The sequence below is a fragment of the Glycomyces sp. NPDC047010 genome, from assembly GCF_040644205.1.
In the GTDB taxonomy this organism is placed as follows: Bacteria; Actinomycetota; Actinomycetes; order Mycobacteriales; family Micromonosporaceae; genus Glycomyces.
Genome location: NZ_JBEYVY010000015.1, coordinates 1 through 57671, shown reverse-complemented (window position 1 = coordinate 57671; position 57671 = coordinate 1). Strand labels below are relative to the sequence as shown.

Annotated in this window: 57 protein-coding genes (1 of these 57 running past the window's edge); 45 read left to right on the top strand and 12 right to left on the bottom strand. The window is 70.2% G+C overall.

Going from position 1 to position 57671, the window contains the following annotated elements; genetic code table 11:
- On the bottom strand, positions 1-624 hold the 5' end (the start) of the coding sequence (locus AB0A65_RS24710; protein ID WP_359954875.1) for a hypothetical protein. The gene continues 849 nt to the left of window position 1, outside the view; 624 of the gene's 1473 nt are visible here — the first part of the coding sequence; the start codon lies at positions 622-624; the stop codon falls past the left edge of the window.
- A 37-nt stretch (positions 625-661) separates the two neighbouring features.
- Positions 662-1234 (bottom strand): helix-turn-helix domain-containing protein, encoded by a 573-nt coding sequence (locus AB0A65_RS24705; protein ID WP_359954873.1) that lies wholly within the window; start codon positions 1232-1234, stop codon positions 662-664.
- Between the two features lie 91 nt (positions 1235-1325).
- On the opposite strand from AB0A65_RS24705, the gene AB0A65_RS24700 reads away from it, so the two are divergent.
- From AB0A65_RS24700 to AB0A65_RS24665, 8 genes are all read left to right on the top strand, one after another.
- A complete protein-coding gene (locus AB0A65_RS24700; RefSeq protein WP_359954871.1) occupies positions 1326-1529 on the top strand; it encodes a DUF3046 domain-containing protein in 204 nt (67 codons plus the stop codon).
- A 120-nt stretch (positions 1530-1649) separates the two neighbouring features.
- Positions 1650-2708 (top strand): recombinase RecA, encoded by a 1059-nt coding sequence (gene recA / locus AB0A65_RS24695; RefSeq protein ID WP_359954869.1) that lies wholly within the window; start codon positions 1650-1652, stop codon positions 2706-2708.
- Positions 2683-3219: a regulatory protein RecX gene (locus AB0A65_RS24690; protein WP_359954867.1), complete on the top strand. Its 537-nt coding sequence runs from the start codon at positions 2683-2685 to the stop codon at positions 3217-3219. The genes recA and AB0A65_RS24690 overlap by 26 nt, the downstream gene beginning before the upstream one ends.
- 250 nt (positions 3220-3469) lie before the next feature.
- Entirely contained in the window at positions 3470-5068 is a 1599-nt protein-coding gene (serA, locus tag AB0A65_RS24685) for a phosphoglycerate dehydrogenase (RefSeq protein ID WP_359954865.1), read from the top strand.
- 176 nt (positions 5069-5244) lie between these two features.
- Positions 5245-6282: a 3-isopropylmalate dehydrogenase gene (locus AB0A65_RS24680; protein ID WP_359954864.1), complete on the top strand. Its 1038-nt coding sequence runs from the start codon at positions 5245-5247 to the stop codon at positions 6280-6282.
- Between the two features lie 181 nt (positions 6283-6463).
- Positions 6464-7561 carry a branched-chain amino acid aminotransferase gene (locus AB0A65_RS24675; RefSeq protein WP_359954863.1) on the top strand — a complete coding sequence of 366 codons (1098 nt, stop codon included), beginning with the start codon at positions 6464-6466 and terminating at the stop codon, positions 7559-7561.
- Between the two features lie 141 nt (positions 7562-7702).
- The gene (locus AB0A65_RS24670) at positions 7703-8296 is read left to right on the top strand and encodes a hypothetical protein (RefSeq protein ID WP_359954862.1); all 594 of its coding nucleotides are present in this window, start codon (positions 7703-7705) and stop codon (positions 8294-8296) included.
- Positions 8293-9480 (top strand): PrsW family intramembrane metalloprotease, encoded by a 1188-nt coding sequence (locus AB0A65_RS24665; RefSeq protein WP_359954861.1) that lies wholly within the window; start codon positions 8293-8295, stop codon positions 9478-9480. The genes AB0A65_RS24670 and AB0A65_RS24665 overlap by 4 nt, the downstream gene beginning before the upstream one ends.
- Positions 9481-9601: 121 nt before the next feature.
- On the opposite strand, the gene AB0A65_RS24660 is transcribed toward AB0A65_RS24665, so the two are convergent.
- Positions 9602-10312, bottom strand: a complete 711-nt coding sequence (locus AB0A65_RS24660; RefSeq protein WP_359954860.1) for a hypothetical protein — start codon at positions 10310-10312, stop codon at positions 9602-9604.
- Between the two features lie 121 nt (positions 10313-10433).
- Positions 10434-11486 (bottom strand): polyprenyl synthetase family protein, encoded by a 1053-nt coding sequence (locus AB0A65_RS24655; protein WP_359954859.1) that lies wholly within the window; start codon positions 11484-11486, stop codon positions 10434-10436.
- A 96-nt stretch (positions 11487-11582) separates the two neighbouring features.
- On the opposite strand from AB0A65_RS24655, the gene metF reads away from it, so the two are divergent.
- From metF to secG, 34 genes are all read left to right on the top strand, one after another.
- A complete protein-coding gene (gene metF, locus AB0A65_RS24650) occupies positions 11583-12485 on the top strand; it encodes a methylenetetrahydrofolate reductase [NAD(P)H] (RefSeq protein WP_359954857.1) in 903 nt (300 codons plus the stop codon).
- A 100-nt stretch (positions 12486-12585) separates the two neighbouring features.
- A complete protein-coding gene (locus AB0A65_RS24645) occupies positions 12586-13194 on the top strand; it encodes a hypothetical protein (RefSeq protein ID WP_359954855.1) in 609 nt (202 codons plus the stop codon).
- Positions 13195-13232: 38 nt separating this feature from the next.
- Positions 13233-13613 (top strand): tetratricopeptide repeat protein, encoded by a 381-nt coding sequence (locus AB0A65_RS24640; RefSeq protein WP_359954853.1) that lies wholly within the window; start codon positions 13233-13235, stop codon positions 13611-13613.
- 259 nt (positions 13614-13872) lie between these two features.
- Positions 13873-14391 (top strand): SAV_6107 family HEPN domain-containing protein, encoded by a 519-nt coding sequence (locus tag AB0A65_RS24635; protein WP_359954851.1) that lies wholly within the window; start codon positions 13873-13875, stop codon positions 14389-14391.
- A 162-nt stretch (positions 14392-14553) separates the two neighbouring features.
- Positions 14554-16350: an aspartate--tRNA ligase gene (aspS, locus tag AB0A65_RS24630; protein ID WP_359954849.1), complete on the top strand. Its 1797-nt coding sequence runs from the start codon at positions 14554-14556 to the stop codon at positions 16348-16350.
- Between the two features lie 217 nt (positions 16351-16567).
- Positions 16568-17896, top strand: a complete 1329-nt coding sequence (locus AB0A65_RS24625) for a serine/threonine-protein kinase (protein ID WP_359954847.1) — start codon at positions 16568-16570, stop codon at positions 17894-17896.
- 165 nt (positions 17897-18061) lie between these two features.
- Complete coding sequence (locus tag AB0A65_RS24620; RefSeq protein WP_359954845.1) at positions 18062-18931, top strand: hypothetical protein; 870 nt, start codon at positions 18062-18064, stop codon at positions 18929-18931.
- 125 nt (positions 18932-19056) lie between these two features.
- The gene (locus AB0A65_RS24615; protein ID WP_359954843.1) at positions 19057-20439 is read left to right on the top strand and encodes a replication-associated recombination protein A; all 1383 of its coding nucleotides are present in this window, start codon (positions 19057-19059) and stop codon (positions 20437-20439) included.
- Positions 20429-20989: a hypothetical protein gene (locus AB0A65_RS24610; RefSeq protein ID WP_359954841.1), complete on the top strand. Its 561-nt coding sequence runs from the start codon at positions 20429-20431 to the stop codon at positions 20987-20989. The genes AB0A65_RS24615 and AB0A65_RS24610 overlap by 11 nt, the downstream gene beginning before the upstream one ends.
- Positions 20990-21127: 138 nt before the next feature.
- Complete coding sequence (locus tag AB0A65_RS24605) at positions 21128-21637, top strand: DUF948 domain-containing protein (RefSeq protein WP_359954839.1); 510 nt, start codon at positions 21128-21130, stop codon at positions 21635-21637.
- Between the two features lie 32 nt (positions 21638-21669).
- Complete coding sequence (locus tag AB0A65_RS24600) at positions 21670-21966, top strand: hypothetical protein (protein WP_359954837.1); 297 nt, start codon at positions 21670-21672, stop codon at positions 21964-21966.
- A gap of 19 nt (positions 21967-21985) precedes the next feature.
- The gene (alaS, locus tag AB0A65_RS24595) at positions 21986-24667 is read left to right on the top strand and encodes an alanine--tRNA ligase (protein WP_359954835.1); all 2682 of its coding nucleotides are present in this window, start codon (positions 21986-21988) and stop codon (positions 24665-24667) included.
- Positions 24667-25146, top strand: a complete 480-nt coding sequence (gene ruvX / locus AB0A65_RS24590) for a Holliday junction resolvase RuvX (RefSeq protein WP_359954833.1) — start codon at positions 24667-24669, stop codon at positions 25144-25146. The genes alaS and ruvX overlap by 1 nt, the downstream gene beginning before the upstream one ends.
- An 8-nt stretch (positions 25147-25154) precedes the next feature.
- The gene (locus tag AB0A65_RS24585; protein WP_359954831.1) at positions 25155-26423 is read left to right on the top strand and encodes an endolytic transglycosylase MltG; all 1269 of its coding nucleotides are present in this window, start codon (positions 25155-25157) and stop codon (positions 26421-26423) included.
- Positions 26420-27238 carry a shikimate dehydrogenase gene (locus AB0A65_RS24580; protein ID WP_359954829.1) on the top strand — a complete coding sequence of 273 codons (819 nt, stop codon included), beginning with the start codon at positions 26420-26422 and terminating at the stop codon, positions 27236-27238. The genes AB0A65_RS24585 and AB0A65_RS24580 overlap by 4 nt, the downstream gene beginning before the upstream one ends.
- An 11-nt stretch (positions 27239-27249) precedes the next feature.
- A complete protein-coding gene (locus AB0A65_RS24575; protein ID WP_359954827.1) occupies positions 27250-27654 on the top strand; it encodes a DUF393 domain-containing protein in 405 nt (134 codons plus the stop codon).
- 33 nt (positions 27655-27687) lie between these two features.
- Entirely contained in the window at positions 27688-28152 is a 465-nt protein-coding gene (locus AB0A65_RS24570) for a hypothetical protein (RefSeq protein WP_359954825.1), read from the top strand.
- Positions 28149-29048 (top strand): MFS transporter permease, encoded by a 900-nt coding sequence (locus tag AB0A65_RS24565; RefSeq protein ID WP_359954824.1) that lies wholly within the window; start codon positions 28149-28151, stop codon positions 29046-29048. The genes AB0A65_RS24570 and AB0A65_RS24565 overlap by 4 nt, the downstream gene beginning before the upstream one ends.
- Positions 29049-29091: 43 nt before the next feature.
- Positions 29092-29562: a hypothetical protein gene (locus AB0A65_RS24560; RefSeq protein WP_359954822.1), complete on the top strand. Its 471-nt coding sequence runs from the start codon at positions 29092-29094 to the stop codon at positions 29560-29562.
- Positions 29559-30509 (top strand): MFS transporter permease, encoded by a 951-nt coding sequence (locus tag AB0A65_RS24555; RefSeq protein WP_359954820.1) that lies wholly within the window; start codon positions 29559-29561, stop codon positions 30507-30509. Before AB0A65_RS24560 ends, AB0A65_RS24555 begins: the two co-directional genes overlap by 4 nt.
- Entirely contained in the window at positions 30460-31458 is a 999-nt protein-coding gene (locus tag AB0A65_RS24550; RefSeq protein WP_359954818.1) for an ATP-binding cassette domain-containing protein, read from the top strand. The genes AB0A65_RS24555 and AB0A65_RS24550 overlap by 50 nt, the downstream gene beginning before the upstream one ends.
- Complete coding sequence (locus AB0A65_RS24545) at positions 31455-32252, top strand: ABC-2 family transporter protein (protein WP_359954816.1); 798 nt, start codon at positions 31455-31457, stop codon at positions 32250-32252. Before AB0A65_RS24550 ends, AB0A65_RS24545 begins: the two co-directional genes overlap by 4 nt.
- Positions 32245-33075 (top strand): ABC-2 family transporter protein, encoded by an 831-nt coding sequence (locus AB0A65_RS24540; RefSeq protein WP_359954814.1) that lies wholly within the window; start codon positions 32245-32247, stop codon positions 33073-33075. Before AB0A65_RS24545 ends, AB0A65_RS24540 begins: the two co-directional genes overlap by 8 nt.
- Positions 33076-33078: 3 nt before the next feature.
- Positions 33079-33867, top strand: a complete 789-nt coding sequence (locus tag AB0A65_RS24535; protein WP_359954812.1) for an ABC-2 family transporter protein — start codon at positions 33079-33081, stop codon at positions 33865-33867.
- A complete protein-coding gene (locus tag AB0A65_RS24530) occupies positions 33857-34663 on the top strand; it encodes an ABC-2 family transporter protein (RefSeq protein WP_359954810.1) in 807 nt (268 codons plus the stop codon). The genes AB0A65_RS24535 and AB0A65_RS24530 overlap by 11 nt, the downstream gene beginning before the upstream one ends.
- Before the next feature lie 213 nt (positions 34664-34876).
- Complete coding sequence (locus tag AB0A65_RS24525; RefSeq protein ID WP_359954808.1) at positions 34877-35806, top strand: RIO1 family regulatory kinase/ATPase; 930 nt, start codon at positions 34877-34879, stop codon at positions 35804-35806.
- 37 nt (positions 35807-35843) lie between these two features.
- Positions 35844-37730, top strand: a complete 1887-nt coding sequence (uvrC, locus tag AB0A65_RS24520; RefSeq protein WP_359954806.1) for an excinuclease ABC subunit UvrC — start codon at positions 35844-35846, stop codon at positions 37728-37730.
- A gap of 108 nt (positions 37731-37838) precedes the next feature.
- On the top strand, positions 37839-38762 hold the full coding sequence (rapZ, locus tag AB0A65_RS24515; protein ID WP_359954925.1) for an RNase adapter RapZ: 924 nt from the start codon (positions 37839-37841) through the stop codon (positions 38760-38762).
- A 6-nt stretch (positions 38763-38768) separates the two neighbouring features.
- A complete protein-coding gene (gene yvcK / locus AB0A65_RS24510) occupies positions 38769-39686 on the top strand; it encodes a uridine diphosphate-N-acetylglucosamine-binding protein YvcK (protein WP_359954804.1) in 918 nt (305 codons plus the stop codon).
- Positions 39687-39689: 3 nt separating this feature from the next.
- Positions 39690-40676, top strand: a complete 987-nt coding sequence (gene whiA / locus AB0A65_RS24505; protein ID WP_359954802.1) for a DNA-binding protein WhiA — start codon at positions 39690-39692, stop codon at positions 40674-40676.
- Between the two features lie 284 nt (positions 40677-40960).
- The gene (gene gap / locus AB0A65_RS24500) at positions 40961-41956 is read left to right on the top strand and encodes a type I glyceraldehyde-3-phosphate dehydrogenase (RefSeq protein ID WP_359954800.1); all 996 of its coding nucleotides are present in this window, start codon (positions 40961-40963) and stop codon (positions 41954-41956) included.
- 7 nt (positions 41957-41963) lie between these two features.
- Entirely contained in the window at positions 41964-43160 is a 1197-nt protein-coding gene (locus tag AB0A65_RS24495; protein WP_359954798.1) for a phosphoglycerate kinase, read from the top strand.
- A gap of 2 nt (positions 43161-43162) precedes the next feature.
- Positions 43163-43948: a triose-phosphate isomerase gene (gene tpiA, locus AB0A65_RS24490; protein ID WP_359954796.1), complete on the top strand. Its 786-nt coding sequence runs from the start codon at positions 43163-43165 to the stop codon at positions 43946-43948.
- A 202-nt stretch (positions 43949-44150) separates the two neighbouring features.
- Positions 44151-44399: a preprotein translocase subunit SecG gene (gene secG / locus AB0A65_RS24485; protein ID WP_359954794.1), complete on the top strand. Its 249-nt coding sequence runs from the start codon at positions 44151-44153 to the stop codon at positions 44397-44399.
- Between the two features lie 64 nt (positions 44400-44463).
- On the opposite strand, the gene AB0A65_RS24480 is transcribed toward secG, so the two are convergent.
- Together AB0A65_RS24480 and AB0A65_RS24475 are read right to left on the bottom strand one after the other, a co-directional pair.
- Positions 44464-45471, bottom strand: a complete 1008-nt coding sequence (locus AB0A65_RS24480; protein ID WP_359954792.1) for an NADP-dependent oxidoreductase — start codon at positions 45469-45471, stop codon at positions 44464-44466.
- Between the two features lie 4 nt (positions 45472-45475).
- Entirely contained in the window at positions 45476-46861 is a 1386-nt protein-coding gene (locus tag AB0A65_RS24475) for an MFS transporter (RefSeq protein WP_359954790.1), read from the bottom strand.
- 90 nt (positions 46862-46951) lie between these two features.
- On the opposite strand from AB0A65_RS24475, the gene AB0A65_RS24470 reads away from it, so the two are divergent.
- The gene (locus tag AB0A65_RS24470; RefSeq protein ID WP_359954788.1) at positions 46952-47545 is read left to right on the top strand and encodes a TetR/AcrR family transcriptional regulator; all 594 of its coding nucleotides are present in this window, start codon (positions 46952-46954) and stop codon (positions 47543-47545) included.
- A 185-nt stretch (positions 47546-47730) separates the two neighbouring features.
- On the top strand, positions 47731-48084 hold the full coding sequence (locus tag AB0A65_RS24465) for an RNA polymerase-binding protein RbpA (protein ID WP_359954786.1): 354 nt from the start codon (positions 47731-47733) through the stop codon (positions 48082-48084).
- A 183-nt stretch (positions 48085-48267) separates the two neighbouring features.
- Here AB0A65_RS24465 and pgl read toward each other — a convergent pair whose 3' ends face one another.
- From pgl to tkt, 6 genes are read right to left on the bottom strand one after another with little or no spacing between them, the layout of a single operon-like run.
- Complete coding sequence (gene pgl, locus AB0A65_RS24460; protein ID WP_359954784.1) at positions 48268-49011, bottom strand: 6-phosphogluconolactonase; 744 nt, start codon at positions 49009-49011, stop codon at positions 48268-48270.
- Positions 49008-49952, bottom strand: a complete 945-nt coding sequence (locus AB0A65_RS24455) for a glucose-6-phosphate dehydrogenase assembly protein OpcA (RefSeq protein WP_359954782.1) — start codon at positions 49950-49952, stop codon at positions 49008-49010. Before AB0A65_RS24455 ends, pgl begins: the two co-directional genes overlap by 4 nt.
- A 16-nt stretch (positions 49953-49968) precedes the next feature.
- Positions 49969-51501, bottom strand: a complete 1533-nt coding sequence (zwf, locus tag AB0A65_RS24450; protein WP_359954781.1) for a glucose-6-phosphate dehydrogenase — start codon at positions 51499-51501, stop codon at positions 49969-49971.
- Positions 51502-53118, bottom strand: coding sequence for a glucose-6-phosphate isomerase (locus AB0A65_RS24445; protein WP_359954779.1), 1617 nt, complete (start codon positions 53116-53118; stop codon positions 51502-51504).
- Positions 53115-54236, bottom strand: a complete 1122-nt coding sequence (tal, locus tag AB0A65_RS24440) for a transaldolase (protein ID WP_359954777.1) — start codon at positions 54234-54236, stop codon at positions 53115-53117. Before tal ends, AB0A65_RS24445 begins: the two co-directional genes overlap by 4 nt.
- Positions 54237-54289: 53 nt before the next feature.
- Complete coding sequence (gene tkt, locus AB0A65_RS24435; RefSeq protein WP_359954775.1) at positions 54290-56368, bottom strand: transketolase; 2079 nt, start codon at positions 56366-56368, stop codon at positions 54290-54292.
- Positions 56369-56581: 213 nt separating this feature from the next.
- Between tkt and AB0A65_RS24430 the strand changes: the two genes are divergently transcribed.
- Positions 56582-57565: a heme o synthase gene (locus AB0A65_RS24430; RefSeq protein WP_359954773.1), complete on the top strand. Its 984-nt coding sequence runs from the start codon at positions 56582-56584 to the stop codon at positions 57563-57565.
- The last annotated feature ends 106 nt before the right edge of the window (positions 57566-57671 follow it).

The window sequence follows — 57671 nt, the reverse complement described above, 5'->3', positions numbered from 1 at the left end:
GAAGCAGACCGCCGCGTACGGCCAGAGCAGCAGGTTCAGCGGGTTCGCGGGGTACTTCGCGAACAGCCCCTTGAGGTACATGTGCCCGTCCCAGACCAGGCCCTCGACCGATCGGCCCGCCGTCGCCGAGCCGCCCATGTGGACCGCGAGCATCGCCCGGAACAGGCCGACCGTCCGGGTCGTGAACACGCCGATGCCGAGGAGGAGCACCGTCCGCCGCACCCCGTGGCGCATGGTGCGCTGCGTGTAGAGGCCGGAACCGTTGTCGACGAGGACCACGTCCGGGACCGTCCCGCCCACGGCGGCGGCGACCTCCTCGACCAGCGCCCACAGCTCCGGAGCCCGCTCCCGGTCCACCGGCTCGCCCCGCATCGGCTCGGCGACGTCGCGGAGCATCGCCACCGGCGTGATCAGCAGAGCCGCTGCGACGATGGCCCAGCCGAAGAGGACACCGGCCGTCGGCGAGCCGATCGCCTGCGCCAGCGGAACGGCGAACGAGCCGAGCAGCACCGCCGACAGCAGCGCCCAAGGCGCGAACCCCCACAAGAGGACGAGGGTCATGACGCACGCGAACTTCGAGGCCGTCCGTGCAGGATGAGGTTGGAGTGGTGCAGAGGGGTTCACGCCGGAATCGTAGACGAGCCCGGTTCGGATCCAGTCCTCAGTGGCGGCGGACCGCTTCCTCCACCAGTTGGAGGATGCGGGTGATCTCCAGGTCGTCGCGGCCCGTGGCGAGGTAGCGGACGAGGCCGTCGTACATGAGCTGGAGGAAGCCCGCGAGGACCTCGATGTCGACGTCGGTGCGGAGGACGCCGATCTCGCGCTGGTGCTCCAGGCGCTCGCGGCTTGCCTCGGCGATGGCCTCGCGGCGGCGGCCCCACGCCTCGGCGAACTCGGGGTCGGTGCGCAGGCGCCGCGCCACCTCCAGCTGCGTCCCCAGCCACCCGGAGATCTCCGGCTTGTCGGCCCCCGCGGTCAGGTCCTGCATGACGCCGACCAGACCCCGCTCGGCCACCGTCGCCGCCATCTCGGCCGCGTCGACCGACGCGACCGCCAGGAACAGTGCGTCCTTGTCCCGGAAGTGGTGGAAGATCGCCCCGCGGGAGAGCCCGGTGGCCTCTTCGAGCCGCCGCACCGTCGCGCCCTCGTACCCGAATTTGGCGAAGCACGAGCGGGCGCCGTCCAGGATCTGCTGGCGGCGCGAGTCGAGGTGTTCTTGGCTGACGCGAGGCACCCGGCAATCTTGCCACCTGGGATTGGCCCTGGGCCATCGAGTCGCCTACCGTTGTCCCCATGGACAGGTGCGGACGGCGGGGGAGCGGCGCGTGAAACTCAGCGATTTCTGGGACCGGATGGACGAGACCTTCGGTCCCGCCTACGCCAAGTCGGTGGCCTCCGACCACTCGATCGGGCAGCTCGGGGGCCGCACCATCGACCAGGCCCTCGCCGAGGGCGAGAACGCGAAAGCCGTGTGGATGGCGGTGTGCCGGGCCTGGCCCGAACGGATCCCGGCGCGCCTCGTGCGCTGACCCGCGGATCCCTCGTGTTGCGAGTTGCGCCGTGTTCGAACAAGCCGTTGTCCTACCTTGTCGGAGGGTGCGGCTACCGTATTCGACATGGCTAAGCAGACAGGATCCAAGGGAGGCGGGATGAACTCCGCTCAGGACAAGGCTAAGGCGCTCGATCTCGCGCTGGCCCAGATCGACAAGCAGTTCGGCAAGGGCTCGGTCATGCGACTGGGGGAGAAGCCGAAGCAGAACGTCAAGACCATCTCGACCGGATCCATCGCGCTCGACGTGGCCCTCGGGGTCGGCGGCCTGCCGCAGGGCCGCATCATCGAGATCTACGGCCCGGAGTCCAGTGGTAAGACCACGATCGCGCTCCACGCCATGGCCAACGTGCAGGCCGAGGGCGGCGTGGCCGCGATGATCGACGCCGAGCACGCGCTCGACCCGATCTACGCCGAGAAGCTGGGCGTGAACGTCGACGACCTCCTGGTCAGCCAGCCGGACACCGGCGAGCAGGCCCTGGAGATCGCCGACATGCTGGTCCGCTCCGGCGCCGTCGACCTCATCGTCATCGACTCGGTGGCCGCGCTCGTGCCGCGCGCCGAGATCGAGGGCGAGATGGGCGACTCGCACGTGGGCCTCCAGGCCCGGCTCATGAGCCAGGCGCTGCGGAAGATCACCGGCGGCCTGAACACCACGGGCACCACGATGATCTTCATCAACCAGCTCCGCGAGAAGATCGGCGTCATGTTCGGCTCGCCCGAGACCACCGCCGGCGGCAAGGCGCTCAAGTTCTACGCCTCGGTGCGCCTGGACATCCGCCGCATCGAGACGCTGAAGGACGGCGGCGAGGCCGTCGGCAACCGCACCCGCGTCAAGGTCGTCAAGAACAAGGTCGGCTCGCCGTTCCGGCAGGCCGAGTTCGACATCCTCTACGGCATCGGCGTGTCCAAGGAGGGCTCGCTGATCGACATGGGCGTCGAGCACGGCATCGTGAAGAAGTCGGGCGCCTGGTACACGTACGAGGGCGACCAGCTCGGCCAGGGCAAGGAGAAGGCCCGGGCGAACCTCAAGGAGAACCCGGACCTCGCGCTGGAGATCGAGAAGCGGATCAAGGAGAAGCTCGGCGTCGACGCCGCCGCGGCCGACGCCCCCGCCAAGATCGAGGACGAGCTTGAAGAAGCCGAAGTCGACTTCTAAGCCGAACGACCCGGAAGAGGCCCGGCAGTACTGTCTCCAACTGCTGTCGGGCCGGCCCCGGACGCGCACCGAGCTCGGGGACTCCATGCGCCGCAAGGGGTTCGAGGAGCACATCGTCACCGAGATCCTGGAGCGGTACTCGGAGGTCGGCCTCATCGACGACGCGGTCTTCGCCCGCGCCTGGGTCGAGTCCCGCCACCGCTCCCGCGGTCTGTCGAAGCGGTCCCTGGTCGGGGAGCTGCGCCGCAAGGGCGTCGACCCGGACTTCATCGACGCCGCCGTCGAGCAGGTGAGCGACGAGGACGAACGCGAAGCGGCCCTGGAACTCGCCCGCCGCCGCTACCGCTCGCTCGCCGGGCAGAGCGACGACGCCGTGCTCCGCAAGCTCGTGGGCATGCTCGCCCGCAAAGGCTACGGCTCCGGCATCGCGATCCCGGTGGTCAAGCAGGTCCTTGCGGAGGCCGAGAGCGACGCCGCGGAACTCCTCGACGAGGACGCCCACTTCGAGTGACCCGGCGATGTCACACCCGCCGGGCACCATCGAAGCCGGGGGCGACCGCGGATTGAGGACGCCTCACGTTCACAACCGCCCCCGCTTTCAAGCGTCGCTCGGGGGTACGACACCGCCGGGGGCCGGGTGTTCCATCATCCGGAATGCGGCAGGTCGGTAAGGAGCCGTTAACGCGATCGACATACCATTGCCGCTGACGACGCAGCGCCGCGCCCGGTCCTCCGTTGCTCCTTACCTTTGCGAGGTATCCATGACCGAACCGAAACCCGTGGTGGTCATCGCCGACCCACTCGCGCCCGCTGCGATCGAGGTGCTCTCCGGGGACTTCGACGTCCGGGAGATCGACGGAACGGACGTGGACTCCCTCCACGCCGCGCTGGTCGAGGCCGACGCCGTGATCGTCAGGTCCGCGACCACCATCGACGCCGCCGCGCTCGAACACGCGCCGAAGCTCAAGATCGTCGCCCGCGCGGGCGTTGGCCTCGACAACGTCGACCTGCCCGCCGCCACCGAGCGCGGCGTCATGGTCGTCAACGCGCCGACCTCGAACATCGTGTCCGCCGCCGAGCAGGCCATCACGCTACTGCTCGCCAGCGCCCGCCACATCGCGCGCGCCGACGCGTCGCTGCGCGCCGGCCGGTGGGACCGGAAGAAGTTCACCGGGGTCGAGATCCAGGGCAAGACGCTCGGCGTGGTCGGCTTCGGCAAGATCGGGCAGCTCGTCACGACCCGTATGCAGGCGTTCGACATGGACGTCGTCGCGTACGACCCGTACGCCCAGCCCGCGCTCGCCGCGAAGCTCGGGGTGCGGCTGGTCGACCTCGACACGCTGCTGTCGCTCGCCGACTTCATCACCATCCACCTCCCGAAGACCCCCGAGACCGTGGGGATCATCGGCGAGGACGCGCTGAACAAGGTCAAGCCGGGCGTGCGGATCGTCAACGCCGCGCGCGGCGGGCTCATCGACGAGGACGCGCTCGCCGCGGCCCTCCAGGACGGCCGCGTCGCCGCCGCCGGCCTGGACGTGTTCGTCAAGGAGCCGTGCACCGACTCGCCGCTGTTCGCGCTCGACAACGTCGTCGCCGCGCCGCACCTGGGCGCCTCCACCCGTGAGGCCCAGGACAACGCGGGCCTGGCGGTCGCGAAGAGCGTGAAGCTCGCGCTGTCGGGGGAGTTCGTGCCGGACGCGGCGAACGTGCAGGCCGGGGGTGTGGTCCACGAGGAGGTCCGCCCGCTGCTGTCGCTCGCGGAGCGCCTGGGCCGGACGTTCAACTCGCTGGCCGGCTCGGCCGTGCAGTCGGTGACGGTGGAGGTCCGCGGCGAGGTCGTCGCGCACGACGTCACCGTGCTCCAGCTGGCGGCCTCGAAGGGCCTGTTCGTGGACGTGGCCGACTCGGTCACGTACGTGAACGCGCCGCTCGTCGCCGAGCAGCGCGGGGTCGAAGTGGGCCTGTACACGTCGCAGGAGTCGCCGGAGTACCAGACGCTGGTCACCCTGCGCGGCGCGATGGTCGACGGCCGGGGCCTCACGGTCTCCGGCACGATCAGCCCCGGGCCGCACGGCGGTCCGCGCCTGACCGACATCGACGGGTTCGAGCTGGACATCGACCTGGACGGGTCGCTGCTGTTCCTGCGGTACACGGACCGGCCCGGCGTGGTCGGCCTCATCGGCGGGGCGATCGGCGACCTGAACATCAACATCGCCGCGATGCAGGTGGCGCGCAAGGCGGCCGGGGGCGAGGCGGTCATGGCGATCGCGCTCGACGCTCCGGTGCCGGCCGAGGTGCTGGGCCGCGTCAAGGACTCCGTGGGCGCGACCGGTGCGAAGGCCGTGACCCTCCAGGACTGAGGGATTCACTGAATCCCCTGCGTCTCAGCCGTTCCATCTGCTGAGAGCCGTTCGTCGGAATGCGGGACGGGTGCGTTATGGTGAACGCACCCGCCCCGCATTCCCCGTTCCCGGCCCAGGCGCCGGACGGGTCCGAGCGCGCGGGGCGTCGAGGAAACGGAAACCAGAGAGGCACCATGAGCAGGATCGCGGTCATCGCCGGCGACGGCATCGGGCAAGAGGTCACCGCCGAGGCGCAGAAGGTGCTCGCCGTGGCCCTCCCGGGCTACGAGTACACCGAGTACGACCTGGGTGCGCGCCTGTACAACCGGACCGGTGAGATCCTCCCCGACAGCGTCCTGTCCGAACTGGACGAGCACGACGCGATCCTCCTGGGCGCCATCGGCGACCCGAGCGTCCCCCCGGGGGTCCTCGAACGCGGCCTGCTGCTGAAGCTCCGCTTCGAGTTCGACCAGTACGTGAACCTGCGGCCGAGCCGCCTGTACCCGGGCGCGTCCTCGCCGCTGGCGGACGTCAAGCCCGGCGACATCGACTTCGTGGTGGTCCGCGAGGGCACCGAGGGCCTGTACACCGGCGCCGGCGGGAACCTGCACACCGGTTCGCCCGCGGAGATCGCGACCGAGGAGTCCCTGAACACGCGGTACGGCACGGAGCGGGTCGTGCGCGACGCGTTCGAGCGCGCCCGCCGCCGCCGCGGCCACCTGACGCTCGTCCACAAGACGAACGTGCTGGTGCACGCGGGCGGGCTGTGGAAGCGCGCGTTCGACGACGTGGCCGCCGAGTACCAGGACGTGACCACCGAGTACCAGCACGTGGACGCCGCCGCGATGTTCCTGGTGAACCGGCCGCACACGTTCGACGTCATCGTCACCGACAACCTGTTCGGCGACATCCTCACCGACATCGCCGCCGCCGTCACCGGCGGGATCGGGCTGGCCGCGACCGGTTCGATCAACCCCGACCACACGCACCCGTCGACGTTCGAGCCCGTGCACGGCTCGGCCCCGGACATCGCCGGGCAGGGGATCGCCGACCCGGTCGCCGCGATCTCCTCCACTGCGCTCCTGCTGGAGCACCTCGGCCGCGCCGACGCCGCCGTCGCCGTCAACGCCGCCGTGGAGCGCGAGCTCGCGTCCCGCGACAACGGGACCCAGATCCGCACCGGGGAAGTGGGCGACCGAGTAGCCGCCGACGTCGCCGGACAGCTCAGCTAGACCCAAGCAACAGCTTCAGCGCCCGGCGGGCCCGCGTTCGACCAGAACGCCTCGCCGGGCGTTTTTCCGTGTCAGGGCCCTGATCAGAGCCTGCCGCCCGCCCACCTGAACGAGCGGTAAGTTAAGCATCAGGACCAGTAACGACAAGCACACTCGACCTTGTGAACCCGAAGGACAGATCATGACCACCGACGGTCTTCCCGACCTCAGGCGCGAGCCGCACCCGAACCCGACCCCGGACGCCGAGCGCGAGGCCATCCTCGCCGACCCGGTCTTCGGCACCGTGTTCACCGACCACATGTTCACCATGACCTGGACCGAGGGACGCGGCTGGCACAGCGCGACCCTCAAGCCGTTCGGGCCGCTCACGCTCTCCCCGGCGGCCGCGGTCCTGCACTACGCCCAGGAGATCTTCGAGGGCCTCAAGGCGTACCGCCACGAGGACGGCTCGCTCGGCCTGTTCCGCGCCGAGGCCAACGCCCACCGCCTCAACATCTCCGCGACCCGCATGGCCATGCCGCACCTCCCCGAGGAGTGGTTCCTGGAGTCGATCCGCGAGCTCCTCGCCGTGGACGGGAACTGGGTCCCGAGCCAGGACGAGGCCACGCTCTACCTGCGCCCGTACATGATCGCCTCCGAGTCGTTCCTCGGCGTGCGGCCCGCGAAGGAGTACCTGTACCTCCTCATCGCGTCCCCCGCGGCCGCGTACTTCAAGGGCGGCCCGAAGCCGCTGACGCTGTGGGTGTCCGAGGAGTACAACCGGGCCGGACCGGGCGGCACCGGGGCGGCGAAGGCCGGCGGGAACTACGCCGCGAGCCTCCTGCCCCAGTCCGAGGCGATCGACCACGGCTGCGACCAGGTCATCTTCCTTGACGCCGTGGAGTACAAGTACGTCGACGAACTCGGCGGCATGAACCTGTTCTTCGCATACGAGAACGAGCGGGTGCTCTACACCCCCGAACTGGGCACCATCCTCCCCGGCATCACCCGCGACGCCATCCTCACCCTCGCCACCGAGGCCGGATGGGAGGTCCGCGAGGCGAAGTACTCGATCGACCGCTGGCGCGAGGACGCCGAGTCGGGCCTGCTCACCGAGGCGTTCGCGTGCGGCACCGCCGCCGTGATCACGCCCGTCGGGACCGTGAAGGGACGCAAGGGCGCGTTCACCATCGGCGGCGGCGAGGCCGGGAAGTTCACGATGCAGCTGCGCCAGACGCTCCTGGACCTCCAGTACGGGCGCACCGAGGACACGCACGGCTGGATCACCACGCTCGGCTGACCTGCACCGGCGTCCGCCGCCGGGGAGCGACAGTCGCCTACCCGACAGCGGACGCCGCGTCCGCGGAAAAACCGGACAAACAATGGTCCCCTTCCCGTACCTTTGATTCCACGTGCGTCAAGGTCTCGGGGAGGGGACGCGTTGGCTGAGGTCACCATCCGCCTGAACCGGCTGGGCCTGGAGCGCGGCCGCGTGTGGCAGGCCGTCCTGGCCGCCGTCGCCGTGGTCCTGCCCGTCGCCGTGTGGATCGGACTCGAACGCGCCCTTGGGGACTCGGTCCAGAACATCGGCGAGGGCGACACCCTGTTCCTCCAGTCCTACCCCGTCGCCGGCGCGAACCTCGAATACGAGCTGCCCGGCTCCGGCTGGACCAGCCCCGGCGTCCACTTCGCCGACCAGCGCCAGAACTTCGTGCGCGACCACCTCACCGCCTCCGTCGAGGTCGACTCCGGCGTCGACAGCCTCGAACGCCTCCTCGACCGCCGCGTGCAGCCCGTCATCGCGCAGAACGGCTACATCTACAACAACGTGCGCGACTACGCGAACGACGGCACCGGCCTCTCCGGGTACCGCGCCGACATCATCGGCATCGACAGCGCCGGATCGATCACCGTGGTGGGCAACGACAAAGGCGCCGCCGCGATCCTCGTCCTCATCGCCCCCGGCTCCGACCCCGCCGCCACCGACGTCGACCCCGACCCGTACGTCGCGACCTTCGAGCTGGAGGGCAAGTGACCGTCCGCACCGAACGCGTCGTCGTCGAGTCCCAGGGCGCGTTCATCCGCATCAGGCGCCCCGCCTACTGGCTGTTCGTCGCCTGCCTCGTCTACGGCCTGCTCGAACTCGGCCGGATCTTCTCGCCCGACTACGGCGACATCGCGACCGCTCTGTGGGCCTCCATCGCCGTCAACGCCGTCCTCGCGATCGTGTTCCTCCAGATCCTCTCCCGCCTGGACCTGTTCGAACGCGAACCCCCCACGGTCCGCGCCGCCGCGATGGCCTGGGGCGGCATCGTCGCCGTCGCGCTCGCGATGCTCGCCAACAACGCCGCGCTCGTCGTCCTCGCCGAACTCGCCGACGCCAAATGGGCCCGCACCTGGGGCCCCGCGATCGTCGGACCGATCAACGAGGAGTGGCTCAAGGCCCTCGGCGTCGTCATGCTCGTGCTCATCGTCCGCGAGCACTTCGACCGCTCCATCGACGGCCTCATCTACGGCGCCCTCGTGGGCCTCGGCTTCCAGATCGTCGAGAACCTCACGTACGCCGTGAACTTCGCGACCCTGAACCCCAACTCCGACATGGCAGGCGCCCTCACGGTGACGTTCACGCGCGTGCTCGTCGCCGCACCGTTCTCCCACCCGCTGTACACCGGCGCGGCCGGGCTCGGCATCGCGTTCTTCGTGACGCAGACGCGGCGGTCCTTCAGCACGCGCCTGGGGGTCATGGTCGGGCTGTTCGCGCTTGCGCTGGCGATGCACGGCCTGTGGAACCTGCCGATGCCGCCGTCGCTCCCCGCGGGGCTCGCGATCCCGCTGACCTACGGCAAGGGCCTGATCATCCTCGGCCTGTTCTACGTGCTGTACCACTTCGCGGCCCGCGCCGAGTGGCGCTGGTTCGTCACCACCATGTCCGATGAGGACGAAGCGGTGATCACCACCGCCGACCTCACCGAGATGCGGTCCCTGCACTCGCGGCGCCGCGCCCGCAAGCGCGCCCAGCGGCGCTGGGGCAAGCACGCCTCGCAGCTGCTGCGCCAGCTCCAGCACGAGCTGGTGAGCCTCGCGACGCTCGTCGCCCGCGACCAGCGCCGCGGCGACCGGGACGGCGACAGCCCCGACGTGGCCGCCGTCAAGCGCAACATCACCGCCATCAGGGCCGAACTGGCCCAGGCGAAGGGCGCGGTCGCCGCCAAGAAGTAGGCCGGCCGCGGAAACCGGGATCGGATCGAGGGGCCCGACTGCGCGGCGAATGGGCCGACGACCCGGTGGACCCGGGTCGCCATCACGGGATCGAGTCCCTGACGCCCCGCGCCCGCCTTTGTCAGCCGCCGACCGGGCCCTTGCGGGGGACCGGGGCGACCGAGCCCTTCTCGGCCTGCGCGGGCGCGCTCGCCGACTCGCTCGACGGCTCCTCGCTCGGCGACTGGCTCGTCGTCACCGACTCCGAAGCGCCCGGGTCGGTCGTGGGCGCCTCGCTCGTCGGGGCCTCGGTCGGCTCCTGCGTGGGCTCCCCGCTCGTGGGCTCCTCCGTGGGCGTCGTCTCCGTCGGCTCCTCGGTGGGCTCCTCCGTCGGCGGCGGCGTGGTCGGGGAGCTCTCCTCCTCGGTGGGCCCGCGGGTGCCGTCGTCGCCGCCGACGGGCACCAGGTCGGGGGAGCGGCCGCCCGTGCCGCCGCCGCTCCCGCGGCCCTGGGTCGCCGCTCCCGCGGTCGACTCCTCCGCGCTCGGGTCGGCGGCGTCGCCGCCCCGGGGCGCCTCCTCCTCGGCAGCCGTCCCGGCCGCCTCGGCGTCCTGCCCGGTCGTGTCCGAGCCGAGCCCGAACCAGCCCTCGATGATGTCCGCGTCGTCGCCCTCGGCGAGGCCCGGGATGTCGGCGCCGCCGCGCACGAGCGCGCCGGTCGCGATGACCCCGCCCGCCACGGTCGCCACCGCGATCACCCCGATCCGCCGGAACCGCTTCGAGCGGCGCAGGTCGTAGCCGAGCGAGCGGACCGCGCCCTTGGTCTCGCGCCCGATGGCACCGAAGAGTCCCACGTGTCTCCCACCGTCCGTTCGTGTCCTTCACTCGGATCAACGAACGAGTCGACTCCGGGTAACCGTCAGGTCACCCGTGCGGGGGTCATGCGAACGACCGAATCCGAACGGGGGACGGGCCCTAGAAGTCGCGCTTGACGGCCTTCACGAGCAGGCCCGCGAAGACCTCCAGCGCCGCCGGGTCGACGTCGGCCCGCGAGTCCTCCAGGGCCGCTTCGGCCTCGGCGGCGAGCGCCTCGATGCGGTGCTCGGTGTCCGCCAGCGCGCCGGTGTCCATGAGGATCGCGCGCAGCCGCGCCACGCCCTCGGCGTCGAGGCCGGGGTCCCCGAGCCCGGCGTCCAGGACCGCCCGGCGGCCCTCGTCCGCGGCCGCCCAGGCGCGGGCGACGAGGAACGTGTGCTTGCCTTCGCGCAGGTCGTCACCGGCGGGCTTGCCGGTCTGCGCGGGGTCGCCGAACACGCCGAGCACGTCGTCCCGCAGCTGGAACGCCTCGCCGAGCGGCAGCCCGATCGCGGAGTAGTGCGCGCGGACGCGCTCGGGGGCGCCCGCGAGGGACGCGCCGATGAGCAGCGGCCGCTCGATCGTGTACTTCGCGGACTTGTAGCGGGCGACCTTCGCGGCCGTGGCCTCCGAGACGTCCCGGCGGACCTCGGAGAGCACGTCGAGGTACTGCCCGGCGCTCACCTCGGTGCGCATCAGGTCGAAGTCGCCCCGGGCCGCGGCGACCTTCGCGAACGGCATGCCCGCGGAGCAGAACAGCTCGTCGGACCAGGCCAGGCACAGGTCCCCGAGGAGGATCGCGGCCGCGGAGCCGAACTCCTGGGGCCGACCCGACCAGCCCTCGCTCTCGTGGAGGGTCGCGAAGCGCCGGTGCACGGACGGGGCGCCGCGGCGCGTGTCGGAGCCGTCGATGAGGTCGTCGTGCATGAGCGCGGACGCCTGGAGCAGTTCGAGGGAGGAGACGCAGGCGACGAGCTCGTCGGAGTCCTCCAGGCCCGCGCCGCGGGCGCCCCAGTACGCGAACGCGGGCCGCAGCCGCTTCCCTCCGCCGAGCACGAAGTCGCGCACCGCGTCGGCGTAGACGCCGAGCCGTTCGTCGATGCCGCAGATGACCGCGGCCTGCCGGTCCAGGAAGGCCGCGAGGGCCGCGTCGACGCGCTCGTTGAGCTCCACGTTCCGAACGCTAGACGAGCATTTCCGCGTCCCACCTGTTGGGTGTCCTCGAATGCAGGTCAGCACACGTGTGCCAGTCCCGTTACCGTTGAGTGCATGACTCTCGGGACGCCCAGCGTGATGCCGGTGAAGGCCGCCAAGATCGGCGACCTGCTGCGCTCGGGCGAGCCCAAGTTCTCCTTCGAGCTGTTCCCGCCGCGCGACGAGCAGGCCGAAGGGGTCCTGTGGCGGACCATCCGCGACCTGGAGCGCCTCGGCGCCGACTACGTGTCCGTCACGTACGGCGCGGGCGGCTCGACGCGGCTCAAGACCGTCGACACGACGAACCTCGTCAACGCCGAGACGACGCTGCTGACGATGGCGCACTGCACTGCGGTCGACCACTCCGTCGCCGAGCTGCGGAACCTCATCGGCCACTTCGCGAACGTCGGCGTCCGCAACATCCTCGCCGTGCGCGGCGACCCGCCGGGGAACCCGCGCGCCGACTGGGTCAAGCACCCCGACGGCATCCTGCACGCCCGCGAGCTCGTCGAGCTCATCAAGGAGTCCGGGGACTTCAGCGTCGGCGTCGCCGCGTTCCCCGACGGCCACCCGCGGGACGTCGACTGGGACACCGGGGTCCGCTACTTCGTGGAGAAGTGCCGCGCCGGGGCCGACTTCGCGATCACGCAGATCTTCTACGACGTCGAGGACTACCTGCGCCTGCGCGACGCCGTCGCCGCGGCCGGGTGCGACATCCCGATCGTCCCGGGCATCATGCCGATCACGAACATCAGGCAGATCGAGCGGTTCGCGGTCCTCACCGGCATGGTCTTCCCCGAGGCCCTCGCCGAGCGCCTCCGCGCGGCCGCCGACCGCGACGCCGTGCGCGACATCGGCGTAGAGGTCGCGACCGCCATGGGCGCCAGGCTCCTCGCCGAAGGCGCCCCCGGCCTGCACTTCACCACCTTGAACCACTCGCGCTCCACGCGCCGGGTCTGGCAGAATCTGCGCCCGTAGCCCGGCCGGGGGGTTGCGGTCACCACTGGGACACGTAGAGTCCTCTTCTATGCCCGATGCTGCGAATGCGCGCCTGATGCCGTCTGCTACAACAACACCCATGCGCACCCGAGTGCCCGCCGACTCCCTTGTAGGCCGGGTCATCCTCTCCACGCGGTTCCAGCCCGGCGCGGTCGTCGGCGTCGGCCTCACCGCGAGCCTCTTCATCCCCGTCTGCGTCGTGGTCGGCGGACCGGTCCTCCTCATCGCCCTGCCGCTCCTGGCGGTCACGGCCCTTGCGGACTCTTCCTACATGCTCCTGGCGGCCCGCTCCACGAGCCTGTCGCGGCGGGTCCTCGTCCTCGAACCCCTCGCCGCGCGCCTCTCCGAAGGCGCCTGGCTGCTCGCCCTCTGGTTCCTGGGCGCGCCCGGCTGGGCCGTGGCCGTCACCGGCGCCCTGTGCTGGATGTACGTCCTCACCCGCATGCGCGCCCGCCAGGTCGGCCTGAACGACCTCGGCATGACCACGATGGGGGAGCGCTCGGTCCGCGAGGTCGTCGTGGCCCTGGGCCTGGGCGCGTGCGGCGTCATCGCCGTCGCCGGGGGCGGCCAGTACGCCGAGTGGACCGAGGGCGTCGTGACGATCGCCATCACCGCGTGGATGCTCCTGGCGGCCCTGGGCCTGCTCCAGCTCGTCATCGTCGTCGGCGCGGCCCTGCGCAACGACTGACCGGGAATGGCCGCGCCCCCGCGCGCGTTGAGGAGCGAATGCGCTCCGACGACATCACCGACGACCAGATCGCCGCCTTCATCGACTCCGCCGCGCGCGGGCGCCGGGTCCCCGAGGAGACCCAGCGGCTGCGCGACGCCGAGGAGATGCTCGCGAAGAAGGACCCCCACGCGGCCCTGAAGTTCCTGGAGCCGCTGCTGCGCGACCACCCGGAGCACCCGGACGTCATGCTGGTGGCCGCCCGCGCCTACTTCAAGTCGGCGCAGCTGAACAAGGCGCTGGCGCTCTCGGAGAAGATGGTCGAGGCCAACCCGGCGGACTTCTACGCCCGCCTGCTCCTCGGCCGCACCCTCCAGCGCATGGGCCGCAATGAAGAGGCGCGCGGGCACCTGCGGCTCGTGGACGAGATCAGCGAGTAGTCGCCATTTCCGGGCGGCATTGCGCGGCCGCCCGCGGCGTTCATGATCGAACGCCGCATGGCGCCGAAGCGAACACAGTGGGCCGCGGACTGAAGAGTCCGCGGCCCTTTCGCATTGCTGCGCAAGGCTTCTCCTGTCGGATGGGCGACAATCCGTAGCGATCCGCTGATTTTGTGCGAAGTTGGGGGTTGGAAATGTCGTACCCCTGTGGTTCCATGTTTCTCGAACGCAAGTTCGAACAGAGGTTTAGGAGGCCACCATGGCTGCTTCCCGACCCGGAGCCACGCGATCCGCATCCACCGTGTCGACCGCCGGCACCGGCTCCCCCCGACTCGTGCAGGCCGGCACCGTCTCGAACTCCCGGCTGCGCATCCCCGCCGATCAGCTACCGAACCGCTCCCCGCTGCAACTGCTCGCCACCGCCCGCGCCGACCTCGACGACGCCGCCGAGCGCGTGCGGCCCGGCGAGCGGTACGCCGAGGCCCACATGGCGGCGCTGCGCGTCGCCGTCGCGGTCCTCGCCGTCCGCGCCGGGGACGCCACCGGCAGGCGCCGCCCCGGCCGCCCGTCGAGCACCTGGGAGCTCCTGCGCAACGTCGCGCCGGAACTGGAGGAGTGGGCCTCCCACTTCGCCCGCACCGCCCGCAAACGGGTGCTCGCCCAAGCGGGCATCCCCGACATCGTCACGCCCGAGGAGGCCGACTCGATCGTCACCGACGCGCGGCGCTTCCTCGACGTGGTGGTGCGGTTGTTGGGGTTCTCCGCTCTCGCACGCTGAGAACGACCTGAGGGAACGGGCTCGCTGACGGCCCGCCCCCTCCGGGTGACCCCTGCCGTGACCGGCGATATGCGCGCGACCGGTGCGCACCGGCGGTTATACGATTGCTGCCAGCGCTTGACGCGCTCGCTGTTCAATCAATCGCTAAGGGGTTCTGAGGCCGTGTATCGGACACACCTCGCCGGCACGCTGAGTGCCGCTGACGTCGACCAGCAAGTCACCCTCGCCGGATGGGTGGCGCGTCGCCGCGATCACGGTGGGGTCGAGTTCGTGGACCTGCGGGACGCCTCGGGCGTCGTCCAGGTCGTCTTCCGCGACTCGGAGGCCGCCGAGGCCGCCCAGAAGCTGCGCAACGAGTACTGCGTGTCCGTCACCGGCACCGTCGCGCGCCGCCCCGAGGGCAACGAGAACCCCGAGCTGCCCACCGGCGAGATCGAGATCAACGCTACGGCCCTGACGGTCCTCTCCGAGGCCGCGCCGCTGCCGTTCCAGGTCGACGACCACGTCGACGTCTCCGAGGACGTGCGCCTGCGCCACCGCTACCTCGACCTGCGCCGCTCCGGCCCGACGCACGCGATCCGCCTGCGCTCCAAGGCCAACCACATCGCCCGCAACCTCCTCGTCGAGGACGGCTTCGTGGAGATCGAGACCCCCACGCTTACCCGCTCCACCCCCGAGGGCGCCCGCGACTTCCTCGTGCCCGTGCGCCTCCAGCCCGGCACCTGGTACGCGCTGCCGCAGTCCCCGCAGCTGTTCAAGCAGCTGCTCATGGTCGGCGGCTTCGAGAAGTACTTCCAGATCGCGCGCTGCTACCGCGACGAGGACTTCCGCGCCGACCGCCAGCCCGAGTTCACCCAGCTCGACATCGAGGCGTCCTTCGTCGACCAGGACGACGTCATCGACCTGGGCGAGCGCATCGTCAAGGCCCTCTGGTCCGAGCTCGCCGACCACGAGATCCAGCTGCCGATCCCGCGCCTCCAGTGGCACGACGCCATGGACCGCTACGGCTCCGACAAGCCCGACCTGCGCTTCGGCCAGGAGCTCGTCGAGCTCACCGGCTACCTGCGCGGCACCGAGTTCCGCGTCTTCGCCGGCGCGATCGACGCGGGCGGCTACGTCGGCGCCGTCGTCATGCCCGGCGGCGCCTCCCAGACCCGCAAGGAGCTCGACGCCTGGCAGGACTGGGCCAAGGCGCGCGGCGCCAGGGGCCTCGCCTACATCACCTTCAACGCCGAGACCGGCGAGCCGAAGGGCCCCGTCGCCAAGAACCTCTCCGAGGAGCACCTCGCCGGACTCGCCGACGCCGTCGGCGCCAAGGCCGGGGACGCCGTCTTCTTCGCCGCGGGCACCGACCGCCGCGAGGCCCAGGAACTGCTCGGCGCCGCACGCCTCGAAGTCGGCAAGCGCACCGGCCTCATCGACCCCGACGCGTGGGCGTTCTGCTGGGTCGTCGACGCGCCCATGTTCGAGCCCACCGGCGACGGCGGCTGGACCGCGATCCACCACCCGTTCACCTCGCCGAACCCCGAATGGGTCGGCAAGTTCGAGACCGACCCGGGCAACGCGCTCACCTACGCGTACGACATCGTCTGCAACGGCAACGAGCTCGGCGGCGGGTCCATCCGTATCCACGACGCCGCCGTCCAGTCCCGCGTCTTCGACGTCCTCGGCCTCACCCACGAGGACGCCCGCGAGAAGTTCGGGTTCCTCCTCGACGGCCTCAAGTACGGCGCCCCGCCCCACGGCGGCATCGCCCTGGGCTGGGACCGCGTGTGCGCGATCCTCGCCAAGGCCGACTCGATCCGCGACGTCATCGCGTTCCCGAAGACCGGCGGCGGCTTCGACCCCCTGACCTCGGCCCCGACGCCGATCACGCCCGAGCAGCGCGCAGAGGCCGGGATCGACTACGTTCCGGAGACGGAAGAGGAGGAAGCGGGTACCGACCCCGTTGCCTCTTAGCCCTACGATGTCGTAGTGCGCGGCCCGAGCCGACGGCTCGGGCCGCACTCGTTTTCGGAGTGCCCGGCCGCCCCTCAGCGTTTTCCGAACTGGCAGGAGTCCTTGAGAAGTGGCCGCGGCCCGTTGACGGCTGATATATGTAACATCCGGCCGAAGCAGGAGTAAGAGGAGCGGGTTCGACGTGCAGAGCGGGACCTCGGTGGCGGGGCGCTACCGATTGGACGAACGACTGGCCGCGGGCGGCATGGGGGAGGTCTGGAAGGGCACCGACACCCGGCTGGGCCGCACGGTCGCCATCAAGATCTTGCACGCCGGACTCTCCAACAGCGACAAGTTCCGCGCCCGGTTCCAGCTCGAAGCCCGCGCCGTCGCCGCGCTCCAGTCGCCCGGCATCGTCGCGCTCTACGACTACGGCGAGGAGGAGGGCGACGACGGCCTCATCTCCTACCTGGTCATGGAGCTCGTGCGCGGCCGCTCCCTCGCCGAGATCCTCCGCGACCGCGGCCCGCTCCCGCCCGCCGAGGTCATGCAGATCACCGCCGCCGCGGCCGACGCCCTGGAGACGGCCCACCGCCACGACATCATCCACCGCGACATCAAGCCCGCGAACCTCCTCGTCGACGAGGAGACCGGCGTCGCCAAGATCGTCGACTTCGGCATCTCCGCCGCCCGCGGCGCCTCCGGCCTCACCGAGACCGGCACCGTCATGGGCACCCTCGCGTACGCGTCCCCCGAGCAGCTCAACGGCGCCGAGCTGACCGGCGCCAGCGACCTCTACTCGCTCGGCATCGTCGCCTACGAGGCCCTCATGGGCCGCCCGCCGTTCGTCTCCGACACGCCCGTCGCGGTCATGAACGGCCACATGACCCAGGCCCCGCCGCCCCTGTCCCGCGACATCCCGCCCGGCGTCGCCCAGGTCGTGCTCCAGTCCCTCCAGAAGGACCCGAAGGCCCGCTACGCCTCGGCCGCCGACATGGCCCGCTCGGCCCGCGAAGGACGCGTCGTCACCGGCGGCATCCCCATCGCCGGATCGACCCCGCCCGACGGCCAGCAGACCCAGTACTTCGGCTCCGACCAGACCGCCCTCCTCGGCGGCGCCATGGCCGCGGGCGGCGACACCGCCGCGCAGCCCACGAGCCAGCTCGGCCAGACCGAGGAGAAGAAGAGCGCCACGATGTGGTTCATCATCGCTGGCATCGTCGCGGCCCTGGCACTCATCGGCGGCCTGATTTGGTGGATCAACTCGAACAACAACGCCGGCAACGGCAACATCACCGACGACACGTCCTCTTCGAGCGAGGAGGCGACGAGCGAGAGCGAGTCGCCCACAGAGGACGAGGAGACCACCGAAGAGAGCAACGACGACTGGGACCGGACCACCGACGAGGAGACCTCCGAGTCGCCGAGCGAGGAGCCGACGAGCGAGTCGGAGTCGCCCACCGACGACCCAAGTACCGCCGATCCGACCGACGAACCGACTGATGACCCGACCGATGAACCGACGACCGACGACCCGACCACGGAGTCGTCGCCGCAGGCCGGTTAGTTCCGTCAGTACGGCAGTGCGGCCCGCGGATCGAATCCGCGGGCCGCTTCCGCTTCCGGCCCTAGTGCAACCGCGCACGCGCGACTAATCGGGACCCCGGCGCGTGGTACGCGTCCCTTAAGCTCGGATCAGGAAAGCAGATCCCCAGACCCCAGGAGCACACCCATGCACTCCCGTACCAAGATGCGCCTCGTCGGCGCGCTGGCCGTGCCCGCGCTCGGGTTCGGCCTGGTCGCCTGCGGCGACGGCTCGAACGACACCGCCGGCGGGTCCGGCGACACCGACGGCGACAACGCCGCGGCCCTCAGCCCGCAGGAAGCGGTCGCGGCCGCCTTCAGCGGCCTGGACAACGACTCGTACAAGATGGAGTCGACGATGACGATCGACGGCGCCGAGTTCGTCGCCATGACCACCATGGTCGAAGGCGACAACGCGGCCTCGTCGGGCGACATCCTCATGAGCGCCATGGCGGAAGCCTCCGGCGAGGAGATCGACCCGAGCATGGCTGCCCTGTTCGGCGACATGCACACCGAGACCATCGTCATCGGCGACACCGCGTACCTCCAGTTCAGCGGCGGCATGTTCGACGGCATGGCCGACGAGTACGGCGACGACGCCTGGTTCACCATGGACATCACCGAGGGCGAGATGGGCGAGGTGTACTCGCAGTTCGGCGGCATGGACCTCGCCTCGCAGACCGAGACGATCCTCGGCAGCCTGGAGAACGTCGAGGAGACCGGCGACAACACCTTCACCGGTACGCTCGCCGCCGACTCCGAGGCGATGGCCGCGTTCACCGAGGGCGCGTCCGCCACCGACACCGCCGCGATCGAGTCGATCGAGGTCACCGTGGCGCTCGACGACGACGGCCTGCTCAAGACCATGTCGATGACCCTCCCCGAGACCGAGGGCATGACCATGGAGATGACCAGCGAGGTCGTCGAGATCGGCGGCTCCTACGACATCGCCGCGCCCGCCACCGAGAACCTCGTCCCGTTCGAGGAGTTCGCGGGCGGCTTCATGGGCGGCTTCTAGCGCCCGCTCCAGAACTGAACTGAGGGCCGCCGCACCGACCGGTGCGGCGGCCCTCCGCTTTGCGGCCCACACCGGCGCCTCAGTTGTGCGTCCCGCTCATGCGCATGGCTTACGCTGATGGCGAGATGGACGCACCAGGCCTGTTTGAAATCGCCCAGCCGCAGGAGCCGCAGCAGTCGGGCATCCTCGGCACCGGCGCCGCCACCGGCGACGAGCCGCTCGCGGTGCGCATGCGCCCGCGCGCGCTCGACGAGCTCGTCGGCCAGGACCACCTGCTCGGCGCCGGGTCGCCCCTGCGGCAGGTCGTGGAGGGCCGCCAGCCGCTCTCGGTGATCCTGTGGGGCCCGCCCGGCTCCGGGAAGACCACGATCGCGCACCTCGTCGCCCAGTCCGGCGACCGGCGTTTCCGCGCCATGTCGGCCCTGAACTCCGGCGTCAAGGACGTGCGCGCCGCGATCGACGAGGCCCGCCGCATCCGCCGCACCGGCGGCCCGCAGACGATCCTGTTCATCGACGAGGTCCACCGCTTCACCAAGACCCAGCAGGACTCCCTGCTCGGCGCCGTCGAGGACCGCACGATCACGCTCCTGGCCGCCACCACCGAGAACCCGTACTTCTCTGTGGTCGCGCCGCTGGTCAGCCGCTGCGTGCTCCTCACCCTCCGGGAGCTCGACGGCACCGACATCGGGGAGCTCGTGGACCGCGCCGTCGCCGACGAGCGCGGCCTGAACGGCGAGGTCGTGCTCGAACCGGAGGCCCGCGAGCACCTCGTGCGCACTGCCGCCGGGGACGCCCGCAAGGCTCTGACCGCGCTCGAAGCCGCGGCCCTGTCCGTCGGCGACGACGACGTCATCACCGTCGCGGTCGTGGAGGCCGCCATCGACACCGCCGCGGTCCGCTACGACCGGGACGGCGACGGCCACTACGACGTCGCCTCCGCGTTCATCAAGAGCCTCCGCGGCTCCGACGTCGACGCCGCGATGCACTACCTGGCCCGCATGGTCGTCGCCGGGGAGGACCCGCGGTTCATCGCCCGGCGCCTGGTCATCTTCGCGTCCGAGGACGTCGGCATGGCCGACCCGACCGCGCTCCAGACCGCCACCGCCGCCGCGACCGCGGTCGAGCGCATCGGCATGCCCGAGGCCCGGATCAACCTCGCGCAGGCCGTCGCGCACCTTGCGACCGCCCCCAAGTCCAACGCGGTCATCACCGCGATCGACGAGGCCATCCGCGATGTGCGCCAAGGGAAGATCGGTCCGGTCCCCCCGGACCTGCGCGACGCCCACTACGGCGGCGCGAAGAACCTCGGCCACGGCGCCGCCTACGTCTACCCGCACGCCGACCCGCGCGGCGTCGTCCCGCAGCGGTACGCGCCCGACGTCGTCGCCGGACGCGACTACTACCGGCCCACCCGCCACGGCCTGGAGGCCGAGATCGGGCCGCGCCTCGACAAGCTCCGCCGCATCGTCCGCAAGGCCGACGAGGGCCGGGGCGCCGATGGCGACTGACCGCCCCCCGCGCCCCGGCCGCCTTGCGGCGGCCCTTGAGGGGACCGGCGCCCGGATCGAGCGGCTGCGCCTGAGCGTGGTCGCGATCGGCGTCTCCGCGGTGCTGCTCGTGGCCGCGGTCCTGTTCCTCGGCCGCGCCGTCACCGTCGACCCGACCCGCCGCGCCGCCGACGAACTCGCGCTCCCGGCCTGGGCCGCCGTCAGCGTTGCCGACGAGACGTACGGCTCGCGCTGGTGCCTGGGGGAGTGCCGGGTCCGCATGCGCACCTGGGAGTCCGAAGGCACCGTCGAGGACACCTCGCAGGTGTACTGGGAGGCCGTCCTCAACGCCGGGTGGGCCCCGGCCGAGCCGGGGACCTGCGTCGGCGGCGTCGGCGAGGAGGGCTGCTACGTGCGCGACGAGCTGTACCTCGAACTGTGGGTCGTCCCCGTCGAGTGCGGCGACCGGTACGAGCTGTGCGTCGGCTCGGAAGTGACCGCGGTCGTCGCCGCCCAGGCGGCCCTGCCGCGCCTGGCCGAGGACCGCCGCGCGCTCTCCGAAGCGGGATAGGCCGGGCCGCGCCCCGTTGCGTCGGATGTCCGATCCCGCAAGGTAAGGTCGTGGCTGCGTCGCTTCTACGCGAGAGCACCGGGTCAGAATCAACAGCCGCACCGGTCGGCGGACATGCTTCAGCAAGGGGGAAGAGCTGTGCCAGGCGAGACGTTGGCGGTCGAGTTCACGAACGTGAGCCTCTGGGAAGTCGCACTGCTGATCATCGCGGTCGCGTTCTTCATCTTCAGCTTGATGCTCGCCGTCGGTCTCATCCGGAAGCTCGACGGCACGGTCACGCGCGTCAACGGCATCCTCGACAAGGTCGACCACGAGATCGGCCCGATCCTGCGGAACGCGAACGCGACGCTCGACAACGTGAACGCCTCCCTCGTGCAGGTCGAAGGCGAACTGGAGAAGGTCTCGGCGATCACCGGGAACGCCGCCCACATCTCCTCGAACGTCGCGAACATCACGAGCCTGGTCGTCTCGGCCGTCGGCTCGCCGCTGGTCAAGGCCGCCGCGTTCGGCTTCGGCCTCCGCTCGGCCGTGAAGAAGCGCAGCCAGGGCTACGACGAGGACCAGGTCCGCCGCATGGTCGAGGCGTCCCGCCAGACCAAGCGCGAGTCGAAGCGGGCCGCGAAGGCCCGCCGCAAGGCCGCGAAGTAGCAAAGCTCAGAAAAACGGATTGAGGGGTCCCCGTGCTCAAGCGGATGATCTGGGTAGGCATCGGTGTCGTGGTCGGCGTCGTGGTGGTCCGGAAGCTCACGAAGGCCGCGGAGTCGGTCACTCCGGGCGGGGTCGCGGAGCGGATCGGCGATGCCGGTGCTGGAATGAGGGAATCGCTCAAATCGTTCTGGGCCGACGTCTCCGAGGCCAAGCAGGCCAAAGAGGCCGAGCTCTACGACGCGATCGAGCGCGGCGACGACATCTCGCCGCTCCTCACCGAAGACGAAGAAGAAGACGACGACCGCGCCCTGTACGGCCGGCAGTTCTAGACCTTGAAGGAGGTGCCCCATGGAGACCGCTGAAATCCGACGCCGGTTTCTGAAGTTCTTCGAGTCCAACGGCCATACGGTGGTCCCCAGCGCACCGCTGCCGGCGATCGAGGACCCGAACCTGCTGTTCATCAACGCGGGCATGGTCCAGTTCGTGCCCTACTTCCTCGGCCAGGCGAAGCCGCCGTGGGACACCGCGGCGTCGGTGCAGAAGTGCATCCGCACGCCCGACATCGACGAGGTCGGCAAGACCTCCCGCCACGGCACGTTCTTCCAGATGAACGGCAACTTCTCCTTCGGGGACTACTTCAAGGAGCAGGCGATCCGCTACGCCTGGGACCTGACCACCGGCTCGGTCGAGTCCGGCGGCCTGGGCCTGGACGGCGAGAAGGTCTGGGCCACGGTCTACCTCGACGACGACGAGGCGATCGACATCTGGCACAAGCAGATCGGGCTCCCCCTGGACCGGATCGTGCGCCGCGGCCAAGAGGACAACATGTGGTCCATGGGCATCCCCGGACCCTGCGGCCCCTGCTCCGAGCTGTACTACGACCGCGGGCCCGACTACGGCCCCGAGGGCGGCCCCGAGGTCGACGAGGACCGCTACCTCGAATTCTGGAACCTCGTGTTCATGCAGCAGGAGCGCGGCGCGGGACCCGCCAAGAAGGACTACGAGATCCTCGGCGACCTGCCCAAGAAGAACATCGACACCGGCATGGGCCTGGAGCGCATGGCGTCGATCCTGCAAGGGGTCGACAACATGTACGAGATCGACGAGGTCCGCCCGCTCATCGACAAGGCGTCGGAGCTGACGGGGAAGCGCTACGGCCTCTCCACCTCGCACACCGCCTCCGAGTCGCACCCGGACGACATCCGCTTCCGCGTCATCGCCGACCACGTGCGCTCCGCGCTCATGCTCATCGGCGACGGCGTCGTGCCCTCCAACGAGGGCCGCGGCTACGTGCTGCGCCGCATCATGCGCCGCGCGATCCGCTCCGTGCGCCTCCTCGGCTACGACAAGCCCGCGCTTCCCGAGCTGCTCCCCGTGGCCCGCGACTGCATGAGCAAGTCCTACCCCGAGCTCGCGCAGGACTTCGACCGCATCTCCTCCTACGCGTACGGCGAGGAGGAGGCGTTCCTGAAGACCCTCAAGCACGGCACGACCATCCTCGACACCGCGGTCACCGAGACCAAGACCGAGGGCGGCAAGACCCTGTCCGGGTCGAAGGCGTTCGAGCTGCACGACACGTACGGCTTCCCGATCGACCTGACCCTGGAGATGGCCGAGGAGCAGGGCCTCTCGGTCGACCAGGACGGCTTCCGGCAGCTCATGACCGAGCAGCGCCAGCGCGCGAAGGCCGACGCCGCCGCGCGCAAGACCGGCCACGCGGACCTGTCCGCGTACTGGCAGCTCCTCCAGGACCAGGGCCCGACCGACTGGACGGCCTACGAGGGCCTGGCGACCGAGTCCCGCGTCATCGGGATCCTCGCCGAGGGCAAGCCGGTCCCGGTCGCGAAGTCCGGGCAGATCGTGGAGGTCGTGCTCGACCGGACCCCGTTCTACGCGGAGTCCGGCGGGCAGCACGCCGACGCCGGGAAGATCACCGGCCCGAACTTCTTCGGCGAGGTCGTTGACGTGCAGCGGCCCGTGAAGAAGCTCGTGGTCCACCAGGTCCGCGTCCTCGAAGGCGAACTGGTCCTGGACGACCGCGTCGAGGCGACGGTCGACGCGGAGTGGCGCCTCGGCGCCCGCCAGGCGCACTCGGGCACCCACGTGGTGCACGCGGCGCTGCGCGAGGTGCTCGGCCCGACCGCGCTCCAGTCCGGTTCGTTCAACCGGCCCGGCTACCTGCGCCTGGACTTCTCGTGGCGCGCGAAGCTCTCCGACGAGACCCGCAGCGAGATCGAGGAGGTCTCCAACAAGGCCGTCCGCGACGACCTGCCGGTCTCCGTCAAGTACATGACCCTGCCCGAGGCGAAGGACTTCGGCGCGGTCGCCCTGTTCGGCGAGACCTACGACGAGACCGTCCGGGTCGTGGAGATCGGCGGCCCCTGGTCGCGCGAGCTCTGCGGCGGCACGCACGTGTCCCACTCGGCGCAGATCGGCCCGCTGGTCCTCACCGGCGAGTCCTCGGTCGGCTCCGGCCAGCGCCGCGTCGAGGCCGCGACGGGCATGGAGGCGTACCGCTACCTCGCCCGTGAACGCGACCTCGTCTCGCAGATCGCCTCGGAACTGGGCGCTCAAAGAGGCGACGTCCTCGAACGGGTCCGCGCGATCCTCCAGCGCTCCAAGGACGCCGAGCGCGAGCTCGCGGGCCTCCAGGCGAAGCTGGTGTCGGGCCGCGCGGCCGAGTTCGCGCAGAACGCGAAGCAGGTCGGGGCCGTGAAGGTCGCCGCGGTCCAGGCGCCCGAGGGCACCAAGGGCGGCGACGTGCGCAACCTCGCGATGCAGATCCGCGGGCACCTGCCCGAGGACCAGCCCGGCGTCGCGGCGGTCGTCGCGACCGCGGGCGGCAAGGCCAGCATCGTCGTCGCGGCCAATGCGGCCGCGAAGGCGCAGCACGTGTCGGCGGCGGCGCTCGTGAAGGCCGCGCTGTCCGGCAAGGGCGGCGGCAACGACGACGTGGCGCAGGGCGGCGGCGTCCCCGCCGACCAGGCGCCGCAGCTCCTGGACGCGGTCGTCCGCGCCATCGGGGAGTAATGGAAGACGTGAGCAGCGGCCCCGCACCCACCGAGTGGGTGCGGGGCCGGCGTCTCGGCATCGACTTGGGCAAGGCCCGCATCGGGGTCGCCGTGTGCGATCCGGACGGGCTCCTCGCCACCCCGGTCGCGACGGTTCGTCGCGACCTCAAAACCGCTGGTGAGAACATTCCGGCCGATATTCAAGAAATCGCCGAAACGGCACGGGAATACGATGTGGTCGAAATCGTCGTCGGCCTACCGGTTACTCTTTCGGGTGAGGAGGGGCCGGCAGCCGCCCACACCCGAGCCTGGGTGGAGCAGTTCGCCGACCACGTCTCGCCAACGCCGGTGACCCTGACCGACGAGCGCATGACCACCGCCGTCGCCACCCGCCGCCTGAACGAAGGCGGGGTGCGAGGCAAGCGGAAGCGCTCCATCGTCGACCAGGCGGCCGCGGTCGAGATCCTTCAGACATGGTTGGACCGTCGGCGGAGGTAGGAACAAGGATGCTCGGCGACTTCAGGACCGAGGACGAGCGCTCTGCGAACCCCCGGAGCCACCGCCGCAAGGACTCCGGCAAGTCCCTGATCGCCATGACCCTGGTCGTCGCGCTGTTCGGCGTCCTCGGGGTCGGCGGCTGGTGGGCGTACAACAACATCGTCAAGGACTACTTCGTCGCCGAGGACTTCACCGGCGACGGCAACGGCAACCAGGTCGTCGTCACGGTCGAGTCCGGATGGCTGGTCTCCGACATCGCCTCCGAGCTCGAATCCCAGGGCGTCGTCGCCTCCGCGAAGGCGTTCCTCAACGCCTCAGAGGACGACAACGACTCGGGCACCTCGATCCAGCCCGGCACCTACGCCATGGAGGCGGAGATGTCCGCGGCCTCGGCACTGGAGTTCATGACCGACCCGGCGAACCTCACGCTCGACCACGTCGTCGTCCCCGAGGGCAAGCGGTCCTTCGAGGTGTACGAGATCCTCTCCGCCTACACGGGCGTGCCGATCGCGGACTTCGAGGCCGCCGCGCAGGACCCGGAGGCGCTGGGCGTCGATCCCATCTGGTTCGAGGGCTTCTCGGACCGGCAGGTGAAGTCCGTGGAGGGCTTCCTGTTCCCGTCGGCGTACGAGTTCGACAGCACGTGGACCGCGGTCGACATGCTCAAGGAGATGGTCGAGCGGTTCAACTCGACCATCGAGGAGATCGGCTTCCTCGACAAGCTCTCGTCGATCCAGGACCCCGACCCGGACTACGACCCGAGCGCCATGGAGAACCAGACGTTCTACCCTCCCACGGGCGGCGAGTTCAAGATCTACCCGTGGATGGCGCTCCAGATCGCCTCGATCGTCCAGTCCGAGTCCGGCATCGCGACCGACGACCCGAAGATCGCCCAGGTCATGTACAACAAGATGTACCTGAACCCGTACGACCACGAGCAGACCAACTGCAACTGCTTCGAGTCCGAGGCCATCTGGAACTACGGGCGCCTCATCAGCGGGGAGGACGCGATCACGTCCGGCGAGGACATCGACTGGGGCGCGGTCATGCGCGACCCCGACAACCCGTGGTCCCCGTCCGCGCCCGAGCACGCCGGGTACCTGCCGAGCGCCATCTCCAACCCCGGCGCCGCCGCGTTGGAGTCTGCGGTGACCCCGGAGGCGGGCGACTGGCTGTTCTTCGTGACCGCCTACGACGACGGGTCGGCCCTGTTCGCCGCCACGTACGAGGAGCACCAGGCGAACATCGTGATCGCCGAGGAGAACGGCATCCAATGATGAAGGCCGCCGTCCTCGGCAAGCCCATCGGGCACTCGCTCTCGCCGGTCATCCACAACGCCGGGTTCGCCGCGGCGGGCCTCGCCGACTGGACGTACACGCGGCACGAGTGCGACGAGTCCGGCCTGGCCGCGTTCGTGGACGGCCTCGACGGCTCGTGGGCGGGGCTCTCGCTCACCATGCCGCTCAAGGAGGTCGCGCTCGACGTGGCCGCGGAGGCCACCCCGGTCGCCGAGGCGATCGGCGCGGCCAACACGCTCGTCCTGCGCGGCGGGCGCCGCCTCGCCGACAACACGGACGCCCCCGGCATGGTCGACGCGCTCGCCGAGATCGGCATGAAGGAGGCCGAGGAGGTCGCGGTCCTCGGCGCGGGCGGGTCCGCGCGCGGCGCGCTCGCGGCCGCGCAGCAGCTCGGCGCGTCCTCGGTCACCGTGTACGCGCGCCGCCGCGAGGCCGTGCGCGAGCTCGAACCCGTCGCGGCCCGCCTGGGGCTACGCTTGAAGGCCGCCGACTGGGACGACGCCGCCCGGGCCGGGCGGGCCGACCTCGTCGTCGCGACGGTCCCGAAGGGGGTCACCGACGACCTGCGGCCCGACTGGTCCGCCGACGCGGTCCTGTTCGACATCCTCTACGACCCGTGGCCGACGCCGCTGGCGGCGGGCGCCGAGGCGGAAGGCGTGCGCGTCCTCGACGGGCTCGCGCTCCTGCTCGCGCAGGCCGTGCGCCAGTGGACGCAGTTCACGGGCATTGCGGACGCCCCGGTGGCGGCGATGCGCCGCGCACTCTACGACGCGGTCCCGTCCCGGACCGAGTGAAGGACCCGACCATGCACGATCATGTCTTCCTCTACGACGGCGACTGCGCGTTCTGCACCACGTCGGCGAACTTCCTGGAGAAGCACGTGCGCACGACCGCGCGCGTCGTCCCGTGGCAGTGGTCCGACCTGGACGCGCTCGGCGTCACCCAGGAGGAGGCCGAGGCCGCCGTCATGTGGATCGAGGAGAACTTCCAGCGCTCGGGCCCCGACGCGATCGCGGTGCTCCTGCGCCGCGCCCAGTGGTACTGGAAGCCCATCGGCTGGGTCCTGTCGCTCAAGCCCGTGTCGTGGCTCGCGTGGCCCGTGTACCGGTTCATCGCGCGCAACCGGCACCGCCTCCCCGGCGGCACGGCCGCGTGCTCGCTGCCGCAGGCCGAGCGCGACCGCCTCCGCGGGCAGCAGAGCGGCGCCTGACCTCGGCGGACCGCCCCGTGCCATACTTCCCCGATGTCCGCTGACCGCACCGAACGCCCCCTGACGCGCACCGGCCGGATCGTCAGGGTCAGTGCCGCCCTCGCGATGGTCCTGGCGCTCATGGCGACCTCCGTGTGGGGCGAGGACGACTTCTTCCCGTTCGCGCCCTTCAAGATGTACTCCCGCGCCCACGACACCGACGGCTGGGCCGACAGCACCAACGTGTTCCTGGAGAACGCCGACGGGGAGCGGATCGCCATCAGCGACAACGACACCGGGTTCCGGCGGGCCGAACTCGAAGGGCAGCTGACGCGCTTCCGCGAGGACCCGGACCTGCTCGCGTACATCGCGGAGGCGTACGAGGCCGCGCACCCCGGCGAGCCCGAGATCGTGGCCGCCGAGATCGTCACCAGGCGCTACGAGCTCGTCGACGGCGTGCGCACCGGCGAGGAGACCGAAGAGGTCGTCGCCGCCTGGACCGAGGAGGGGGCCGCGTGAGCGTCCGCAGCGCCGTGAACGGCTTCTTCTTCGAGCCCGTGCCGCTGGGCCGGGTCGCCGCCATGCGGTTCCTCGCGGGGCTCTACGTGTGGATCGAGTGGTGGGCGTACATGCCCTTCATCTTCGGGCACCGCTTCGTCCCCGGCGAGCTGTACCAGCCGCTGTTCGTCGGCCGGGTCCTCCCGCTGCCGACCCCCGACTACTGGATCGTCACCGGCACGCTCATCGTCATGCTCGCGTCGGCCGTCCCGATGATGCTCGGCTACCGGCCCAAGCTGTTCGGGTGGATCCTCTTCGCCGCGTACTTCGAGTGGATGGTCATCGCCAACTCCTACGGGAAGGTCGACCACGCCAGCTTCGGGTTCATGACCCTGCTCCTCGTCCTGTGCCTCATGCCCTCGTACGCGAAGTGGGGCGACCGCGAGCACCTCTCCGAGCGCGCCGGGTGGGGCTTCAAGCTCGTGCAGATCGCCGTGGTCCTCACCTACTTCCTGTCCGCGTGGGCGAAGTTCCGCTACGGCGGCTTCGAGTGGGCCAACTCCGGGGTGTTCACGTGGGCGATCATCCGCCGCGGCACCGTCTTCTCGGAGTGGATGCTCGACTTCCCGTGGCTCCTGCACTTCGCGCAGTGGGGCATGGTCGCGTTCGAGCTGCTCACCCCGGTCGTCCTGTTCGTGTACAAGTGGAAGCGGGTCCAGTACGCGATCGTCGCGTTCTTCTACTGCTTCCACGTCACCGTCTTCCTCGCGATCGGCATCAGCTTCCTGCCGCACCTGGTCGCCATGGCCTGCTTCCTGCCGCTGGAGCGCATCGACCCCAAGGCGATCGTGCGCCGCTTCAAGGACCGCCGCGACGACGCGAAGACCCGCGAACCCGAACCCCAGTTCGAGACCTGACGCGGGTCCGCCCCTTGTGGCGGGCCCGTGCCATACTCTTGCCGTGTCCCCATACCTACCCCGTATCTCCAGGGTCCGGCCGAAGGGGCGCGTCCTGCGCGTCTCGATCACCATGGTCGTGCTCGCGCTCGTCACCGCCACCACCTTCTGGGGCGGCGACGACTACTTCCCCTTCGCGCCCTTCAAGATGTACTCCGGCTCGATGGACCTCGACGGCTGGGCCGGATCGACCCGCGTCGAGGCCGTGAACGAGGAGGGCGAGCGCTTCAGCCTCACCGAACGCATCACCGGGTTCCGCCGCGCCGAACTCGAAGGCCAGAAGAGCCGCTTCGTCGAGGACCCCTCCCTCCTGGAGTACATCGCGCAGGCGTACGAGAACGCCAACCCCGGCAAACCCGAGATCGTCACCGTCGAGATCATCGAGCGCCGCTACGAGCTCAAGGACGGCCACCAGACCGGTGAGGTCGTCGAAGTCGTCGAGGCCGCCTACACCCGGGACGGAGACGACGCATGACCCAGCTCCCCTTGCAGCAGAAGGCCGTCGGCTGGTTCTTCCAGCCCGTCGCGCTCGGCCGCGTCGCCGCCATGCGGTTCCTCGCCGGCGCGTTCATCTGGGTCGACTGGTGGTGGTACATGCCGTGGATCCTCGGTCACCGCCACGTCCCCGGCGAGCTCTACCAGCCCCTGTTCATCGCCCGGGTCCTGCCGATCTTCCCCGTCCCCGACTACTGGGTCGTCGTCGGCACCCTCATCGTCCTGCTCGCCGCCACCGTCCCCATGATGTTCGGCTGGAAGCCGCGCCTCTTCGGGTGGATCGTCGCCGCCGCGTACTTCGAGTGGATGATCATCGCGATGTCCTACGGGAAGGTCGACCACGGCAAGTTCGCGTTCCTCCTGCTCCTGTTCCTCCTGCCCACCATGCCGAAAGCGAAGTGGGGCGACCGCGGGAACCTCTCCGAGCACGTCGGCTGGGGCTTCAACCTCGTGCAGATCGGCGTCATCTGCACGTACTTCTTCGCCGCCTGGGCCAAGTTCCGCTACGGCGGCTTCGAATGGGTCAACTCCGCGACCATGACCTGGGCGATCATCCGCCGCGGCACCGAGTTCTCCACCTGGATGCTCGACTACCCGTGGATGCTCCGCGCCGTCCAGTGGGGCATGGTCTCCTTCGAGCTGCTCACCCCGGTCATCATGTTCATCGCCGCCAAGCGCCTCAAGTACGCGGCCGTGCTGTTCCTCTACTGCTTCCACGTCTCCGTGTACCTCGCCGTGGGCATCAGCTTCCTGCCCCATATGGTCGCCATGGCCTGCTTCCTTCCCCTGGAGCGCGTTTCGCCCCGTGACCTGGTTCGCAGGCTGAAGCGCGGGAAACGAGTTGAGAAAAGCGAGCCAATTTTCCTACCGTTGAAGGATGCCGATACTCGAAGCCCGCAACCTCACGAAGACCTTCCGGCGACCTGACAAGGCCTCCGGGTTCAAAGGCGCGCTCAAGCACCTCGCCCAGCGCAAGTACAAGAACTACACCGCGGTGAACGGCATCGACCTCACGATCGAGCCGGGCGAGTCCGTCGCCTACGTCGGACCCAACGGCGCGGGCAAGTCCACCACCGTCAAGCTCCTCACCGGGATCCTCCGCCCCTCCGAGGGCACCGTACGGGTGATGGGCCGCGACCCGCACACCGAGCGCATCGCCAACGCGCACGACATCGGCGTGCTCTTCGGCCAGCGCACCCAGCTGTGGTGGGACCTCCCGGTCGAGGAGTCCCTGAAGCTCCTCAAGCACATGTACGGCGTCTCCGACGCCGACTACAAGGCCCGCATCGCGAAGTTCGACGAACTGCTGGACCTCGGCGAGTTCATGCCCGCGCTGGCGCGGACCCTCTCGCTGGGGCAGCGGATGCGCGCGGACCTCGCGTGCGCGCTCATCCACGCGCCCAAGATGGTCTACCTCGACGAGCCGACGATCGGCCTGGACATCTCCGTGAAGGACCGCCTGCGGGCGTTCCTGCGCGAGCTGGTGGACGACGGGACGACGCTGCTGCTGACGAGCCACGACCTCGCCGACATCGAGGAGGTCTGCGAGCGGATCGTCGTCATCGACAAGGGCGCCGTGGCCTACGACGGGCCCATCGCGCAGCTCAAGGCCCACTACATCACCACCAAGGCCGTGAAGCTGTTCCTGGAGGAGCCCGCCGACGTCCCCGCCCTCGAACTGGCGTTCCCGCAGTACCAGTGGGCCGCGGGCGAGGCCCCCAGCGAAGTGGTCGTCACGTACGAGTCGGGCCGCTTCACCACCGCCGAGGTCCTCGGCGGGCTCACCGCGCAGCTCGCCCCCCGCGACCTGTCGCTGTCCGAGCCCAGCATCGAGGACGTCATCCGCCGCCTCTACGCCGGAGAACTCACGCAGTGAGCAATACCTTCGCGGTCGACCGCGCGTTCGCGGTCATCGCGTTCAAGCGCCGCCTGGCCTACAAGACCCAGTGGCTGGTGGGCCTGGTCCTCGGCGGCGGCGCCATGCTCGTCTCGATGGCGATGTGGCGCGAGCTCCTCTCCGGAGGCGCGCTCTCGGGCTACGACTGGGACGCGATGCGCGCCTACATCATCATCGGGTTCATCACCGCGACCATGGTCTTCGGGGCGGCCGACTGGCACATCGCCGACCGCATCCTCGACGGCCACGTCGCGATCGACCTGACCAAGCCCGTGGACTTCCAGCGGGCCCGCGCCGCCGAGTACGTCGGCTCGATGTGCTCCACGGTCCCCACGGTGGCCCTCGGCGTCCTCGGCGCCTGGCTGCTGTTCGATCCGCCCGGTCCCGTCTCGGCGACGGCCGGGGCACTCACCGCGGTCAGCCTCGTCCTGGTGTTCCCGCTGGCGTTCGGCATCACGTACCTGACGGTCCTGGTGTGCTTCTGGACCAAGCGGTACCTCGGCGTCATGTGGCTGCGCGAGGCCCTCCTCAGCTTCTTCTCCGGGATGATGATCCCCTTGGCGTTCATGCCCTCCTGGCTCCAGGCCGTCGCCTGGGCGCTCCCGTTCCCGCACTTCACGACCACGCCTTCGGCGATCTACCTCGGGCACGTCGACACCAGGGGCGCCCTCGGGCTCCTCGCGGCCGAGGCGGCCTGGGCCTTCGGCATGTGGTTCGGGGCGCGCCTCATCTTCAACCAGGCGGTCAAGAAGGTGACGGTGCACGGTGGCTGACACGACAGTCCTCTCCAAGCCCTTGCACCCCAACGGGGTGCGCCACGTCGGCGGCGTCTACGGCCGCTCGCTTCTCGCCCAGATCCGCGCCATCACCGAGTACCCGGCCGACTTCTGGGTCATGGCCTCGGCGGGCGTGATGTGGAACGTCCTCCAGTTCGCGTTCATCACCGTCCTGTTCAACGCGGTCCCCGACGTCGCGGGCTGGCGCTACCACGAGATGCTCATGCTCTCGGGGCTCCTCACCGTCGCCGCGGGCTCGACCGCGCTGCTGTGCGACGGCGTGTGGAGCACCGGCACGTACGTCCTCAAGGGCGAGATCGACTACCGCATCACCCGGCCCGCGCCGGTCGTCGTCCAGGTCGCGACCTCGCACATCGGCATGCAGGGCTTCGGGGAGGTCGGCATCGGCCTCGTCGTGGTCGCCTACGGCTGGATCGGGGCCGGCATGGGCGTCGCCGCGATCCCCGCGGGCGTCCTCGGCCTGGTGTGCGCGATCGTCATCGAGTGCTCGCTCATCACGATGCTGAGCGCGGTGTGCTTCTGGGTCAAGGGCACCAACTCGGTGTTCGCGTTCGTGATGCTCGACCTCCAGACCAACGCGATGACGCTGCCGCTGGGGCTGTTCCCGGCCGCGGTGAGGATCGTGACCATGTTCGTGCTCCCGGTCGCGTTCGTCAACTTCGTGCCCGTCGCCGTCCTCACCGGCCACCTCGGCCCCTGGTGGCTCCTCGGCCCGCCCCTCGCCGCCGCCGCGACGGTCCTTGCGGCGCTCGGCGTGTACCGGCTCGGGCTGCGCTCCTACGACTCGTCTGGACACTGACACATGGCAAGCGTCGACCTCGCGCTCGCGACGATCTCCTTCAAACGCAAGATCGCCTACAAGTCCACGTGGATCTTCTCGGTCCTGTTCGGCGGCTGGTCGCTCCTCGCCGGGCTCGCCGTGTGGAGCCACCTCATCGGCGACGGCGAGATGGGCGGATACGACTGGCAGGCGATGAAGGCGTACCTCATCATCGGCTTCCTCACCTCGACCCTCGCCTGGGCCGGCTCCGACTGGGAGATGGCCAACCGCATCCTCGACGGCCTCGTCGCCGTCGACCTCACCAAACCGGTGGACTTCCAGCGAGCCCGCGCGGGGGAGTACATCGGCGGCATGGTCGCCTCCGTCCCGGCCGCGATCCTCGGCACCGTCGCCGCGGTCCTGCTGTTCCGGCCCGCCGGGCCCGTCTCGCCGGTCGCCGCGATCCTGACGGCCGTGAGCGTCCTGCTGATCTTCCCGCTGGCGTTCGGGTTCTCGTACCTGTGCGTCCTCGCCTGCTTCGTGACCCAGCGGTTCCTGGGCATCCAGTGGGCCAAGGACTCCATGGTCGCGTTCTTCTCCGGGATGATGGTCCCGCTCGCCCTCATGCCCGCGTGGCTCCAGACCGTCTCCTGGGCCATGCCGTTCGTCCACCTGACCACCACGCCCGCCTCGATCTACCTCGGCCGCGTCGACACCGCGGGCGCCCTCGGCCTCATCGCCGCCGAGGCCGCCTGGGCCGTCGGCCTGTGGGTCGTCGGCAGGCTCATCTGGTCCCAGCTCGTGAAGAAGGTGACCGTCCATGGCGGCTGACATCGCCGGCCCCCGCCACGCGTTCGGGGTCTACCGCCGCTCCATCGGCGCCTACCTGCGCTCGGTCGGCGAGTACCCCGCCGACTTCTGGGTCATGGCGATCTCGGGCACGTTCTGGCAGGTCGTGCTGTTCGCGTTCCTGAGCATCCTGTTCGGCAACGTCACCTCCATCGCCGGGTGGGGCTACCACGAGATGCTCGTGCTGGCCGGGTTCCTCGCCACCTCCTGGTCCTCCACGGCCCTGTTCTGGGACGGCATCTGGGACACCGGGAAGCTCATCGTCGAAGGCGACATGGACTACCGGATCACCCGCCCCGCGCCCGTCCTCGTCCAGGTCGCCTCCAAGCACGTGGGCTTCCAGGTCTTCGGCGAGATGACCCTCGGCATCCTCATGATGTCCGTCGGCTGGACCGGCGCGGGCCTGGGCCTCGTCCACATCCCGCTCGCGCTCCTGCTCCTGGTGAGCGCCGCCGTCATCCAGGCGTCGCTGCTCACCGTCGCGAACGCCGCGAACTTCTGGATGAAGGGCCGCACCCCGATCATCGCGTTCATGCTCGCCGAGCTCCAGAACGAGGCCATGCGCTTCCCGCTGACGATCTTCCCCGCCGCGGTCCGCCTCGTCCTCACCTTCGGGCTCCCGCTCGCGTTCGCCAGCTTCGTCCCCGTCCAGATCCTCACCGGCCGCCTCGACGCCTGGTGGATCGCGCTCGTCCCCGCCATCGCCGCCGCCTGCGCCGCCCTCGCCGTCGGCGTCTTCGCCCTCGGCCTCCGCGCCTACGACTCCGCAGGCCACTAGGCCCCGAAATAAAAGACTTGCGCGCCCCGGGCGCGATCCGCTAACGTGGCATCCGTTGCCCGGAGGCGCTTCGCCCCGGGGCTCGTGAGGAATGGAGGTGTTACTGATGGCTGTCGTTGTCTGCGTCCACGCCATGAAGCCCAGCTCACCTCCCGTCGCCGCTCACTAATCTTCTCTCGCGGCGGACGGACTTCCTCACAGGAGCCTTTCACCTTGCCTCGCAAGCAGCAGTACTCTGACTCTTTCCAGTCCACCAAGCGCCGCGACCGCAGCAACCAGCGCGAAGTCTTCTCCGACGACGACCGCGAACGCTACGAGCAGATGCGCACCGTCTTCGACGAGATCCCCAACGACGACCGGCCCCCGGCCGGGGACCGCTGGTCGATCTGGTGGGACTCCGAGCCGCTCCAGCGCGGCCCCGAGCCCCTGCCCGACTGGGTCATCACCGACCACGGGGCCGTCGACTACGAGCTCGGCGTCCTCAAGACCGGCAAGGAAGCGGACGTGTTCCTCGTCGAACGCGTGCTCCCCGGCACCGACCGGGCCGTGATCCTCGCCTCCAAGCGCTACCGCAGCGCCGAGCACACCCAGTTCAACCGCGCCGGCGACTACACCGTCGGGCGCGCCGCCAAGCGCTCCCGCGACAACCGCGCCATGGCCAAGCGCACCACGTTCGGCCTGGAGCAGGCCGCGGGACGCTGGGCCGCGGCCGAGTTCGAGGCGCTCAAGCGCCTCTACCAGGTCGGGGTCCCCGTGCCCTACCCCGTGCAGGTCCACGGCACCGAGGTCCTCATGGAGTTCATCGGGGACGGCCGCACCGCCGCGCCCCGGCTCGCCGAGACCAGGCCCGACCTGCACGAGGCCGAGAGCCTGTGGGACCAGGCCGCCGAGGCCCTGCGCCGCATGACCGAGCTCGGCTTCGCCCACGGCGACCTCTCGCCGTACAACACGGTGGTCCACGAGGGCCGCCTCATCGTCCTCGACCTCCCGCAGGTCGTGGACATCTACGCGAACCCGCTCGGAATGGATTTCCTGACCAGGGACGTGGAGAACCTCGGCTCCTGGTTCGCGAACCACGGGATCGACCGTGCCGAGGTCGACGACCTCCACGCGGAGGTCCTGGGCCTGGCGGCCAGGCCGTAACGGCGGGGGTGTCGGGGGCGGGATATAGCCTTGTGTTGTGGCAGTTGATTACCGTCCCGCCCCCGGCACGATCCCCACGCAGCCGGGCGTCTACCGGTTCCGGGACCGTGACCGGCGCGTGATCTACGTCGGCAAGGCGAAGAACCTCAGGAACCGCCTGAACTCGTACTTCGCCGACGAGACGCGTCTCCACGAGCGCACCCGCCGGATGGTGAACACCGCTCGGAGCGTCGAGTGGACCGTGGTCGCCACCGAGGTCGAGGCCCTCCAGCTGGAGTGGACCTGGATCAAGGAGTACGACCCGCGCTTCAACGTCATGTTCAAGGACGACAAGTCCTACCCGTGGCTGGCCGTGACCGTGGGGGAGGAGTTCCCGCGCGCCCAGGTCATGCGCGGCAACCGCCGCAAGGGCGTCCGCTACTTCGGGCCGTTCGGGTCCGCGTGGGCGATCCGCCAGACCCTCGACCTGCTCACCCGGGTCTTCCCGATCCGCACCTGCTCCGACACGGAGTTCAAGCGCTGCAACCGGATCGACCGCCCGAACCTCCTCGCCGACATCGGCAAGTGCTCCGCGCCGTGCGTGGGCCGCATCTCCGCCGAGGACTACCGCGAACTCGTGAACGGCTTCTGCGCGTTCATGTCCGGCGAGACCGCGCCCGTGCGCCGGCGCCTCATCGCCGAGATGCAGGAGGCGTCCGAGGCCCTCGAATTCGAGCGGGCCGCGCGCCTGCGCGACGACCTCGGGGCCCTCGACAAGGTCCTGGAGCAGCAGGTCGTGGTCCTCGCCGAGGACGTCGACTGCGACGTCATGGCCGTCGCCGACGACGAGCTGGAGGCCGCCGTCCAGGTCTTCCACGTGCGCAAGGGCCGCATCCGGGGCCAGCGCGGCTGGGTCATCGACAAGGCCGAGCCGGTGGACCTGGCCGGGATCGTGGAGCGGTTCTGCCTCCAGTTCTACGGCGAGCAGAACGAGGTCGTGCCCAAGGAGGTCCTGGTCCCGGCCCTGCCCGCGGACCACGAGGCCCTCGCAGAGCTGCTCTCGGAGCGCCGCGGCTCGAAGGTCGACCTGCGCATCCCGCGCCGCGGCGACAAGCGGGCGCTGGCCGAGACCGTGGAGAAGAACGCGCTGGAGAACCTCCAGCGCCACAAGCTGAAGCGCGCCGGGGACCTGACGTCGCGCTCGAAGGCCCTCGAAGAGCTTGCGGACGCCCTGGACCTGCCGGAGGCGCCGCTGCGCATCGAGTGCTACGACGTGTCGCAGTCCCTGGGCGAGGACGTCGTGGCGTCGATGGTCGTGTTCGAGGACGGCCTGCCGCGCAAGAGCGAGTACCGGCGCTTCGTCATCAAGGGCGAGCGGAAGGACGACCTCGCGTCGCTCCAGGAGACGCTGCGCCGCCGCCTCGCCAAGCTCGGGGACCAGCCCGCCGGCTCGCCCGTCGAGGAAGGGGACGAGGAGCCCAAGCGCGGCTTCCACTACCCGCCGCAGCTGCTCGTCGTGGACGGCGGGCAGCCGCAGGTCGCCGCCGCCGAGCAGGTGTTCCAGGAGCTGGGGATCGACACGATCAACCTGGCGGGGCTCGCGAAGCGGCTGGAGGAGATCTGGCTCCCGGGCGAGGAGTTCCCGGTGATCCTCTCGCGCACCTCCGAGGCCCTGTACCTGATGCAGCGCGTGCGCGACGAGGCCCACCGGTTCGCGATCTCCTTGCACCGCACGCGAAGGCGCAAGAAGATGACGGCGTCGGCGCTCGACTCGGTGCCGGGTCTGGGGGACTCGAAGAAGAAGGCGCTCCTGAAGGAGTTCGGCTCCGTGAAGCGCATCAGAGAGGCCGAACTGTCTGATTTGGAGGCTGTGCCCGGTATCGGGCCGAAACTGGCGGAGGCTTTGCGGACACATCTGCGTAATCCCGATGACAACGGCTCTTGAGACTGCTCTGGTAGCTATACGCTTGTCAATTCGGCCGCAGGGCCGGGGCCGTGTCAGCACGGCGGTTGGAACGGACTCGGGGATACTTGACTTATGGGTGTGGCAGCAGTGCATGCGGGTTCGAGCGACCGCAGCGAATTGGACCTCGTGATCGTCACCGGCATCTCCGGCGGCGGACGCTCGACAGTGGCCCGCGCACTTGAGAACGTCGGCTACTACGTGATCGACAACCTCCCGGAGTCGCTCGTCGGCCAGGCCGCGGAGCTGGCCGCCGCGGGCGGCGAGGAGGTCCGCCGGACCGCGATGGTCCTCGACGTGCGCTCGCGCGCGTTCATGACCGACCTCGTGGGCGTCATCGAGGACCTCCGCAAGGGCGGCTTCAAGCCGCACCTGGTGTTCGTCGACGCGGACGACGACGTGATCATCCGCCGCTTCGAGAAGGTCCGCCGGGCCCACCCGCTCCAGGGGGACGGGATGCTCGCGGACGGCATCGCCGCCGAGCGGCGCCTGCTCGAACCGGCCCGCGGCTCCGCGGACACCCTGTTCGACACGACGCACCTGAACGAGAACCAGCTGCGCGCCCGCGTCGAGGACGCGTTCCTCGCGCCGTCGTCGCCGCGGCTCCAGTTCACCTGCATGTCGTTCGGGTTCAAGTACGGCATCCCGCGCGACGCCGACTACGTCGCTGACGTACGATTCCTTCCCAACCCGTACTGGGTTCCGGCCCTGCGCGAGCACACCGGCACCGACCCCGACGTCTCCGGCTACGTCCTCGCGCAGGACGGCGCGGAGGAGTTCGTCGAGTCGTACACGGCGCTCCTGCTGGGCACCACCCAGGGCTTCGAGCGGGAAGGCAAGCGGTACATGACGATCGCCATCGGATGCACCGGCGGCAAGCACCGCAGCGTCGCGATCTCCGAGGAGATCGCCAAGCGCCTGAACGCGGCCGGGTTCCCCGCGAACACCCACCACCGGGACCGCGGGAACGAGTTAATCCGCCACCGCCCCCACCGACACCCCGATCCGAGGTAACCGCTGATGCAGAAAGTGGTCGCGTTCGGCGGCGGGCGGGGCCTGTCGGCCTCGCTGCGCGCGCTCTCCAGGCTCGACGTCGACCTGACGGCCGTCGTGACCGTCGCCGACGACGGCGGCTCCTCCGGGGACATCCGCGCGACCAGGCCCGTCCTGCCGCCCGGGGACCTGCGCAAAGCCCTCCTCGCGACCGCCGACCCGTCCCGCACCGAGGCCGCCGAGCTGTTCTCGCACCGCTTCGGCGGGGACGACTTCCTCGCCGGGCACCCGGTCGGGAACATCGTGCTGCTGTCGCTCCTGGAGCGCCACGCCAACCCCGTGGAGGCCGTCGCCGCCGCGGGCCGCATCGTCGGCGCGCGGGCCCGGGTCCTGCCCATGTCGTGCACGCCGCTCGACATCGAGGCGGACCTCGCCGAAGGGACCGGGCTCCGCACGATCGTCGGCCAGCACGACGTCGCCGTCGCGGACGGCCAGGTCGCGGACGTGCGCCTCCTGCCCGCCGACGCCCCCGCCTGCCCCGAGACCCTTGAAGCGGTCGCCGAGGCCGACTGGCACGTCTTCGGGCCCGGCTCCTGGTACACCTCGGTGATCCCGCACCTGCTCCTGCCCTCGCTCCGCAAGGCCATCGCCGCCTCCCGGGCCCGCAAGATCGTGGTGCTCAACCTCTCCGAGGAGAAGGAGACGGACGGTCTGACCCTCGCGGGTCACGTCGACACGCTGCGCCGATACGCGGAAGGTGTCCGGTTTCACTACGTCGTGTCAGGCGACGCCCGAACCCTCGCCGATCCCGGATCGTTGAACAGTGCGGCACAATCGTTGGAGGCCCGGTTGGTCGCGGCGGACCTCGCCGCCGACGGCGTGACGCACGACGTCGGATCCCTGGCCGCCGTATTGGGAAACCTGCTGGTCGAAGATGGTGGTTAACGAATGGCGATGACCGCGGAGGTCAAGGACGAGCTCAGTCGCATCGAGGTCGCGAAGTCCTGCTGCCAGCGCGCCGAACTCGGCGCGCTCTTCCGGTTCGCCGGGGGCCTCCACCTCGTCGGGCAGGGCAACGTCGTCGTCGAGGCCGAGGTCGACGCCGGCAACGTCGCCCGCCGCGCCAAGCGCATGATCGACAAGCTCTACAACTACGAGTCCGAGATCCACGTCCTCGTGGCCGCCGGGCTCCGCCGCAACAACCACTACCTGCTCCGCGTCATGGCCGACGGCCAGGCGTTCTCCAAGCAGATCGGCCTCACCGACCAGCGCGGCTACCCCGTCAGGGGCCTGCCCAACCACGTCGTCGGCGCCTACCCGTGCTGCGCCGAGGCCGCCTGGAGGGGCGCGTTCCTCGCCCGCGGCTCGCTCACCGAGCCCGGCCGGTCCTCCTCGCTGGAAGTGACCTGCCCCGGCCCCGAGTCCGCGCTCGCGCTCGTCGGCGCCGCCCGCCGCCTCGGCATCTCCGCGAAGTCCCGCGACGTCCGCGGCGTCGACCGCGTCGTCATCCGCGACGGCGACGCCATCGGCGAACTGCTCACCCGCCTCGGCGCCCACGCCTCCGTCCTCACCTGGGAGGAGCGCCGCGTCCGCCGCGAGGTCCGCGCCACCGCGAACCGGCTCGCGAACTTCGACGACGCGAACCTGCGCCGCTCCGCGCGCGCCGCCGTCGCCGCCGCCGCGAAGGTCACCCGCGCCCTCGAAGTCCTCGCCGACGACGTCCCCGAGCACCTCGCCTCCGCGGGCCGCCTGCGCCTCGAACACCGCCAGGCGTCCCTCGAAGAGCTCGGCGCGCTGGCCGACCCGCCGCTCACCAAGGACGCGATCGCGGGACGCATCCGGCGACTCATCAACATGGCGACCAAACGCGCCCAGGAGACCGGCGTCCCCGGACCCGACGACGTAGTCGCCGAAGAGGAAATGCTGGTCGCATAGGGCGGCTTCGCCCCGATTCGCCACGCTCGCCGTAGCCGCCTCGACCGGCGGCGCAAGGGTTAGGCTTAACCGCGATGTCACACCCCCGTCCCGGGTGTGACATGATCGGGGGGAGCCAGCCGCGGAAGGTCTGAAGACCGGAGCGGTTAGGGTCAAGGAGTGCTCGGCGACGAGGCCGAACAGCGATCTGTTCCACCGTCGCTCTTCGGCTGAACGGATCGCGTGCGAGACCGCCTCCGGTCTCATTCAGATATCCGATCCTGTTCTAGCGAGGAGATGGGCACGTGACCATCCGCGTTGGCGTCAACGGCTTCGGCCGCATTGGGCGCAACTTCTTCCGGGCGGTTCTCGCCTCCGGTGCCGACATCGAGATCGTCGCCTTCAACGACCTGGGCGACGCCGAGACCATCGGCAACCTGCTGAAGTACGACTCCATCCTGGGTCGCCTCCCGTACGAGGTCAAGGTCGGCGACGGCGAGATCACCGTCAACGGCAAGACCATCAAGGCGTTCGCCGAGCGCGACCCCGCCAACATCGCGTGGGACGAGGTGGGCGCCGAGGTCGTCATCGAGTCGACCGGCTTCTTCACCGACGGCACCAAGGCCGCCGCCCACCTGGGCGGCTCGGTCAAGAAGGTCATCATCTCCGCTCCGGCGAAGAACGAGGACCTGACCGTGGTCATGGGCGTCAACCACGACAAGTACGACGCCGAGAACCACCACATCATCTCGAACGCGTCCTGCACCACCAACTGCCTGGCCCCCATGGCCAAGGTCCTGAACGAGTCCGTGGGCATCGAGAAGGGTCTGATGACCACGATCCACGCCTACACCCAGGACCAGAACCTCCAGGACGGCCCGCACAAGGACCCGCGTCGCGCCCGCGCCGCGGCCCTGAACGTGGTGCCCACCACGACCGGCGCCGCCAAGGCCGTCGGCCTGGTGCTGCCCGAGCTCAACGGCAAGCTCGACGGCTACTCGCTGCGCGTCCCGATCGCGACCGGCTCGATCACCGACCTCACCTTCGAGGCTTCCAAGCCCACCACCAAGGACGAGGTCAACGCCGCGCTCAAGGCCGCCGCCGAGGGCCCGCTCAAGGGCATCCTGTACTACACCGAGGACCCGATCGTCTCCAAGGACATCGAGACCGACCCGCACTCGTGCATCATCGACGGCCTCCTGACCAAGGTCATCGACAACCAGGTCAAGGTCTTCGGCTGGTACGACAACGAGTGGGGCTTCTCGAACCGCCTCGTCGACCTCGTCAAGCTGGTCGGCTAGCAGTCCGATGAAGACGCTCGACGAACTCCTCCAGGAGGGCGTCAACGGTCGGCGCGTACTCGTACGCGCCGACCTCAACGTGCCTCTGGACGGGAAGACCATCACCGACGACGGCCGCATCCGCGCCGTCGCGCCCACGATCAAGGCGCTCGCCGAAGCCGGCGCCCGGGTCGTGGTCTGCTCGCACCTGGGCCGCCCGAAGGGCGCCCCGGACCCCGCCTTCTCGCTGGCCCCCGTGGCCAAGCGCCTCGGCGAGGTCCTCGGCCGCGAGGTCGCGTTCGCCGCCGACACGGTCGGCACCGACGCGGAGGCCAAGGCCGTCGCCCAGGGCGACGGCGACGTCCTCCTGCTGGAGAACCTGCGCTTCAACAAGGGCGAGACCAGCAAGGACGACACCGAGCGGGCCGAGTTCGCCGGCCAGCTCTCCGCCTTCGGCGACCTGTACGTGGACGACGCGTTCGGCGCGGTCCACCGCAAGCACGCCTCCGTGTACGACGTCGCGAAGCTCCTCCCGCACTACGCGGGCTGGCTCATCGCCAAAGAGGTCGAGGTCCTCTCGAAGCTCACCGGCAAGCCGGAGCAGCCGTACGTCGTCATCCTCGGCGGCGCGAAGGTCTCCGACAAGCTGGCGGTCATCGACAACCTGCTCGACAAGGTCGACACGCTCATCGTCGGCGGCGGCATGATGTTCACGTTCCTCGCGGCCCAGGGCTACGAGGTCGGTTCGTCGCTGCTGGAGAAGGACCAGATCGAGGTCTGCAAGAACTACCTGGAGCGCGCCGCCGAACTCGGCGTCGAACTGCTGCTGCCGGTCGACACGACCACGGCCGCCGAGTTCGCCGCCGACGCCGAGCCGCTCACGGTGGCCGTCGACGCGATCCCGGCCGAGCGCATGGGCCTCGACATCGGCCCCGAGTCCGCGAAGCTGTTCGCCGAGCGGATCGCCGGAGCGAAGACCGTGTTCTGGAACGGCCCCATGGGCGTCTTCGAGTTCCCCGACTACGCCGCGGGCACCCGCACGGTGGCGCAGGCGCTGGTGGACTCCGAGGCGTTCAGCGTGGTCGGCGGCGGCGACTCCGCCGCGGCGGTCCGCACCCTCGGCCTGCCCGAGGACGGCTTCGGCCACATCTCGACCGGCGGCGGCGCCTCCCTCGAATACCTTGAGGGCAAGACGCTCCCCGGCCTGGACGCACTGGAGAAGTGAACATGACTGAGACCCGCAAGCCGCTCATCGCCGGCAACTGGAAGATGAACCTCAACCACCTCGAAGCGATCGCACTGGTGCAGAAGCTGGCCTTCAGCCTCACCCGCGAGCAGCTCGAAGCGGTCGAGACCGTCGTCCTCCCGCCGTTCGTCGACATCCGCAGCGTGCAGACGCTGGTTGACGGCGACAAGCTGACCATCGGCTTCGGCGCGCAGGACCTTTCGGCGCACCCGTCCGGTGCGTACACCGGCGAGATCGCCGGCTCGATGCTCGCGAAGCTGGGCTGCTCGTACGTGGCCGTCGGCCACTCCGAGCGCCGCCAGTACCACGAGGAGGGCGACGAGCTCGTCGCCGCGAAGGTCCGCCAGGCGCTCAACAACGGCATCAGCCCGATCCTCTGCGTCGGCGAGGCCCTGGACGTCCGCGAGGCGGGGGACCACGTCCCGCACACGGTCAGCCAGCTCATCGCCGCCGTCGACGGGCTCACCGAGGAAGAGCTCGCCAAGGTCGTCGTCGCGTACGAGCCGGTCTGGGCCATCGGGACGGGCCGCACGGCCACGCCCGAGGACGCCCAGGAGGTCATCGGAGCCCTGCGCTCGGCCCTGGCCGAGAAGTTCGGCGCCGTGGCCGAGCGGGTCCGGATCCTCTACGGCGGTTCGGTGAAGTCCTCCAACGTCGCCCAGATCATGGGCAAGGCCGACATCGACGGCGCCCTCGTGGGCGGCGCTTCGCTGGACGCCGAGGAGTTCGCCAAGATCGTGCGCTTCCCGGAGCACGCGGGAGCGTAAGCAAGGTTTTCCCGCAGTGTTCGAGCTGAGCACCGCGGGAGGTTGACAGGGCCGCCGTACAACGACGTACGGCGGCTCCTTGCTTTCCGGTTGCTTGCTAGCAAGCAAGGCCGCTGGTCTTATCGATAAGACCAACCGCTAAACTCGTCGTGGCCCAAGCCCCAGACCGGGCCAGATTTGCTGAGAGGACACCCGATCACTGATGATGTCGGTTCTGAGTTGGGCCCTGCTGGTCATCCTGCTGCTTTCCAGCGCGATCCTGATCCTTATGGTGCTGCTGCACAAGGGTAAGGGCGGCGGCCTGTCTAGCATGTTCGGCGGCGGTATGTCCTCGGTGGCGGCGGGCTCCTCCGTTGCGGAGAAGAACCTGACCCGGATCACGATCGGCGTGGGAATCATCTGGTTCGCCTCGATCATCGCCTTCGGGCTGCTGCTGCGGACGATGGTCTAGCAGACCCACAGACTTCGACAGGAGGCCCCGACCGCACGCGGTCGGGGCCTCCTGCGCGTCTCGCTCAGCTCTCCAGTCGCACGACGACCTTGCCCGAGGTCGGGGCGCCGCTGCGCAGCAGCCCGAGGAACGCCTCCGGGACGCTCTCGATGCCCTCGAAGACCGATTCGCGGTGCGTCAGCCGCCCGTCGTGCAGCCAGCCGCCGACCTCCTCGCGGAACCGCGAGAGCAGGTCGTAGTGGTCGCTGACGATGAACCCGCGCGCGGTGGCGCGCTTCTTGGTCAGCTCGAACAGGTTCGTGATCCCGTACGGCTCGCGGCCGTCGTACTGGCTCGCCATGCCGCACAAGGCGATCCGGGCCCCGAGTCGCAGCCGTCCGAGCGCGGCCTCCAGCTGCGGGCCGCCGACGTTGTCGAAGACCGTGTCGAGGCCGTCGGGTGCGAGCCGCGACAGCTCCTCACCGGGATCTGCGGTGCGGTAGTCGAACGCGGCGTCGTAGCCGAGCTCGTCCACCAAGTGCGTGACCTTCTCCCCGGACGCACTGCCGATGACGCGCGCGGCTCCGCGGAGCCGCGCGATCTGCCCGGCGAGGCCGCCCACGGCCCCGGCCGCGCCGGTGACGAGCACCGTGTCGCCCTCGCGGACCGGCGCGATCTCGGTGGTGCCCAGCCAGGCGGTGAACCCGGTCGGTCCGAGGACGCCCAGGAACGCTTCAGGTGCGTACCCGTCGAGCGCGATCGGTGAGACGGCCGCGGCGTTGAGCACCGACACCTCGCGGAGGCCCGCGAAGTGCTCCACGACCTGGCCCGGCTCCAGTCCCTCCGCGCGGGATTCGGTCACGACGCCGACCGCGGCGCCGTCCAAGGGGCTGTTCAGTGCGAACGGCGGGATGTAGGAGGGCTTGTCGTCCATGCGCCCGCGCATGTACGGGTCCACCGACAGGCGGGTGTTGCGCACGACGACCTGCCCGGGTCCGGGTGCGGGGACGGGGGCTTCGACGAGGGCGAAGTCCTCGGCGGTCGCGGCCCCGTCGGGGCGGCGGGCCAGCTGCCATTGTCTTGCGGTCTGCATGGTCCTAGCCTCTCTCGCGGCGGGGCGTGAGGAACACTGCGATCACGGCGCCGACGGCTGCGGCTACTGCGATCACGATGAAGCCGTTGGTGAACCCGCGGAGCGAGTCGCCCGCGATGGCGGCGGCCGCGGCGCTGGAGACGATCGCGACGCCGAAGGAGGCGCCGAACTCGTGGAAGGTGCTCACCAGGCCCGAGGCGATTCCGGCCTCGTGCGGGGCGACCTGGCCGAGGGCGGTCGCCGAGGCGACCACGTACAGGGCCCCGGTGCCCGCGCCCGCGACGGCCACGCCGATCGTGGCCGCGACCGGGTCGAGCCACAGGGCGGGCACGGCCAGGCCGGCGGCCGCGACGAGCAGGCCCGCCACTGCGAGCGTGCGGGAGCCGAGCTTCGCGATCGTGCGTCCGGTCAGGTTGGCGCCCAGCATGGTCGCGAGGGCCACGGGGAGGAACTGGAGGCCGGTGCGCAGGGCGCCGTAGCCCAGGGCGTGCTGGAAGTAGAAGGTGCCCAGGAAGAACACAGCGATCATGAGGACCGTCGCCATGAGGATCAGGAACGTCCCGGTGGCGACGGGCCGCCGGAACAGCAGCGCCAGGTCCATCAGCGGCGCAGCGGACTTGCGCTGCCACAGCCCGAACAGCAGGTATCCGGCGACGGCCGCCAGGACCAGCCACCCGGTGGCGGGGGAGAGCCACCCGGCGTCCCCGGCGTTGATGAGCGCGTAGATCAGCGCGCCGGAGGACGCGGTGACCAGGAGCGCGCCGAGGACGTCGAGGCGTGCGCCGGTCGGAGCCGCGGTCTGCGCGGGGACCATGGCGGCCAAGGCGACCAGGATGACCAGGCCGATCGGCACGTTGACGAAGAAGACCCAGGGCCAGCCGGGACCGGCGGTGAGGACGCCGCCGAGGAGCAGGCCGAGGGCCGCACCGCCGCCGCCGAGCGCCGACCACACGCCGAGGGCCTTGTTCCGCTCGTCGCCCTCGAAGAGCCGCACCACCAGCGAGAGCGCCGCGGGGGACAGGAGCGCGGCGCCGATCCCCTGGGCCACACGGCCGCCCAGGAGCATCGCCGAAGAGTCCGCGAGGCCGGAGAGCAGCGATGCGGCGGTGAAGACCGCGAGCCCGGCGATGACGACGCGCTTGGCGCCGACGAGGTCGGCGAGCCTGCCGCCGAGGAGCATGAGGCCGCCGAACGCGAGCGTGTAGGCGCTGACGGTCCAGGTGAGGGCCTGGCGGCTCATGCCCAGGTCGGTGTCGATGTGCGGCAAGGCGATGGCGACGACGGTGACGTCGAGGATGAGCATGAGCTGCGCGATGCCGAGGAACGCGAGGATGCGCCATCGCGCCGGGTGGCGGCCCTCCTGCTCGGGGCGGATCTGCTCGGTGTCCATGACTGCCTCCAAACATTAAGTCGTATGGGGAAGTACGAGTTACAACCGGGAGCTTATCTCGTATATTCCCGTACGAGATAGGCTGTGGGCATGACGAGCACCCGCCCGCGCCGCAGGGCCGACGCCGAACGCAGTATCGCCCGCATCACCGCAGCCGCCCGCGACCTGCTCTCCCGCGACCCCGACGCGACCATCGACGCCATCGCCGAGGCCGCCGGTGTCGGGCGCATGACCCTCTACGGCCACTTCAAGACCCGCGCCGACCTCGTCGAAGCCGCACTCGTCGCGGTGCTCGAAGCGGGCGAGGCGACCCTCGCCGCAGTGGACCTCGGCGGCGACGCGCGCGAGGCCCTCAGCAGGCTCCTCGCCTCAAGCTGGGAACTCGTCGCCGAATCGGCGGCCCTGCTCGCGTCCGCCCAGGGCGTGCTCCCCGCCGGGCGCATCCGCGAACTCCACGGCGGCGCGGGCGACCGCGTCGCCGACCTCGTGCGCCGCGGCCGCGACCAGGGCGCCTTCCGGACCGACCTGCCCGTCGAGTGGCTCGTGAACGTCGTCCAGTACGTGCTCCACGGCGCCGCCGAAGAGCACCGCGCGGGACGCATCGCCACCGCCGACGCCGCCCGCATCGTCGACGCGACGGTCCAGTCGGTCCTGGCAGCGCCGTCGCACAACCCCCATACATGACATCTTGCCACTGTGTGCGTTACGTCATAGAATTGCTCAGGGCGGTGCCCCAGCCGCTCGGCCGGTGACTCCACGGCCACGCCCCCGGGGAGTCTCGGTCTTCCTCCCGTTGACGCTCCGATGCCGTGGCCGCGCCCGGCGTACATCCACAGTAGATCCCCTGTCTGTGAGGAGCGATCACACATATGTCCAACGGACACGCCATCCGCGGCACCCGCATCGGCGCCCTACCCGGCCTTCACACGGAGCGCGGCGAACCGGTGCCCCGGCAGAACATCAAGTACTGGTGCGCCAAAGGACACGAGACCGTACTGCAATTCGCACTGTATGTGGAAGTGCCGCAAGAATGGGACTGCACCTGCTGCGGCTGGCCCGCCGGCCCCGACCAGGACAATCCCCCGGAACAGCGAACCGTCAAGCCGTACAAGACCCATCTGAACTACGTACGCGAGCGCCGCAGCGAGGAAGAGGCCGAAGACCTCCTCGCCGAAGCGCTCGCCGCCAGGGCCGCCGCCCGCGGCCAACGCTCCCTCTTCTGAACAACCCCGCAATCGGCCGCCCGTCACTAGGTTGGGTGAACGGAGCACCGGCCGCGCACCGCTGACAGGGTCCCACCACCCCAGCGCGCCAGCGCCCCGCAAAGCGGCCGAACAGACCGAGGGCCCGGATCGTAGATCCTATTTCCTATAGGATGCACGATCCGGGCCCTTCAGCGTTGTTCGCTAGAACTCCAGGTGCTTCAAGTGCGCCGCGGCGTCCTTGTCGATCAGCCAGCGCGTGTGGCCCGCGGCCTGCACGCGGCCCGCCGGGAGCTCGCCCTTCGACAGGGCCTCGTCCACGGCCTCCGACTTGCCCGCACCCGAGGCGATGATCCACACCGCCGTAGCGGCGTTGATGGCCCCCAGCGTCAGCGAGACGCGCTCGGGCGGCGGCTTGGGGGAGTTGCGCACCCCCACGGCCGAGCCCTCGGCGTCGAGCGCCGGGTTGCCCGGGAACAGCGACGCGACGTGGCCGTCCTCGCCGATCCCCAAGAGCAGCAGGTCGAACGCGGGCAGGCCGGAACCGCCGGCGGCGGTCTCCAGCTCGGCCGCGTACAGCGCCGCCGCCTCCTCGGGCGTGTCCACCACGTCCGAAGCGGGCACCGGGTGGACCCGCTCGGGGTCGATCAGGAGCCGGTCCAGGAACGCCGCGCGCGCCTGGGTCTCGTTCCGCTCCGGGTCGCCGGACGGCAGGAACCGCTCGTCGCCCCACCAGAAGTCGACCTTCGACCAGTCCACGACCGAGCGGATCTCCGACTCCAGCACGTACTGGTACACGCGCGCCGCGATGCGGCCGCCGGTCAGCACGATCGAAGCCTCGCCCCGCTGCGCCTGCACATCGGCGAGCCGGTTGATGAGCCGCGACGCGACCGCCTCCGCGAGCACCTCGGCGTCCTCGTGGACGATCACCGCACCCGAGCGGCTCATGCCGCGTGCTCCGCCGCGTACTGCTCCTGGAACGTGTCCAGGACGTGCCGGTACGCGGTGTCGGGGTCGATGTGCCGCAGCTCCTCGGCGAGCAGCTGCCCGAGGGTCCGGCCCTGGAGCGTCTGGCGGCGCTTCGGCAGCCCCGCCTGGCGCAGGACCGTGGTCCCGTCGGACTTCCGCTCGACCTCCATCGTCTCGCCGCCGTCCATCGTGAACGCCACGGAGGCGATCGCGGGCAGGTGCTCGGAGTTGCGCTCGACCTCGGTGTCGACCACGTCGGGCGCCACGCCCAGGCGCGTGTGCAGCCACGCGGCCATGAGCTGCGCCGACGGGTCGCCGTCGTCCGCTTTGATGGTGATCTTCTCGACCGACTGCGTGACCCCGTCGAAGGCGCTGGCGATGAGCGAGCGCCACAGGCTGATGCGGGTCCAGCAGATGTCGGTGTCGCCCGCGACGTAGGACTCGGCGCGGCGGTACAGCGACCGCACCGGGTCGGCCGCGCGGGCCGAGTAGGTGATGCGGCGGTCGGCGAACGAGCGCAGCTCGTGCTCCAGGCCGTAGCGGACCGGGTCGAGCAGCCACCAGGTCACGACCGGCACGTCCGGTGCGAGCATGGGCAGCACGATCGCGGTCAGGTGCGCGGCGGCCGGGCCGTCGAGGCGCAGGATGATCGCCTCGGCTGAGCCGAGCCGCTCTCCTACGGTCACTTCGGCGTCGATGCGCGGCTCGGGGGCGTCCACGTCCCGGGGGATCGCGAGGATCAGCCGGTACGGGTGCTCCTGCGCGGCGAACGAGGCGGCCTTCTCGACCTCCTCGCGCTCGTCCTCGGTGGTCAGGGCGACCAGGTTGAGGGCCAGGCCGGAGGCGCCGCCGCCGGTCTCGTGGAGCTGCTTCTCCAGGGCCTTCATGATGTCGCCGGTGGTGGTGTCCTTCAGATGCATGTCGGGACTTCCCCTTCTAGGCCCGGCGCCAGCGGCGGCCGGACGACTGGAGCATCAGATCGGCCCCGGCGGGGCCCCACGTGCCGGACTCGTACGGCTCGGGCTTGGTCGACGCCCAGTACTCCTCCAGCGGGTCGATGACCGCCCAGGACGCGTCGACTTCCTGCGCGTCCGGGAACAGCGTCTTGTCGCCCAGGAGCACGTCCAGGATGAGCCGCTCGTACGCCTCGGGGCTGGACTCGGTGAACGTCTCGCCGTAGCCGAAGCCCATGGAGATGTCGCGCAGCTCCATGCCCGTGCCCGGGACCTTCGACCCGAACTTGACGGTGATGCCCTCGTCGGGCTGCACGCGGATCACGAGCTGGTTGTTGCCGAGCGTCTTGGTGTCGTAGTCGGCGAACGGCATGTGCGGGGCCTCCTTGAAGACCACCGCGATCTCCGTGACGCGCTTGGGGAGCCGCTTCCCGGTGCGCAGGTAGAACGGGACGCCGTTCCAGCGCCGGTTCTGGATGCCGAGCTGCACCGCCGCGTAGGTCTCCGTGGTGGAGGACTGCGGGATGTTCTCCTCGGACAGGTAGCCCTTGACGGGGCGGCCCTGCACCCAGCCATCGGTGTACTGCCCGCGGATGGCGGTGGACTCCAGGTCGTCGTGGAGCTTGATGGCCCGCAGGACCTTCAGCTTCTCGGTGCGGATCTCCTCGGCCTCGAACCCGTTGGGCTGCTCCATGGCCGCGATGGCGAGGAGCTGGAGGACGTGGTTCTGGAGGACGTCGCGGGCGGCGCCGTTGTCGTCGTAGAACCCGGCGCGGGAGCCGATGCCGACGTCCTCCGCCATGGTGATCTGCACGTGGTCGACGTAGTTGGAGTTCCAGATCGGCTCGAACATGGCGTTCGCGAAGCGCAGCGCGAAGATGTTCTGCACCGTCTCCTTGCCGAGGTAGTGGTCGATGCGGAACACGTCGTTCGCGGTGAACACGTCGTCGACGAGCTGGTTCAGCTCCTTCGCGGACTCGCGGTCCTCGCCGAAGGGCTTCTCGACGACGACGCGGCGCCAGCCGCCGCGGTCCTGGCGGTTGTCGGACATGCCGGTCCGCTTGAGCTGCTTGAGGACCGTCGGGAACGCGAGCGGCGGGATCGAGAAGTACATCGCGGCGTTGCCGACGATGCCGTGCGTGATGCGCAGCTCGTCGACGGTGGCGTCGAGCTTGTCGAACGCCTCGTCGTCGTCGAACGCGCCCTGCACGAACTTGAAGTTGCCGGACAGGCGCGCCCAGACCTCTTCGCGCCACGGGGTGCGCGCGTGGGACTTGGCGGCCTCGCGGGACATCTCCTCGAAGGTCTCGTCGCCCCAGTCGCGGCGGGCGAATCCGACGATCACGAACGACGCCGGGAGCAGGCCCCGGTTGGCGAGGTCGTAGATCGCCGGGATGAGCTTCTTCTTGGCGAGGTCGCCGGTGACGCCGAAGATCACCAGGGCGCAGGGCTCGGGGATGCGCGGCAGGCGCCGGTCGACCGGGTCGCGCAGCGGGTTGGCGAGGACGTCACCCATCTAGCTCAGCTCCCTGAGGGCGTGCACGAGCTGGTTGATCCCGCGCTTGCGGTCGGTCAGGTGCAGGCGCACGAGCGGGCGCTCGCGCGACTGGAGGGCCTGGCGGTCCCCGGCGGCCTGCGCGGCCTGGAGCCCGGCGAACGTGTAGTCGCGGCCCGGGATGAGCAGGTCCTCGCCGACCTCGCCGGTCAGCTGGAGGAACACGCCGGTCTGGCGCCCGCCCTTGTGGAACTGACCGGTGGAGTGCAGGAACCGCGGTCCCCAGCCCCACGTGACCGGGGCGCCGGTGCGCTCGGCGAGGCCCGCGCGGAGCTTCGCGACCTCGGCGTCGTCGATCCGGTCGAGGTACGCGAGCACCGCGATGTAGGCGTCCTCGCGGTCGGCGTTGGTGAGCAGTTCACCGAGCGCGCCCGCGACGGTCTCGGCGTGCGAGCCGTAGATCTCCACCGCGCCGTCCACGGCGTGCGGGCGCTCCTCGGGGAGGCCGTCGGCGAGGATGCGGTTGGTGTTCTCCTTGGACTCGGTCACGTTCGGCTGGTTGAACGGGTCGATCCCGATCAGGTAGCCGGCGTACGCGGTCGCGAGCTCCCACGCGAGGAACTGCGCGCCGAGCGGGCCGTTGACGACCACGTCGGGCATCGCCAGCTGCGAGCCCGCGGCGGGCAGGCCCGTCGAGGAGCCGCCGACGGTGGCGTACACGCGGTCGGCGCCGCGGGCGCCGGGTGCGGCCGGTCCTTCGAGGACGACCGGGAGCGTGCCCTTGCCGTCCTTGCCGAGGGACTCGGCGATGAGCTGCTCGGCCCAGTCGCCCAGGCCCACGACACCCGTGCCGTCGTCGGCGATGGTGATGGTCTGCTTGGCCGCGATGACCGCGCCGAGGACGAGGGCCGGGTTGTCGCCGTCGCTCTCGATCGTGGCCGCGAAGGCTTCGGCCTGCTCGATGAGCTCGGCGATGTCGGCGCCCGCGAGTGCGGTCGGGACGAGCCCGAACGCGGTCAGCGCCGAGTACCGGCCGCCGACGTTCGCGTCGGCGAGGAACAGGTGCGAGCCCTGCTCGGTCGCGAGCTTCTCCAGCGCGGACCCGGGGTCGGTGACGAACACGAACCGGCCGGTCGAGTCCTCGATGCCGACGCCCTTGAACGCGGCCTCGAAGGCGCGGCGCTGGGAGTCGGTCTCCACGGTGGACCCGGACTTGGAGGACACCACGACGGCGGTGCGCCGCAGGGACGCCTCGCCGAGCTCGGCCACGATCTGGCCGGGGTCGGTGGTGTCGAGGATGCTGATGCCCAGGTCGAGGGTGCGGGAGATGACCTCGGGGGCGAGCGAGGAGCCGCCCATGCCCGCGAGGGCGATGTGGTCGATGCCCTGCTCGGCGAGGTCGGCGCGGAGCTTCGCGAGCGGTGCGACGAGCTCCTTCGACTTGACGAACGTGTCGATCCAGCCGAGCCGGATCGCCGCCTCCTCTTCGGCCTCGGGGCCCCACAGGGTCGCGTCCTTGGCGGCGAGCCGGGCGGGGACGCCCTCGGTCTTGAGCCGGTCGATGCCGGCGTTCACGTCAACGCCGGTGGTGACCGCCAGGCCCCCTGCGGCTTCCATCTTGCCCATCGGGTCGCTCACTTCTGTTCTCCGCTCACGCTGAGCTTGGACTCGATCTGTTCCAAAAGTTGGTTCCAGGAGACGATGAACTTCTCGACGCCCTCGTCCTCCAGGACCTTCACGACGTCGGCGTAGTCGATGCCGACGCGTTCGAGCTGGAGCATCACCGTGGCCGCGTCCGCGTAGTAGGGGCGGATCGTGTCGGCCTCGACCTCGCCGTGGTCGGCGAAGTCGTGGATGGTGCCCTCGGGCATGGTGTTGACCGTGCCGGGCGCGATGAGGTCCTCGACGTACATGACGTCGCGGTAGTCGGGGTTCTTCACCGAGGTGGACGCCCACAGCGGGCGCTGCGGGACGGCCCCGGCGGCCGCGAGGGCCTCCCAGCGCGGGGATGCGAACGCGTTCTCGAACTCCTGGTAGGCGAGGCGCGCGTTGGCGACGGCGGCCTTGCCCTTGAGGGCCTTGGCCTCGTCGGTGCCGACCGCGTCGAGGCGCTTGTCGATCTCGGAGTCCACGCGGGACACGAAGAACGAGGCGACCGAGCGGATCTGCGACAGGTCGTGCCCGGCGGCCTTGGCGCCCTCCAGGCCCGCCATGTACGCGTCCATGACGCCGCGGTAGCGGGCCAGGGAGAAGATGAGCGTCACGTTGACGCTGATCCCGGCGCTGATCGCGGCGGTGATGGCGGGGAGCCCGGCCTCGGTGGCCGGGATCTTGATCATGGTGTTGGGCCGGTCCACGGCCCACCACAGGGCCTTGGCCTCCGCGATGGTCGCCTTCGTGTCGCCGGCGAGCCGCGGGTCGACCTCGATCGAGACGCGGCCGTCCTGGTGCCCGGTCTGCTCGAAGACCGGGGCCAGGACGTCCGCGGCCCAGCGGATGTCGTAGGTGGTGATGGCGCGAGCGGCTTCCTCGACGCTCACCTTGCGGACCGCCAGGTCGGCGATCTGCTCGTCGTAGCCGCTGCCCTTGGTGATGGCGGCGGCGAAGATTGACGGGTTCGACGTGACGCCCGAGACGGCCGCCCCGGCGATGAGGTCCTTCAGGCCGCCCGTCTCCAGGCGGTCCCGCGAGATGTCGTCGAGCCAGACCGACACCCCTGCGGCCGACAGGCCCGCGAGGTTCTCGTTCACGCTCATCGGTTCCTCCAGCTTTCCAGCTAGTTCTACTTGATCCGCTTAGTTCAGTTGTATTACTGCTGTGCCTTCTTGATGGAGGAGCGGGCCGCGTCCGCCACGGCGGCGGCGGTGATCCCGAACTCCTCGTACAACTTCTCGAACGGCGCGGAGGCACCGAAGTGTTCCAGGGAGACGCTGACTCCCGCGTCACCCACGAGGCCCCGCCACGACAGGGCGATGCCCGCCTCGACGGAGACGCGGGCCTTGACGGCCTTGGGCAGCACCGACTCCTTGTAGTCCTCGTCCTGCTCCTCGAACCACTCGATGGACGGGACGGAGACCACGCGGGCCTTGACGCCCTCGCCCGCGAGGGCCTCGGCGGCCTGGACCGCGAGCTGGACCTCGGAGCCGGAGCCGAGCAGGATCACGTCGGGGGTGCCGTCGGTGTCGAGCAGCGTGTACGCGCCCTTCGCGGCGCCCTCGGCCGAGGCGAACTTCGTGCGGTCCCACACGGGGATGTTCTGGCGGGTCAGCGCCAGCGCGGTCGGGTGCTCGGCCTTCTTGAGCAGGGTCTTCCAGACCACGGCGGTCTCGTTCGCGTCGCCGGGGCGGACGACGTCCAGGCCCGGGATCGCGCGCAGGGCCGCGAGGTGCTCGACGGGCTGGTGGGTCGGGCCGTCCTCGCCGAGGCCGATCGAGTCGTGCGTCCACACGTACACGACCGGGGTCTTCATGAGGGCCGCCAGGCGCACCGCGCCGCGCATGTAGTCGGAGAACACGAGGAACGTGCCGCCGTACGGGCGGGTCGGGCCGTGGAGCTTGATGCCGTTGAGGATCGTGCCCATCGCGAACTCGCGGATGCCGAAGTGGAGGGTCCGGCCGTACGGGTTGCCCGGGTACGCCTTGGTCTGGCGGCTCAGCGGCAGGAACGACGGTTCGCCGTCCATGGTGGTGTTGTTGGAGCCCGCGAGGTCGGCCGAGCCGCCCCACAGCTCGGGCAGGACCGGCGCGAGCGCGGAGAGGACCTTGCCGGACGCGGAGCGGGTGGCGACGCCCTTCTCGGACGCCTCGAACTCGGGGAACGCGTCCTCGAAGCCCTCGGGGAACTCGCCCGCCCAGAGGCGGTCGTGGAGGCGCTTGCGCTCGGGGTTCGCGGCGGCCCAGTTGTTGAAGTCGGTGCGCCAGCCCGAGTGGTCCTCGCGTCCGCGGGCGACGGCCTCGCGGGTGTGGGCCAGGACCTCGTCGGCGACGTAGAAGGACTCGTCGGCGGGGAAGCCGAGGATCTCCTTGGTCGCGGCGATCTCCTCGGCGCCCAGCGCGGAGCCGTGCGCGGCGTAGGAGTTCTGCTTCTTCGGGGCGGGCCAGCCGATGATGGTCTTCAGGCGGATGAAGGACGGCTTGTCCTTGACGGCCTTGGCCTTCTCGATGGCCTCGAAGAGGGCCTTCGGGTCCTCCTTGTACTCGTCGCCGTCGCGCCAGTCGACGTGCTGCACGTGCCAGCCGTACGCCTCGTAGCGCTTGGCGACGTCCTCGCCGAGGGCGATGCGGGTGTCGTCCTCGATGGAGATCTCGTTGTCGTCGTAGATGACGACCAGGTTGCCCAGCTCCTGCACACCGGCGATCGAGGAGGCCTCGTGCGTGACGCCCTCCTCGATGTCGCCGTCGGAGGCGATGACGTACACGAAGTGGTCGAACAGGCTCTCGCCCTGCTCGGGCTCGGGGTCGAACAGGCCGCGCTCGCGGCGGGCCGCCATCGCCATGCCGACCGCGGTGGCCAGGCCCTGGCCGAGCGGACCGGTGGTGGTCTCGACGCCCGCGGTGTGGCCCACCTCGGGGTGGCCGGGGGTGAGGGATCCCCACTGGCGCAGGCTCTTCAGGTCGTCCAGTTCCAGGCCGTACCCGGCGAGGTACAACTGCACGTACAGCGTCAGGCTGGAGTGGCCGCAGGAGAGCACGAACCGGTCGCGGCCCTCCCAGTGCGGGTCGCTCGGGTCGTGGCGCATGACCTTCTGGAACAGCGTGTGCGCCACGGGGGCGAGGCTCATCGCGGTGCCGGGGTGGCCGTTGCCGGCCTTCTGGACGGCGTCGGCGGCGAGGAGCCGAGCGGTGTCGACCGCTTTCCGATCGAGTTCGGTCCACTCGAACTGTGCCACTGCGATACTCCTTGGTACTCGTCGTATTTGGGCCTTTGACGTGTGCCTTCTGACCCTACCTACACAGGCTGAACTTTATGCGCACTCTCTCGGGAGGCGGAATTCCGCTCGTTGTGAACCCGCCCACGAGCAGTGCTCGTGTAGGAAAGCGCCTGCTAGAGGCCGGTGACCCGCGGCCCGGTCACCACCTCACCGCCCGTATGGTGGGCCGTGATGAACCAGGACCCGACCCAGGCCGTCGCCGACACCCCCCGGCCCGCCCGCAAGCGCATCGAAGTGCCCGATCCCGCTGCCGCCGAAGCGGCCCGGCCGGGCTGGAAGACGATCGTCGGCGCATACGTCTCGCTGACGAAGCCCCGCATCGTGGAGCTGCTCCTCATCACCACCATCCCCGCGATGCTCGTCGCGGCCCGGATGGAGTTCGACGCGCTCCCGTCGCTGACCGCCGTCCTCGCGACCCTCATCGGCGGCGCGCTCGCCGCCGGGTCCGCGAACGCGATCAACTGCTACATCGACCGCGACATCGACCAGCTCATGGCCCGCACCTCGCGCCGCCCCCTCGCCAAGCACCAGATCGAGCCGCGCAACGCGCTCATCTTCGGGCTCGTCATCGGCGCGGTCGCGGTCCTCGGCATGGGCCTGCTCGTCAACTGGCTCGCGGCCCTGCTCACGTTCGGTGCGATCGTCTACTACGACGTCGTCTACACGATCTGGCTCAAGCGCACCACCCCGTACAACACGGTCTGGGGCGGCGCCTGCGGCGCGGCCCCGGTGCTCATCGGCTGGGCCGCGGTCACCGGGCACATGTCCTGGATGGCCTGGGTCCTGTTCGCGGTCGTCTTCCTCTGGCAGCCGCCGCACTTCTACGTCCTCGCCATGAAGTTCAAGGACGACTACGCCGCCGCGGGCATCCCGATGCTCCCCGTCGTCGCCCCCGCCCGCCGCGTCGCCATCGAGTCCGTCGTCTACGGCTGGGCGATGCTCCTCGTCTCCCTCGTCGCCGTCCCCCTCGGCGCCACCTGGCTCTACGGCGCCGTCGCCCTCATCGCGGGCGGCCTCTTCGTCTGGGAGTGCCACAAACTCCTCGGCCGCGTCAACCGCGGCGAGGACCCCAAGCCCATGCGCCTCTTCCACTGGTCCACCAGCTACCTGACGCTGCTGTTCCTCGCGCTGGCCATCGACTCCTTCCTCATGTAGGACAAGCGAACGCAAGTGGGGCGGGGCGGGACCAGGCATAAGCCCCCCCCCCCCACAAAGAGCTCGTATAGGGGTGGGTGTTTATGCAGCCGGGCGGAGAGCAAAA

What these genes read in the sequence shown, in the direction of transcription:
- alaS (WP_359954835.1), top strand. Translation starts at nt 21,986, where the DNA reads ATGGAGACCGCTGAAATCCGACGCCGGTTTCTGAAGTTCTTCGAGTCC.
- recA (WP_359954869.1), top strand. Translation starts at nt 1,650, where the DNA reads ATGAACTCCGCTCAGGACAAGGCTAAGGCGCTCGATCTCGCGCTGGCC.
- AB0A65_RS24615 (WP_359954843.1), top strand. Translation starts at nt 19,057, where the DNA reads ATGGACGCACCAGGCCTGTTTGAAATCGCCCAGCCGCAGGAGCCGCAG.
- AB0A65_RS24495 (WP_359954798.1), top strand. Translation starts at nt 41,964, where the DNA reads ATGAAGACGCTCGACGAACTCCTCCAGGAGGGCGTCAACGGTCGGCGC.
- tal (WP_359954777.1), bottom strand. Translation starts at nt 54,236, where the DNA reads ATGAGCGTGAACGAGAACCTCGCGGGCCTGTCGGCCGCAGGGGTGTCG.
- metF (WP_359954857.1), top strand. Translation starts at nt 11,583, where the DNA reads ATGACTCTCGGGACGCCCAGCGTGATGCCGGTGAAGGCCGCCAAGATC.
- AB0A65_RS24570 (WP_359954825.1), top strand. Translation starts at nt 27,688, where the DNA reads ATGTCCGCTGACCGCACCGAACGCCCCCTGACGCGCACCGGCCGGATC.
- AB0A65_RS24455 (WP_359954782.1), bottom strand. Translation starts at nt 49,952, where the DNA reads ATGCATCTGAAGGACACCACCACCGGCGACATCATGAAGGCCCTGGAG.
- AB0A65_RS24470 (WP_359954788.1), top strand. Translation starts at nt 46,952, where the DNA reads ATGACGAGCACCCGCCCGCGCCGCAGGGCCGACGCCGAACGCAGTATC.
- AB0A65_RS24645 (WP_359954855.1), top strand. Translation starts at nt 12,586, where the DNA reads ATGCGCACCCGAGTGCCCGCCGACTCCCTTGTAGGCCGGGTCATCCTC.
- AB0A65_RS24640 (WP_359954853.1), top strand. Translation starts at nt 13,233, where the DNA reads ATGCGCTCCGACGACATCACCGACGACCAGATCGCCGCCTTCATCGAC.
- AB0A65_RS24680 (WP_359954864.1), top strand. Translation starts at nt 5,245, where the DNA reads ATGAGCAGGATCGCGGTCATCGCCGGCGACGGCATCGGGCAAGAGGTC.
- AB0A65_RS24530 (WP_359954810.1), top strand. Translation starts at nt 33,857, where the DNA reads ATGGCGGCTGACATCGCCGGCCCCCGCCACGCGTTCGGGGTCTACCGC.
- AB0A65_RS24620 (WP_359954845.1), top strand. Translation starts at nt 18,062, where the DNA reads ATGCACTCCCGTACCAAGATGCGCCTCGTCGGCGCGCTGGCCGTGCCC.
- ruvX (WP_359954833.1), top strand. Translation starts at nt 24,667, where the DNA reads ATGGAAGACGTGAGCAGCGGCCCCGCACCCACCGAGTGGGTGCGGGGC.
- AB0A65_RS24550 (WP_359954818.1), top strand. Translation starts at nt 30,460, where the DNA reads ATGCCGATACTCGAAGCCCGCAACCTCACGAAGACCTTCCGGCGACCT.
- AB0A65_RS24610 (WP_359954841.1), top strand. Translation starts at nt 20,429, where the DNA reads ATGGCGACTGACCGCCCCCCGCGCCCCGGCCGCCTTGCGGCGGCCCTT.
- AB0A65_RS24675 (WP_359954863.1), top strand. Translation starts at nt 6,464, where the DNA reads ATGACCACCGACGGTCTTCCCGACCTCAGGCGCGAGCCGCACCCGAAC.
- AB0A65_RS24480 (WP_359954792.1), bottom strand. Translation starts at nt 45,471, where the DNA reads ATGCAGACCGCAAGACAATGGCAGCTGGCCCGCCGCCCCGACGGGGCC.
- whiA (WP_359954802.1), top strand. Translation starts at nt 39,690, where the DNA reads ATGGCGATGACCGCGGAGGTCAAGGACGAGCTCAGTCGCATCGAGGTC.
- AB0A65_RS24585 (WP_359954831.1), top strand. Translation starts at nt 25,155, where the DNA reads ATGCTCGGCGACTTCAGGACCGAGGACGAGCGCTCTGCGAACCCCCGG.
- AB0A65_RS24575 (WP_359954827.1), top strand. Translation starts at nt 27,250, where the DNA reads ATGCACGATCATGTCTTCCTCTACGACGGCGACTGCGCGTTCTGCACC.
- zwf (WP_359954781.1), bottom strand. Translation starts at nt 51,501, where the DNA reads ATGGGTGACGTCCTCGCCAACCCGCTGCGCGACCCGGTCGACCGGCGC.
- AB0A65_RS24635 (WP_359954851.1), top strand. Translation starts at nt 13,873, where the DNA reads ATGGCTGCTTCCCGACCCGGAGCCACGCGATCCGCATCCACCGTGTCG.
- pgl (WP_359954784.1), bottom strand. Translation starts at nt 49,011, where the DNA reads ATGAGCCGCTCGGGTGCGGTGATCGTCCACGAGGACGCCGAGGTGCTC.
- yvcK (WP_359954804.1), top strand. Translation starts at nt 38,769, where the DNA reads ATGCAGAAAGTGGTCGCGTTCGGCGGCGGGCGGGGCCTGTCGGCCTCG.
- tpiA (WP_359954796.1), top strand. Translation starts at nt 43,163, where the DNA reads ATGACTGAGACCCGCAAGCCGCTCATCGCCGGCAACTGGAAGATGAAC.
- AB0A65_RS24580 (WP_359954829.1), top strand. Translation starts at nt 26,420, where the DNA reads ATGATGAAGGCCGCCGTCCTCGGCAAGCCCATCGGGCACTCGCTCTCG.
- secG (WP_359954794.1), top strand. Translation starts at nt 44,151, where the DNA reads ATGATGTCGGTTCTGAGTTGGGCCCTGCTGGTCATCCTGCTGCTTTCC.
- AB0A65_RS24555 (WP_359954820.1), top strand. Translation starts at nt 29,559, where the DNA reads ATGACCCAGCTCCCCTTGCAGCAGAAGGCCGTCGGCTGGTTCTTCCAG.
- serA (WP_359954865.1), top strand. Translation starts at nt 3,470, where the DNA reads ATGACCGAACCGAAACCCGTGGTGGTCATCGCCGACCCACTCGCGCCC.
- AB0A65_RS24475 (WP_359954790.1), bottom strand. Translation starts at nt 46,861, where the DNA reads ATGGACACCGAGCAGATCCGCCCCGAGCAGGAGGGCCGCCACCCGGCG.
- AB0A65_RS24465 (WP_359954786.1), top strand. Translation starts at nt 47,731, where the DNA reads ATGTCCAACGGACACGCCATCCGCGGCACCCGCATCGGCGCCCTACCC.
- AB0A65_RS24430 (WP_359954773.1), top strand. Translation starts at nt 56,582, where the DNA reads ATGAACCAGGACCCGACCCAGGCCGTCGCCGACACCCCCCGGCCCGCC.
- AB0A65_RS24535 (WP_359954812.1), top strand. Translation starts at nt 33,079, where the DNA reads ATGGCAAGCGTCGACCTCGCGCTCGCGACGATCTCCTTCAAACGCAAG.